Below are 55,198 nucleotides of genomic sequence, written 5' to 3'. Positions count from 1 at the left end.
CATGGTTGAACGGGTTGGTGCCGGCTGAGCGGCGGGCTGCGCCGTACCGCCACGACCCGCTCCCGGTTCGTCGGCGGCTGCGGGCGCGTGGGGGCAAGGGGGCATGGGCCGTACCGGCCCAGTGGGGGTCAGTGCGGGCGTCGGGGTGTGCCTGTTAGGCGGGCGAGGGCTTCTGTTTCTCGGGGTGGGGGGCCGGTTAGGTCGCCGAGGCGCCAGGACGGGACCCAGGGGACGTGGTAGACGTCGATCACCGACTCGATGGCCTTGACGTAGGGGGTCAGCTGGCGGGGGAGGCGGCCGGGGGCGTCCGCGACCAGGACTACGGCGTCCAGGTCCAGCCCCGCTGGTGCCTCGCCGCGGCGGAAGACCTCCAGGGCCCGGGAGACCGCGGCCAGGCCGGCCGCGTGGGTGCGGGCGACCAGGAGGATCGAGGGCGGGTCCCCCGGGCCCGGCCAGTCGCGGCCGCAGTCCTGGCCGCCGTAGACCGAGGCGAGGGTGGTGACGCCGGTGCCGCCGTGGGTGGCCACCCAGGAGAAGCGGCGGGGGGCGGCGGCGGGGGTGGTCGTGGGGATGGCAGTGGGGATACTGGAGGGGTGCTCGGGGGCTTGGGGACCGGGGTCCACCGGTAGTGGTACCGGTCCTCGGAGCCAGATCTCCGGGCCCTGCCGTCCACCTGTCTGCATGACCGAGCTCCTCCCTCGTGGCTCTTCCGGTCCTCTCGGAACTCCTGGGACGAGGCTGTGACGTCGCGGTGACCTGGGAACCGGGAGGGAGCGGAGAGACTCAACAGTACGCGTAGGAACGGATCTTGACGCTGGGGAGTGGTTGCGCCGACTCCCCGACGCATGCGAGTGAGGGAACCGATGACTCGACTCAGCCGCGAGAAGAAGCGGGAACAGAAGCGAGCCGCACGCTCGGCACCCGCGGCGTCACCTTTCGAGGTACGCGTACCTGTGGACGGTCCCGGCGCCGGCGGTGCGTCGATCGGCGGAGTGCCGGTCGCGGTCGCCGCGGGCGAAGAGGTCCAGCAGGCGGTTCTGAGTCACCTCCATCGCATTGCCAATGCCACGGGACACTCGGTCCACGCCACCATCCACGACGACCGGATCGGGTACGTCGTTCCGCTTCAGATCGATCCGGACGGGTCCAGCCACTTCTCGGCGGAGCCCTGGGCGATGGTCGGTGTGGGTGTCAGTACGGGTGCGGGTGGGGTTCCGCCTGTGCCCGCGCTGCCGCCTGCCGTGTCTGCGGACGTCGTGGAGCCGGAATCCGTGGGGGGACCTGAGGATCTGTCTCGGGCGTCGAGTGGTGACCCGGTGACTCATCGGTTGCGGGCCGTCGTGGATTCGGGGGCTGACGGGGGTGTGGTTCCGACCTTTCCGTTGCGGGCGGTGCCCGAGTCGGTGGGGGAGTCGGCGCCCACCTTTCCGTTGCACGCCGTGCCGGAGTCGGCGGAGGGGGGTGCGTCGCTGGGGGCGGTGCAGGCGCCCACCGGGGCGTTCGGACCGCCGCCGGTGATGGACGCGGCGCCGGTTGCCGATGCGCCGTCGTTCACGGACGTATCGGATGCGGCGTACGAACCCGACCCGGCGTACGGGGCCGCCCCCGCGCCCGTTCCGCAGGCCCCCCGGCCCGCGCCCATCCCCGACCTCGTTCTCACCGCCCCGGAACCCGACCCCAAGCCGACGCCCGCCCGTGGGTTCGATGCCGTGGCCGAGGCCGTGCTGGGGGACGAACCGGTGACCACCGACGGAGCCGGGACCGCGTTTCTCATCGAGCCGATGGTGCGGATCAACGACGCCGTCAAGGCGGGGCGGATCGAGGAGGCCGCAGGGCTGGCCGAACGGACCGTCGCGGACGCTGCGAGCGGTCTCGGACCCGAACACCCCGAAGTCCTACGGCTGCGCGAACTCGCCGCCTACATCGCCTACTTGGCCGGTGACCCGCTCCGCTCCTTCCATCTCTCCCTCGACCTCGCCCACATCCGCCACCGCGCCCACGACGCGGAGGCCGCCTACGGCAACATCCAGAGCGCGGCCACCGCCTGGCGTGCCGTGCGCGACCCGGAGCAGGGGCTCGCCCTCGGCCGCGACCTCATCGACCTGTGGACCGAACTCACCGCCGAGGACGGGCCCGCCGTGGACGACATAGAGGAACTGGAATCCGCTCGCGCCCGCATGGGCCGCCTCACGGAGCGCGCTCGCAAGGCTGCTGAATGAGCCCTGTCCCTTAGGCCACGCAGAACTCATTGCCCTCGGGGTCCGTCATCACGACCCATGAGCCGGCCGGTTCCGTCACCCTGCGCAGGACGCTTGCGCCCAGCGTCGTCAGGCGTTCCACCTCGGCCTCGCGGTGGTCCGGACCCGGGTGCAGGTCGAGGTGGAGGCGGTTCTTGGCGGTCTTCGGCTCCGGGACCCGCTGGAAGAGCAGACGGCGGCCCAGGCCCGTGCCGCGGTCCTTGTCGTAGGGGTCGTCGGGGTGCCGTACGGCCATCAGGTCGCGGAAGGCCGGGCGGCCGTGGAAGTCGACGGTCGCCGCCGCGGGCAACGCGCCCATTTCCAGCAGCTGTTGGACGAGCGCGCTGTTGTCCTCGGCCTCGTAGTGAAGCGCGGCCGCCCAGAAGTCCGCCTGCGCGTGGGGGTCGGCCGCGTCGATGACGAGCTTCCAGTGGAGGGGGGTGGGGGGTGCGGAGGGTGCGGGGGCGGGTGTCTGTGTCATGGGCTTCACTCTGGCATCGGTGCCGTGGGCCTGCTGGGCTACTACGCCTCTACCGTGTCCGCCGGGTTCGCCGTGTCCAGCGGGTTCGTGCCGGGAGCCGTGGGCTTGTCCCGCCGTATCGCCGCCGCTTTCGCCCTGCCCTTCCTCGCCGTGCGCCACGCGTCCGTCGTCAGGAGGATGAGGGCCAGCCATACGAGTGCGAAGCCCGCCCAGCGTGCCGGGGGCATCGACTCGTGGAAGTACAGGATGCCCAGGAGGAATTGGAAGACCGGGGCCAGGTACTGGAGCAGGCCCAGGGTCGACAGGGGGACCCGGATCGCGGCCGCGCCGAAGCAGACGAGGGGGAGGGCGGTGACGATGCCCGTGGAGGCCAGGAGGGTGGCGTGGGCGGGGCCCTCCTGGGTGAAGGTCGCGGTGCCTTGGGAGTTCAGCCAGAGGAGGTAGGCGAGTGCCGGGAGGAACTGGATCGCCGTCTCCGCGGCCAGGGACTCGATGCCGCCCAGGTTGACCTTCTTCTTGACCAGGCCGTAGGTCGCGAAGGAGAAGGCGAGGGTGAGGGAGATCCATGGGGGGCGGCCGTAGCCGACCGTCAGGACGATCACGGCGGCCAGGCCTACGGCTACCGCGGCCCACTGTGCCGGGCGCAGGCGTTCCTTGAGGAGGAGGACGCCCATCGCGATGGTGACCAGGGGGTTGATGAAGTAGCCGAGGGAGGCCTCGACCACGTGGCCGCTGTTCACGGCCCAGATGTAGACGCCCCAGTTGACGGTGATGAAGGCCGCGGCGATCGTCACGAGGGCCAACTTGCGTGGCTGGCGCAGGAGTTCGCCGGCCCAGGCCCAGCGCCGGACCACCAGGAGGGCCACGGCGACGAACGCCAGCGACCACACCATCCGGTGGGCCAGGATCTCGGCGGCGCCCGCGGGCTTCAACAGGGGCCAGAACAACGGGACCAGGCCCCACATGCCGTAGGCCGCGAAGCCGTTCAGCAGTCCTGTGTGGTGCTGGTCGCCCTTCGGCTTACCGCTCACGGGTCCCTCCTTCGCGCACGCCATGCCCGGCCAGCATGAAGGTAGCGCCGAGCGCCCCCGCGTGTCATGCCCGTATCGCTATACGGTCATGACACGCGGGGGCGGAGGATCCCGGGGTGGGGGTCAGCCCTTGAGCGTGAGCGCGATCGTCTCGCTGATCGGGGTGGTCGGGCGGCCCGCCAGGCGGGACAAGTCGCCGCTGGTGACGACCAGTTCGCCCTTCTCGATGGACGCGTCGACGCCGACGAGGATCGCGGCGAACGCCTCGGGCAGGCCGGCGCCGGTGAGGATGCCGGTGAGCGTCTCGGCCGGCACGTTGTTGTAGACGATCTCCTTGCCGGTCTGCCGGCTCAGCTCGGCCGCGTACTCGGCGAAGCTCCACGCCTCGTCGCCGCCCAGTTCGTACGTCTGGTTCTCGTGGCCCTCGCCGGTCAGTACGGTGACGGCGGCGGCGGCGTAGTCGGCGCGGGTCGCGGAGGAGACGCGGCCGTCGCCGGCGGCGGCCACGACGGCGTTGTGCTCCAGGACGGGGGCCAGCTGCTCGGTGTAGTTCTCGTTGTACCAGCCGTTGCGGAGCAGGGTGTACGGCAGGCCGGAGGCCAGGAGCGCCGCCTCGGTGCCGCGGTGGTCGTCGGCCAGGGCGGCGGCGAGGGGGCCGGGGGCGCTGGTGTAGGCGAGGAGTGCGACGCCGGCGGCCTTCGCGGCGTCGATGACGACCTGGTGCTGGCCGACGCGGCCCTTCTCGAACTCGTTGCCGGAGATCAGCAGCACCTTGTCGCCGGCGGCGAAGACGGTGTCGAAGGTCTCGGGGGTGTTGTAGTCCGCGACCACGATCTTCACCCCGCGCTCCGCGAAGTCGGCGGCCTTCTCCGGCGTCCGTACGACAGCGGTGACCTGGTCGGCCGGAACCTTCTCCAGCAACTGCTCCACTACGTGGCGGCCGAGGTGTCCGGTGGCTCCGGTGACGACGATGCTCATGGGTGACAGCTCCTTGTGGGTGTGCGGCGTGGTGCGGTGCGGTGCGTTGCACTAACCCTAGGGGAGGCGCTAACTCGTGGAAAGTACCCACTTTGAAGTAAGGTACTGGCATGGCAGTTAGTGCAGAGGTGTCCGGTGGTCGTGACGTGCGGGAGGCGATGTGTCCTCACCGCCTGGTCCTGGAACACGTCACGTCCCGCTGGGGTGTCCTGGTCCTCATCGAGCTCATCGACCGTCCCTATCGCTTCAGTGAACTGCGGCGGGCGGTCGGGCAGGTGCGGCAGGTGAGCGAGAAGATGCTGGCGCAGACCCTGCAGACGTTGGAGCGGGACGGGCTGGTGCATCGCGATGCCAAGCCGGTGATTCCGCCGCGGGTGGATTACTCCCTGACCGACCTGGGGCGCGAGGCGGCGGTGCAGGTGAAGGGGCTGGCTCAGTGGACCCAGGATCGGTTGGGGGAGGTGCTGGAGGCGCGGGAGGTGTACGACGCGGCGAAGGGTCGGGACTGAGGGGCGCCGACGCCTGCGGTGAAGGAGTGCGGTGGGCGCTCGCCGGGCACACACATGTCAGGGCGTCGGTTGACATGAGCGGCACGTCCATCCATGCGCCCCCTCTCCGCCTCTCACGCCGCCTTGAACCGCCCGGCATGCTGGGGTGGGGCGCTGTGCCCAACCGCGCGCCGGTCTCCCGTGCCGCCCACGGGGCCGCAGGCCGACGTTCGGGTGCCTGACTCGGGGGTTCGCATTGGCCACGGAGAATTCGGATGCGCGAAGGAACGATTCAGCTGACGGATCGGGTGCGAGCGGTCTGGAGCAGCTCGCACGCGACCTTCTCCTCCAGGTCGCGTCCCTCACCGAGGAGCTCCGGAAGGCCAACCTGATTCAGCTGCACCGCATCATGGCGGAACAGACGGGCCGTGCCATGACGGACTCCGCGTTGGCGGAGGCGTTGAGCACCCTGCAGGGTCTGTCGGAGGTCAAGCGTCGGCAGGTGCTCTTCGTCAACGCGCAGTACAGCGCCATCGTGCTGAACCATCGCCTGGGTGCCATCGACTGGGACGAACTGATCGGCCACATGCGGGTGTGGTGCATCAACCGGATCTTCCAGGAGTACTGGGAGATGACCGACGAACACCGAAAGAGCCTCCCCCAAGGGTCGTTGGAGGCTCGGGTGGGCAAGGCAGTGGACGCGATCATGGCTGATCTCGCCGACGATCCGGACGAGTGGTGGGTGGTCGGACCGGACGCGGAACCCTCGTGACTTGGGGTAGCTTCTATCGTTTGGGGCTGGGGGGCCCAGAGTTGGGGCCCTGTACGGAAGAGGACGCCTCAGTGCCAAGCAAAGAGTCCCGGTCTGTCCGCATCACTCGCCGTCTCGGCGACTCTCCCCGTCAACGAGGCTCCATGTCGGGCGAAACATGCCCTGACCTGTTCGAACTCAGCGACGGCAACTTCGCGGTGATCGGTACCGACCGTACCGACGAACTCGACGCCCTCCTCCCGGCCGATGCCGCCCGCGCCGACTACGAACGCATCGTGGTGATCACCCGCGACACCCTGCTCCGGGCCAAGCGGGACATCCCCGACGCTTGATCAGCAGCGCCACAGGGAAGGGCCGGGGAGCGTGAACCGCACCCCGGCCCTTCCGCGTGAGCGGGGCCTCAGCCCACGACCGTCCAGGTATCCCCGCCCGCCAACAGCGCGGCCAGGTCTCCCTTCCCGTTCTGCACGATCGCCGTGTCCAGCTGGTCGGACATCTGGGTGTCGTAGACCGGGCGTTCCACCGAGCGCAGCACGCCGATCGGGGTGTGGTGCAGGGTGTCCGGGTCGGCCAGGCGGGAGAGGGCGAAGGCTGTGGTGGGGGAGGGTGCGTGGGCGTCGTGCACCAACACCTGAGCCTCGTTCTCCGGGGTTACGTCGACCACCTTCAGGTCGCCCGTCGTCGCGTCCCGGATCACGCCGCGCGAAGCGTCCGCGCCGAAGCGGATCGGCTGCCCGTGTTCCAGGCGGATCACCGCCTCCTCGGCCTGCTGGCGGTCCTTCAGCGCGTCGAAGGCGCCGTCGTTGAAGATGTTGCAGTTCTGGTAGATCTCGACCAGCGCCGTGCCGGGGTGGGCGGCCGCCTCACGCAGGACTTGGGTGAGGTGTTTGCGGTCCGAGTCGATCGTCCTCGCTACGAAGGAGGCCTCCGCGCCGATCGCCAGCGACACCGGGTTGAAGGGGGCGTCCAGGGAGCCCATCGGGGTCGACTTCGTGATCTTGCCTACCTCGGAGGTCGGCGAGTACTGGCCCTTCGTCAGGCCGTAGATCCGGTTGTTGAAGAGGAGGATCTTGAGGTTGACGTTCCGGCGCAGGGCGTGGATCAGGTGGTTGCCGCCGATGGACAACGCGTCTCCGTCGCCCGTGACCACCCAGACGCTCAGGTCCCGTCGGCTCGCCGCCAGGCCCGTCGCGATCGCCGGCGCGCGGCCGTGGATCGAGTGCATGCCGTACGTGTTCATGTAGTACGGGAAGCGGGAGGAGCAGCCGATGCCGGAGACGAAGACGATGTTCTCCTTGGCGAGGCCCAGTTCCGGCATGAAACCCTGTACCGCCGCGAGGATCGCGTAGTCACCGCAGCCGGGGCACCAGCGCACTTCCTGATCGGACTTGAAGTCCTTCATGGACTGCACTGCCTCGGCCTTGGGGACGAGTGAAAGTGCCTCGATCGTGCCCGTGCCTTCCGTGGACGTCTCAGCCATCGATGGCCTCCTTGAGAGCCGTGGCGAGCTGCTCAGCCTTGAACGGCATGCCGTTCACCTGGTTGTACGAGTGCGCGTCCACCAGGTACTTCGCCCGCACCAGCGTGGCGAGCTGACCGAGGTTCATCTCGGGGATCACCACCCGGTCGTAGCGCTTCAGGACCGCGCCGAGGTTGCGGGGGAAGGGGTTGAGGTGGCGGAGGTGCGCCTGTGCGATCGACTCGCCGGACCCGCGCAGGCGGCGGACCGCCGCGGTGATCGGGCCGAAGGTCGAGCCCCAGCCGAGGACCAGCGTCCGCGCGCCGTGCGGGTCGTCGACCTCCAGATCCGGTACGTCGATGCCGTCGATCTTGGCCTGGCGGGTGCGGACCATGAAGTCGTGGTTGGCGGGGTCGTAGGAGATGTTGCCCGTGCCGTCCTGCTTCTCGATGCCGCCGATGCGGTGTTCCAGGCCGGGGGTGCCGGGGACGGCCCAGGGGCGGGCGAGGGTCTGCGGGTCGCGTTTGTACGGCCAGAAGACCTCGGTGCCGTCGTCCAGGGTGTGGTTCGGGCCCTGTGCGAACTGGACGGTCAGGTCCGGGAGTTCGTCGATGTCGGGGATGCGCCAGGGCTCGGAGCCGTTGGCCAGGTAGCCGTCCGACAGCAGGAACACCGGGGTGCGGTAGGTGAGCGCGATGCGCGCCGCCTCGATCGCCGCGTCGAAGCAGTCGGCCGGGGTGCACGGGGCGACGATCGGGACCGGGGCCTCGCCGTTGCGGCCGAACATCGCCTGGAGCAGGTCGGCTTGTTCCGTCTTGGTGGGGAGGCCGGTGGAGGGGCCGCCTCGCTGGATGTCCAGGACGAGGAGCGGAAGTTCCAGCGACACCGCGAGACCGATCGTCTCGCTCTTCAGTGCCACGCCCGGGCCGCTCGTCGTCGTCACCGCGAGCGAGCCGCCGAAGGCCGCGCCCAGTGCCGCGCCGATGCCCGCGATCTCGTCCTCGGCCTGGAAGGTGCGTACGCCGAAGTTCTTGTGCCGGCTCAGCTCGTGCAGGATGTCCGAGGCCGGGGTGATCGGGTACGAGCCCAGGAAGAGCGGGAGGTCCGCCTGTCGGGACGCGGCGACCAAGCCGTAGGACAGGGCGAGGTTCCCGGAGATGTTGCGGTAGGTGCCGGTCGGGAAGGCGGTGGCGGCCGGCGCGACCTCGTAGGAGACCGCGAAGTCCTCCGTCGTCTCGCCGAAGTTCCAACCCGCCCTGAACGCCGCGATGTTGGCCGCCGCGATCTCGGGTTTCTTCGCGAACTTCGACTTCAGGAACTTCTCGGTGCCCTCGGTCGGCCGGTGGTACATCCACGACAGCAGGCCCAGCGCGAACATGTTCTTGCTGCGCTCGGCCTCCTTGCGGGTCAGGCCGAACTCCTTGAGGGCCTCTACGGTGAGGGTCGTGAGAGGGACGGGGTGGAGGCTGTAGCCGTCCAGGGAACCGTCGTCGAGGGGCGAGGCGGAGTAACCCACCTTCTGCAGCGCCCGTTTGGTGAACTCGTCCGTGTTGACGATGATCTCCGCACCGCGCGGAACGTCACCGATGTTCGCCTTCAGGGCGGCCGGATTCATCGCGACCAGCACGTTGGGCGCGTCGCCCGGGGTCAGGATGTCGTGGTCGGCGAAATGCAGCTGGAACGACGAAACCCCCGGCAGGGTGCCTGCGGGGGCGCGGATTTCGGCCGGGAAGTTCGGCAGTGTGGAGAGGTCGTTCCCGAAGGACGCCGTCTCCGAGGTGAAGCGGTCACCGGTGAGCTGCATACCGTCACCCGAGTCACCGGCGAACCGGATGATCACCCGGTCCAGGCGTTGGACGTCCTTCACCCCCGCCGGTTTGCGTTGTTCCCCTACCAACGTGCTGTCGGCTCCGTCGGCCTGCTCCGCTGGGCTACTGACCTGGCTGGTCACTGAACTGGACCTCCTCTTCGAGGACGCTGTCCGGGCATGGTCGTACCGCCGACCCTCCCAGGATCAACCCTACGTCTGTAAGGGTCGCCTTCCTTCGGCCGTTCGCATGATGGACGCTGTTTTGAGACGGCCCGGCGCCCTGACTTGTCATGATTTCCCGCCCCCCGGCACTTCCCTTGACGACGCTCCCGTGCGGTGTCCGGTTCTCGAACTCCGCTGACAGCGCGCTGACAGTGGACTGACGGCGATGAACAACCGCCGGTCGGCGACCGGACAGCTGACACGGTGTCAGTTTGTCAGGAGTTGAGGTAGGTGAGGACGGCCAGAACACGCCGGTGATCCCCGTCACTCGGCGACAGACCGAGCTTCAGGAAGATATTGCTGACGTGCTTCTCCACCGCGCCGTCGCTCACCACGAGCTGCCTGGCTATCGCGGAGTTCGTCCGTCCTTCGGCCATCAGCCCCAGCACCTCGCGCTCCCGCGGGGTGAGCCGCACGAGGACGTCCTGCTTACGGCTGCGCCCGAGCAGCTGCGCGACCACCTCCGGGTCGAGCGCCGTACCGCCCGAGGCCACGCGCACCACGGCGTCCACGAACTCGCGCACCTCGGCCACGCGGTCCTTCAGCAGATAGCCCACGCCGTGCGTGGAACCGGCCAGCAGTTCGGTGGCGTAGCGCTCCTCCACGTACTGCGACAACACGAGCACGCCGAGACCGGGATGCGCCTTGCGCAGCTCCACGGCGGCCCGCACGCCCTCGTCGGTGTGCGTCGGCGGCATCCGTACGTCGGCCACGACCACATCCGGCAGAGCGCCCTGCTCGGCCAGCTCGGTGATGGTCTTCACCAGCGCGTCCCCGTCGCCCACCCCGGCGACCACGTCGTGCCCGCGGTCCGTCAACAGCCGGGTCAGGCCCTCCCTGAGCAGCACTGAATCCTCGGCGATGACCACCTGCACCCTGTCCTCCACGATGTTCGGCCCCCCATTGCCCGCCCTGCCGGCCCACGTCGACTCGCGTCCGTCCACACGACAGGTCCAGCATTCCAGGGTTCGCGACTTGGCGCGGGCGGGGGGATGGAATCGAGGCTGGGGGTGTGGTGCAGGCTGGGGTCCGATCTAACCACTGTCAGGTGCGGTGAGTGGTTAGATCGGACCCCAGCCTGCGGAAGGTGGTGGGGGTAGTGGGGGTGCGGGGGTTATGGGGTTTTTGAGGGTTTTGGGGGTGGAGGAGTCCGGTCTGTGCGAACTCCGCGCCCGCTCAGCCCCGCCAGGGCAGTTCCGCCGTGATCCGGGTCGGTCCGCCCGCCGGTGAGTCGACCACCAGGATGCCGTCCACCGCGTCGAGCCTCCCGGCAAGACCGGCCAGCCCGGAACCGCCGGAGGCATCCGCTCCGCCGACCCCGTTGTCCACGACCTGCAGCATCAGCCGGTTCTCCACCCGCCACACGTCCACCGCGACCCAGGTCGCCTTCGCGTGCTTGCTGACGTTCTGCAAGAGCTCCGACACGGTGAAGTACGCGATCCCCTCGATGGCGGCGGCCGGCCGGGACGGCAGGTCCACGTCCACCTGCACCGGAACCGTGCAGCGCGAGGCGACGGAGGACAGGGCGGCGTCGAGGCCGCGGTCGGTCAGGACCGCCGGGTGGATGCCGCGCGCCAGATCGCGCAGTTCCTGCAACGCCGTCTTGACCTCGCCGTGCGCCTCGCCCACCATGCGTGCCGCGGCCTCCGGGTCCTCGGTCAGCTTCTCCTTCGCCAGCCCCAGATCCATGGCCAGGGCCACGAGCCGGGCCTGCGCCCCGTCGTGCAGGTCGCGCTCGATCCGTCGTAGATCCGCCGCCGCCGTGTCGACCACGACACCCCGGTCCGACTCCAGCTCCACAACCCGGGTCGCCAGGGTCGAGGGGCCGAGCAGGCCGTGCACCATGACGCGGTCGACCGTCGTCAGGGCCCGCACGATCCACGGGGTGGCCAGGGTGAAGAGGAGTCCGACCAGCGCGGTGACGGTGATCTCGAAGGGGTTGTCCAGGTAGATCTGGTGGTGCCGGTCGCCGTAGAGCTGCAGGCCGCCCTGGCCGCCGTACATCGGGAAGAGCCAGAACCACAGGGGGTACGTCAGGAGGGCCCAGCCGTAGGCCCAGAAGTTGAGGGCGACGACGAAGGAGAAGACCGCCCAGGGGAAGTGCAGCACGGCGTACAGGAGGTGGCGCCAGGACGTGCCGCTCTTGAGGACGGCGCCCATCCAGGCCATCGGGCCGTTCTTCTTCATGCGCAGCGGCTCGGGGTCGGCGACGTCCAGGTCGAGCAGGCGGCGGGCCCGCGCCCGTTCCAGCGCGCCGAAACCGCGGCAGCCGGCCAGGGCGCCCGCCAGGACCGGGACGCCGAGGAACGTGATCAGCAGGCCCGCGCCGAGCGACACCATCGTGACGGCGTAGGTGAAGAGCAGGATGCTGATCGGCAGGCTCAGCAGGACATAGCCGAACTCCCGCCAGCTGCGCGCCTCCAGGGGCGCGCGCAACGCGGTCGGCAGCCGGTGCCGGCGCCGCTCGTCGCGGTCGAACGTCCCGTCCATTCCGTACCCCTGCCTGTACTCCGTGGCCATCGACGTCGTCCCGTTCTACTCGTTTCCGCAGCCGTGCTGTCGTATCTCCAGACTGGTCGAGGGGCGGCGGGGGAGCCATGGAGTCCGTCGGCGTTCCGGGTGGGGGGTTTTCCCTACCCCCGGCGCGGTTCCGGGCGCGTGCGTGGGTGCTATCGGCGGTTGCCCGAGTCGGCGGTGCGTTCGCGCCAGGGCAGTTCCGCCGTGACCGTCGTGGGGCCGCCCGGCGGGGAGTCGAGGACGAAGAGGCCGTCGACCGCGCCGAGGCGTTCGGCGAGGCCGCGCATGCCCGTGCCGCCGTCGAGGTTGGCGCCGCCGCGGCCGTCGTCCCAGACCTGGATGAGGAGCCGGTCGTCCGACCGCCACACGTCGACCGATGCCGTGCGGGCGCCGCTGTGCTTGCTGATGTTCTGGAGCAGCTCGGAGACGGTGAAGTAGGCGATGCCCTCGATGGCGGCCGCCGGGCGGGCGCCGAGGTCGGCCGTCACCTTCACCGGAACCGTGCAGCGCGTGGCGACGGAGGAGAGGGCGGCGTCGAGGCCGCGGTCGGTCAGGACCGCCGGGTGGATGCCGCGCGCCAGATCCCTCAACTCCTGGAGCGCCAGCTTCACTTCACCGTGCGCCTCGTCGACCATCGCGGCGACGTGCTCGTCGGCCTGGCCTTCCAGCAGCTTCTCCTTGGCCAGGCCGAGCCCCATCGCCAGGTTGACCAGCCGGGCCTGCGCCCCGTCGTGCAGGTCGCGTTCGATCCGCCGTAGATCCGCCGCCGCCGTGTCGACCACGACGCCGCGGTCGGATTCGAGTTCGGCGATACGGCGTTCCAGCTCGTCGGAGGGGGAGAGGAGGCCGCGCACCATCGTGCGGTCCGCGTTCGTCAGCCCGCGTGCGATGTACGGCAGCACCGGCCACAGCACGAACAGCGAGGTCAGCGTGATGGTGAAGGTGATGATGCCCCAGGGCAGACGCATCCCGTCGTACAGCACCGTCCGCCAGCCGACCGGGTCCTTGAGCGCCATCCACACGCGTTGCAGCAGCCCGCCGCCCTTGCGCAACGGCAACGGGCTCGGTTCCTCGATCCGCACCCCGAGCAGCCGCCGGGCCCGGCCCCGTTCGAACTTCCCGATCAGCCGCGCGCCCAGCAACCCCAGCGCGAGCAGCGGGAATCCGACCACCGTGACGGTCAGTCCGGCGCTGACGAACAGCATCGTCACGACGTAGACGAAGCCGAACACCGACATCGGCAGGTTCGTCAGGAGATGCGCGATCTCCTTCCAGGTCTGTCTGTCGTAGGCGAAGCGGGGCGGCGGCAACGGCTCGTCGAGCTCGCCGCCGGGTGCCGCCGGGTCGGCGTAGGGGATGCGTACGGTCATATGGGCCAGGGTGCCGCGCGGCGCGCTCCGGCGCCATGAGGTTCGCCGCCCGGGTCTGCTGGGGGAAACCCCACCATGGCAATTCCGGGGGAGATCAGGGGGACGATCAGGGGGACGATCAGGGGGAGCTCGGGTCGAGCGCAGGGGGAAGTCAGGGGGAAGTCAGGGGGAGCTCAAGGCGTGACGGGCTGCTTACCGTGCCTTTAACAGGGCCTAGACTCCCGTGCGTACGGATCGTCGAACACAGCGGTCACATGCGTCACCGGGGTAGCGCGGGCATCAGGTGGGAGGAGGGGTCGGACGTGCGGGAGATGGTGCAGGAGGCCTTGCCGGCGGCTGTGCGGGAGTCCTTGCCGGGATCCATGTCAGCGACCTTGCGGGAATCCGTGCCGGGGACTGTGTCGTCGGCCGTGCGGGAGCCGACTGTGGTCGTCGTCGCGGCGGACTACTTCCGGTCCTACTCCGTCGTGGGACTGCTCGCCGTCGTCGGCGTGCTCTTCGTCGCCGTGGCCTTCGGCGCGGGCCGCCTGCTGCGCCCGGTCGTCCCCACCCCCGAGAAACTCCTCACCTACGAGTGCGGTGTCGACCCCGTCGGCGAGGGCTGGGCCCACACCCAAGTCCGGTACTACGTCTACGCGTTCCTGTACGTCATCTTCGCCGTCGACTCGATCTTCCTCTTCCCCTGGGCGACGGTGTTCGCCGCGCCCGGCTACGGCGCGACCACCCTCGTCGAGATGTTCATCTTCCTCGGCTTCCTGACCGTGGGCCTGCTGTACGCATACAAGAAGGGCGTCCTGGCATGGACGTGACCCCCGAGCCCGTGATGTTGCCGGAACCGAAACGGCTGGGCGCCCTCGCCCGTCTCGCCCCCGAACCGATGAAGGTGGTCCTCAACTGGGGCCGCCGCTATTCCCTCTGGGTCTTCAATTTCGGCCTCGCCTGCTGCGCCATCGAGTTCATCGCCGCGTCCATGGCCCGCCACGACTTCATCCGCCTCGGCGTGATCCCCTTCGCACCGGGCCCGCGCCAGGCCGACCTGATGGTCGTCTCCGGCACGGTCACGGACAAAATGGCCCCCGCCGTGAAACGCCTCTACGAGCAGATGCCCGAGCCCAAATACGTCATCTCCTTCGGCGCGTGCAGCAACTGCGGCGGCCCGTACTGGGACTCCTACTCGGTGACGAAGGGCGTCGACCAGATCATCCCGGTCGACGTCTACGTCCCCGGCTGCCCGCCCCGCCCCGAGGCCCTCCTCCAGGGCATCCTCAAACTCCAGGAGAAGATCGCCCGGGAGTCGCTTGGGGAGCGGTACGGGGTGGATGGGGGGCGGGCTTCTACGGCTGCGCTGCAGAGTGGGTTGGTGGCTGCGCCTGCGTCTGCGTCGGGGGCGGTGGCTGGTGGGGCTGGTGAGCAGGGCGCGGGGTCGGCGGGTGCGGGCTCGGGTTCGTCTTCCGGCCCTGACTCCGGTTCCGGTTCCAACTCCGGCTCGGGGGACGCCCGATGACCGCCGTCGGTTGGCTGCCCGCTCCGGTAGAGGAACTGTTCGGTACGGAGGCCACGGCCGAGGAGTCCTACGACCTCCTCACGGTCGACGTCCCCACCACCACCTGGCTCGCCGCCCTGCGCACCGCCCGCGACGACCTGGGCTGCACCTACTTCGACTGGCTGAGCGCGGTCGACGAACCAGGCACCGGCTTCCACGTCTCGGCCCACGTCGTGGCCCTGTCACCGGTACGCCGTCTCCTCGTCCGTACGACAGTTCCGCACGAGACGCCGGTACTGCCCACCGCCGTGGACGTCTACGCGGGCGCCGCCTGGCACGAACGCGAGACCCACGAGATGTTCGGCGTCGACTTCGAGGGCCACCCGGCACTGGACCACCTCCTCCTCCCGGAAACCTTCGAGGGCCACCCCCTCCGCAAGGACTTCGTCCTCGCAGCCCGGGTGGCCAAGGCCTGGCCCGGCGCGAAGGAACCGGGCGAGTCCGACCACGGCGCCCCCAAACGCCGCCAGATGCTCCCGCCGGGCGTCCCCGACCCGAACGAATGGGGCCCCTTGAAGGGCCAGCTCCCTGCGGCTCCGGCTCGGTCGGCACGGGGGGCGGGGCGGGCTGCGGGGGAGCGTCCGGTGCGTGGGGCGACGGGGGAGCGTCCGGTGCGTGGGGCTGCGGGTGAGCGTCCGGTACGGGCGGGGGGTGAGCGTCCTGCACGTGGGGTGGGCGAGTCTCCGGCCGGTTCGGCGGGTGCGTCTCCGGCGCGTGTAGCGGGGGACGGTCCGGTGCGTGGGGCGGGTGAGTCTTCGGCACGTGTGGCGGGGGACAGCCCGGTGCGTGGGGTGGGTGATCGCCCTGTGCGGCGGGCGCGTTCGGCTTCCGAGGGGTCGGTGAGTCAGGGGACACCGACTGGGGGTGCGGCTGGGGGTGCGGCGCCTTCGGGTGAGGGCGCGAGGCCCCCTCGCCGGTCGCGCAGCGCGAGCGACGGCTCGGCATCGCAACAGGCGCCGGCGGTGGAACCGGCATCGGCGCCGGCACCTGCGCCGGATCCGTCACACGGACCGGCGTCATCGCCCGAGGGCAGCACCGCCCAGCCCTCCACCGCTCCCCGCGCCACGGACGCCCCGTGGCACAACGCCCGCCCAGCGTTCGAGCAGCCTGAGGCCGAAGCCGAAGCTGAGTCCGAGCCCGAGGCCAAGGCCAAGCCGGAATCCGAAGCAACTGCTCCCGATCCGGACGCGGTTGAACGGCCCGATTCACCCCCGACCCCCGACACCCCCACAGGAGGCCCGCAGTGAACGACGCGCTCGACGTCGCCCTGCGACTCCTGATCGTCTTCGTCGTCTTCCTCACCTTCCCCCTGATCGTCGGCCAGACCGAGCACAAGGTCATGGCTCACATGCAGGGCCGCCTCGGCCCCATGTACGCCGGCGGCTTCCACGGCTGGGCCCAACTCGTCGCGGACGGCGTGAAGTTCGCCCAGAAGGAAGACATCGTCCCGGCGGGCGCGGACCGCCGTGTCTTCCAACTCGCCCCCGCCGTAGCCCTCCTCCCGTACCTGCTCGTCCTTCTCGCCATCCCCATCGGCCCGAGCGAGGGCGCCGTCGGCCAACTCCTGGACGCGGGTATCTTCTTCGTCCTCGCGGTGATGGGCGTGAGCGTCCTCGGCTCCCTCATGGCCGGCTGGGCCTCCGCCAACAAGTTCTCCCTCCTCGGTGGCCTCCGCACCGCCGCACAGCTCCTCGCCTACGAACTCCCCATGCTGCTCACCGCCGCCTCCGTTGCGATGGCAGCCGGCACGGTCTCCCTCCCCGGCATCCTCGACGCCTTCCACTGGTGGTGGCTGCCCTGGCAGATCGTCGGTGCGATCGTCTTCTTCGTGGCGGGCCTGGCCGAACTCCAGCGCCCTCCCTTCGACATGCCCGTCGCCGACTCCGAGATCATCTTCGGCGCCTACACGGAGTACACCGGTCTCCGCTTCGCCCTCTTCCTCCTCGCCGAGTACGCCGGAATCGTCGTCCTGTGCGGCTTGACCACCGTCCTCTTCCTGGGCGGCTGGCACGGTCCGTGGGGCGCGGACGGTCTCGGCTGGGTGTGGACCCTGCTGAAGACCGCGCTCCTCGCCTTCGTCGTCATCTGGCTCCGCGTCACCTATCCCCGCCTGCGCGAGGACCAGCTCCAGAAGCTCTCCTGGACTCTCCTCGTCCCCCTCTCCCTCGCTCAGATCGCCCTCACCGGCATCGTGAAGGTGGTGTTCCTCTGATGGCCCCGTTCCCCGGCTCCGGCCTGGCCAAGGGCCTGGCCGTCACCCTCCGCACGATGACGAAGAAGACCGTCACCGAGCAGTACCCGGACACCCAGCCCGACCTCCCGCCCCGCACGCGCGGAGTCATCGGCCTGTTCGAGGAGAACTGCACGGTCTGCATGCTCTGCGCCCGTGAGTGCCCCGACTGGTGCATCTACATCGATTCCCACAAGGAGACGGTCCCGGCGGCGGCCCCGGGCGGCCGCGAGCGCAGCCGCAACGTCCTCGACCGCTTCGCCATCGACTTCTCCCTGTGCATGTACTGCGGTATCTGCATCGAGGTCTGTCCTTTCGACGCGCTGTTCTGGTCCCCGGAGTTCGAGTACGCCGAGACCGACATCCACGAACTCACCCACGAACGCGACAAACTCCGCGAGTGGATGTGGACGGTCCCGGCCCCACCGGCCCTCGACCCCGGCGCGGAGGAGCCCAAGGAAATCGCCGCCGCCCACAAGACCGCCGAGAAGCTGGCCGCGACCCAGGCTGCGGAAGCCGCACAGCCTGGGGGAGCAGCACAGTCCGCGGATGCCGCGGATGCCGCGGATGCCACGGAGGCCACGCAGACCGTGGAATCCGCAGCGACCGTGAGGGCCATGCCGGCCGCAGAGCCCACGGGGACCGCGCAGCCCGGGTCCGCGGAGGTCGCCGAGGGCGCGCAACCCAAGCCCGCACAGGCCCCGCAGGCTGCGGGCCCCGCCGAGGCCCCGTCCGTCGCCGAGGCTCCCGGGACCGCCCAGCCTCAGCCCCGGCCCGCCGAGGTCCCGCAGCCCCAGCCCGCCGAGGTCACAGAGACTGCCGAGACCAAGCCCGCCGAGGCCCCGCAGCCCCAGTCCGCCGAGGCCACAGAGACCGCCGAGACCAACCCCGCACAAGCCACCGAAGCCGCGAAGGCCGAGCCGGCAGAAGCCACCGAAGCAGCCAAGGCCGTCAAGCCTGCCAAGGCCGAGCCGCCAGAAGCCCCCGAAGCCGCGCCGACCAACCCCTCCGAGGCCCCGCCGACCACCCCCTCCGACCCCACCGAACCACCGGAGGGACAGTCGTGACCCTCGCCGAAACCGTCGCCGTGACCGCCACGGCACCCCTCGCCGCCCCCCACACCCACGGCTTCCTCTCCCCGACCGGCGTCGAGATCGCGTTCCTCCTCGTCGGCCTGGTCACCTTCGGCGCCGCCCTCGTCACCGTCACCACCAAGCAGCTGGTGCACGCCGCCCTGTGGCTCGTGGTGACCCTCGGGGGTCTCGCCGTCGAATACCTCCTCCTCACCGCCGAGTTCATCGCCTGGGTGCAGGTCCTCATCTATGTCGGTTCCGTCGTCGTCCTCCTTCTCTTCGGTCTGATGCTCACCAAGGCCCCCATCGGCCGCTCCCAGGACGCCGACTCCGGCAACCGCCTGCCCGCCCTCGCCGTGGCCGTCGCCGCCGCGGCGGCCCTGGTCTGGGTCGTCGTCGACGCCTTCCGTGCGACTTGGATGGACCTGGACGGTCCGGCCGCCGGCTCGACCGCGGTGACCGGCGCGAGCCTGTTCCAGAACTGGGTCCTCCCCTTTGAGGCCCTCTCCGTCCTCCTCCTCGCGGCCCTGGTCGGCGCGATCGTCCTGTCCCGCAAGACGAAGTCGGAGCTGAGCTCTCCCCCTGTGAACTCCCGGACCGCGACCGGTAGTTCCCCATCCGTCCCGGATTCCCGCAATCACACGTTCGGGCGAAATAGCCGTTCTCAAGGCAACGATCCGACCGAGCGGAACGCCCCGGCCGAGCGGAGCGAATCCGCCCAACGGAACGAACCCACCGAACGGAACAACCCCACCGAGCAGAAGGGAGCCCGCTGATGCACCTCGTCTATCCCGCCGTGCTCGCCGCCCTCCTCTTCTGCACCGGCATCTACGGCGTCCTCGCCCGCCGCAACGCGATCCTCGTCCTGATGTCGGTCGAGCTGATGCTCAACGCCGTCAACCTGAACCTCGTCGCCTTCGACGTCTGGCTCAGCAGGACCGCCGAGGAGAAGCTGCACTCCGGCCAGGCGCTGACCCTGTTCACCATCGCCATCGCCGCCGCGGAGATCGGCATCGGCCTGGCGATCGTCCTCGCGGTCTACCGGGGCCGCGGCACCTCGGACATCGACAAGCTCCGCGACACGGCCGAGGGCCACGAGACGGACGGCTCCGACGGCGACGGCCCCGACAGCAACGCCGCTCACAGCGACGGCACAGAGCCCCCCGCGGCCAAGAAGGCTGAGGCCACCGCGTGACCACGACCACCCTCGCCGTCCTCGTCCCCCTCCTCCCGTTCCTCGGCGCCGCGGCCGGCCTGCTCCTGGGCCGCACCGCCCCCGGCTTCGTCCGCCCGCTCGCCGTCCTGCCGTCGCTCGCCGCACTCGCGCTGGCCGCGATCGTCGCCGTACGCCAGGGCGGCCACGCGGCCATCGACTCCGCCACCGAACTCACGCCCACCGGCTCGGTCCCGATCGAACTCGCCCTGCACATCGACGGCTTCGCCGCCCTCGTCGCCGTCCTGGTCGCCTTCGTCGCGACCTGTGTGCAGATCTACTCGACGGGCTACCTGCGCGACGACCCGCGCTACCCCTCGTACGCCGCCCTCGTCTCCCTCTTCACCTCCGCGATGCTCCTCGTCGTCTACTCCGGCGACCTGATCGTGCTGCTGGTCGGCTGGGAGGTCATGGGCATCTGCTCCTACTTCCTCGTCGGCCACTACTGGGAGACCCCGGAGGCCCGCGCCGCCTCCATCAAGGCCTTCCTCGTCACCAAACTCGGTGATGTCCCCTTCCTGATCGGCCTGTTCGCGCTCGCGACCGACGCCGGGTCCTTCCGCATCACCAAGGTCCTGAGCACCGTCGCGAACGGCGACCTGCACCACCCGACGCTGATCGCCCTGCTGCTCCTGGCCGGTGTGGCGGGCAAGTCGGCGCAGTTCCCGCTGCACACCTGGCTCCCCGACGCGATGGCCGGCCCCACCCCCGTCTCCGCGCTGATCCACGCCGCGACGATGGTCGCCGCCGGTGTCTACTTCGTCGCCCGTCTTCTCCCGGTCTTCGAGTCGTCCTCGGCCGCGATGGTCGTCCTCGCCGTCATGGCCGCCGTGACCATGGCCGGCTCGGGTCTCGCCGCGCTCGCCCAGGACGACATCAAGCGAGTCCTCGCCTACTCGACGATCGGCCAGCTCGGCTACATGACCGGCGCCCTGGCCGTCGGCGACCGCGGTGCCGCCGTCTTCCACCTCCTGTCCCACGGCGCCTTCAAGGCGCTGCTCTTCCTCGCGGCCGGTGTCGTCATCCACGCCTCCGGCACCAACTCACTCGCCGCCATGTCCCGCATGGGCAACCTGCGCGCCCGCGTCCCCGACGCCTTCTGGACGATGACCGTGGCTCTCCTCGCGCTCGCCGCGATCCCGCCCTTCAGCGGCTTCTTCTCCAAGGAGTCCGTCCTCGGCGCCGCCGAACACGCGGCCACCGGAGACACCGCGCACATCCCCGGCGCCGCGGGCTGGATCGTCCTCGTCGCCGGCCTGCTCGCCGCCCTCCTCACCGCTGCGTACGCGACGCGCCTGTGGTTGCTCGCCTTCCACGGACGGGGAGTTGAGGCCCCCGACCACGGCAGGCAGCCGGTCACGATGAACGCCGTGCTCTGGGTGCTCGCCGTCCCGTCCCTCGCCCTCGGCGGACTCGCCTACCGCGTGCTCCCCGACTGGTTCGACGGCCGCGACCTCACCCCGACGCTCACCACCTCGGTGCTCGGCACGGGCGTAGCCCTTGTCGGCGGCATCGTCACCTACGGCGCCTGGCGCCACACCACCGCGCTCGCGGCCCGCGCACCGCTGGGCGCCGTCGCGGCCCACCCGGAGGGCGACGCCGGACTCGTCGAGGCCGAGGCCATCGCGAGCCACAAACCCGCCTACGGAGACGTCGCCTCGGCACCCGACCCGGCGGACCCGGGCCGCCTGCTACTCGGCCCGCTGCACCGCCACGCGGCCACCGGCTTCCACCTGGACGCCGTCTACGGGGCGCTGTTCGTCCGCCCGGTGCTGGCCGCTGCGAGCCTCGTCCGGTTCCTCGACCGCGAGGTCGTCGACACCTACGTACGCGGCGCGGGCACCCTGTCCCGCCTCCTCGGAGCCGCCGTACGGCGCGCCCAGACCGGCAATATGCAGACCTATGTGAGCGCGCTGCTCGCCGGCACCGTCGTCCTGACGGTCGCCGTCCTCCTCGTCGCCACGGGAGCGTGAGCAGGCGTGATCGATATCAACGAGTCCGTGATGCAGGTCCTTCTGGCGTTCATCGTCGTCGGCCCGCTCCTCGGCGCCGTCACCGCCCTGCTGCCCGCCCCGCCCGGGCTGAAGGGGAAGTCGCCCGAACAGGCCGTCCTACGGCACGGCGTCACCGTGACCGGCGTGATCCTCATCGCCGCGATCGTCCTCGCGCTCGGCTTCGACCACGACCACCCCTCGAAGATGCAGGCCACGACCGACATCAGCTGGATCCCCGCACTCGACGTGCGCATCCACCTCGGCATCGACGGCATCTCCCTCCCCCTCCTGGTCCTGACCGCGCTGCTGACCTTCCTCTGCGCGCTCTACTCCTACTTCAAGCAGCAACATCAGCGGCTGGCGCCGCGGGCTGCGGGCCCGTCCCCGAAGGCGTTCGTCGCCCTGATCCTCGTCCTGGAGTCCGGCACCCTCGCCACCTTCGCCGTCCTCGACCTGATCCTCTTCTTCCTCGCCTTCGAGACCGTCCTGATCCCGATGTACTTCCTCATCGCCCGCTGGGGCGGTGCCCAACGGACCCAGGCCGCCTGGAAGTTCATCCTCTTCACGCTGCTGGGCTCCGTCGTCATGCTGCTCGGCCTGCTCCTGATCGGAATCAAGGCGGGCACATTCGACATGGTGGCACTCGCCACTGACAACGGCCGCTCGCTGACCACATCCGTGCAGGTCATCGCCGTTCTGGCGATCGGGATCGGGCTCGCGGTCAAGACCCCGATGTGGCCCCTGCACAGCTGGCTGCCCGACGCCCACACCGCCGCCCCGACCGTCGGCTCGGTCCTGCTCGCCGGCGTGCTGCTCAAGATGGGCACGTACGGGTTCGTCCGCATCCTGCTGCCGATCGCGCCGGACGGCATGCACACCTTCGCGCCGTACCTCGCCGCCTTCGCCGTCGTCGGGATCATCTACGGCTCCCTGGCCTGCCTCGCCCTCGCCAGACAGGGCGCGAAGGGCGACCTCAAGCGCCTCATCGCGTACTCCTCCGTCGGCCACATGGGCTTCGTCCTGCTCGGCATCTCGACGATGACCCCGACCGGCGTGAACGGCGCGCTGTTCGCCAACATCGCCCACGGCCTCATCACCGGCCTGCTCTTCTTCCTCGTCGGCGCCCTCAAGGACCGCACGGGCACGACCGACCTGGACACCCTGGCCGAGGAGACCGGCGCGGCCCTCTACGGCAAGGCCCCGCGCCTCGGTGGCCTGCTCGCCTTCGCCGCCGTCGCCTCGCTCGGACTGCCCGGACTCGCCGGATTCTGGGGCGAGATGCTCGCGCTGTTCGGCGCGTTCAAGCCCGCCGCTGACCTCAGCCGCCCTGCGTTCCTCACCTTCATGGCGATCGCGGCCTTCGGCACCCTGCTGACCGCCGCGTACATGCTCGCCGTGGTCCGCCGCGTCTGCATGGGCGCCGTCGCGCAGGAAGCGCCGAAGCTCGCCGACGTCCAGACGTACGAGTTCGCCGCGTGGACCCCGCTCGTCGCCCTCACCGTCGCCGCCGGCCTGTGGCCGAAGGCACTCCTCGGCCTGACCGACCCGGCCGTGCAGCAGCTCCTCGCAGGAGGCACCCGATGAGCGCCCTGGCCCAGCCTCTCGCGGAGTCGATGGTCCAGTCCGTCGACTGGCTCGCCATCGCACCGCCCACCATCACGGCGGTCGTCGGCCTGGTGGTCCTCGTCGCCGACCTGTTCCTCCAGGAGGCCCGAAAAGCCCTCCTCGGCTGGGTGTCGGTCGCGGGCCTGGCAGCCTCCGCGCTCATGCTGCTGCCCCTCCTGGACGGCGACCGCGCCACCTTCTGCCTCACCGGCGACGCGACCGCCTGCAGCTATACGGCGGACCGCTTCACCCTGGTCCTCCAGTTCCTGGTTCTCGGCGGCGCCCTCGTCGCGGCCCTCCTGTCGATCACCACCCTGAAGGACGCCGACAAGGGACTCCCCGAAGGGGAGTACTGGTTCCTGCTCCTGTCCTCCGCCGCGGGCGCCGCCCTCCTGCCCGCCTCCCGCGACCTCGCGACCCTGATCGTCGCCCTGGAGGTCGCCTCCCTGCCCGCCTTCGCCCTCGTCGGCATCCGGCACGGCGACAAGAAGTCCGCCGAAGCGGCCCTGAAGTTCTTTCTGTCCTCGGTCACCGCGACCGCGGTCAGCCTCATGGGCGTCAGCTTCGTGTACGCCACCACGGGCACCCTGTACCTCACCCGGATCGCCGACCGCATCCAGCACGTCGACGGCCAGTTCCACACCCTGGCCCAGACCGGCGTCGCCCTCACCCTCGTCGGCTTCGCCTTCAAGACGGCCGCCGTCCCCTTCCACTTCTGGGTGCCCGACACCTACGTAGGAGCGCCTCTCCCGATCGCCGCCTACTTGTCGGTCGTCGGCAAGGCGGTCGGCTTCTCCGGCCTGATCCTCGTCACCGTCGTCGCCTTCCCGTCGTACGCCGACGTGTGGGGCCCGGCACTCGCCGCCCTGGCTGCCCTCACCATGACGGTCGGCAACCTGGGCGCCCTGCGCCAACAGACCACGCGCGCGTACAGCGCGGTACGACTGCTCGCCTGGTCCTCCGTAGGACAGGCCGGCTACCTCCTCGTACCGATCGCCGCCGCCGCGTACTCCGAGGACGCCCAGAAGTCGATCGGCTCCACCGTCGCCTACGCCCTCATGTACGCGGCCGTGAACCTCGGCGCCTTCGCGGTGGCCGCACTGGTGGGCCGTAGCAGAGCTCTCAACCGGATCAGTGACTACCGCGGCCTGTACGCGTCGAACCCGCTCGCGGCGCTGCTCCTGGCCTTCTTCCTGCTGTGTCTCGCCGGACTGCCGCCGGGCGTCATCGGGCTCTTCGCCAAGGTGACCGTGTTCTCGGCGGCCGTCGACGCGGGACTGGGCTGGCTCGCGGTCGTCATGGCCGTCAACGTGGTGATCGGGCTCTTCTACTACCTCCAGTGGACGGCCCTGCTGTTCCGCGCCCCCGACGGCGAGCACGCCAAGCACCGCGTTCCCGCGCCCCTCACCGCCGCGCTCGCCCTCACCGGCGCCCTCGGGATCGCCCTCTCCGGAGCACCCCAACTGGTCCTGCGCTTCGCCGACACCGGACTCTTCTGAGCCACCGGCACCTACCACCTGAGCCACCGGCACATACCAGCGTCCTCACCCGGACGGCCCACGCCCGGCGCCGCACGCACAAGGGAACTAGTGGCCCTCGCCTGGCGTTGACCAGTGCGGAAGGGTCCACTGGACGTGCACCACGAGACCAGTGGCATCAGAGATCAGCAAGCAAAGGGTTCCCCTGCTGCACGATTTGGAGGGCGTACCGTGCACCGCCGGCACAACGGGCTCAGGACCGCAGTTCTCCTCGGGGGACTGTCCGCACTCATCATCGTCATCGGCAGCTTCTTCGGCCGCACGGGCCTCGTCGTAGCGGTCGTGATCGCGCTGGGCACGAACGCGTACGCGTACTGGAACAGCGACAAACTGGCGCTACGCGCGATGCGCGCCCGCCCGGTGAGCGAGTTCGAGGCCCCGGCCCTGTACCGGATGGTCCGCGACCTCTCCACCCAGGCCCGCCAGCCGATGCCGCGCCTGTACATCTCGCCCACGGAGGCCCCCAACGCCTTCGCGACGGGCCGCAACCCGCGCAACGCCGCCGTGTGCTGCACAGAGGGCATCCTGCGCATCCTGGACGAGCGCGAGCTGCGCGGAGTCATCGGGCACGAGCTGAGCCACGTCTACAACAGAGACATCCTGATCTCGTCGGTCGCTGGCGCCCTCGCCTCGGTGATCATGTTCCTCGTCAACTTCGCCTGGCTGATCCCGATCGGCCGCTCGAACGACGACGACGGCCCCGGCATCCTGGGCATGCTGATGATCATGATCCTGGGTCCCCTCGCGGCCAGTCTCATCCAACTGGCCATCAGCCGCTCCAGGGAGTACGAGGCCGATGCCTCGGGCGCCCAACTCACCGGAGACCCCCTCGCCCTCGCGAGCGCGCTGCGCAAGCTCGACGCCGGCACCAAGCAGCTTCCGCTGCCCCCGGAGCCGCGCATCGAGACCGCGAGCCACATGATGATCGCGAACCCCTTCCGTCCGGGCCAGGGACTCTCCAAGATGTTCTCGACGCACCCGCCGATGGCGGAGCGGATCGCCCGGCTCGAAAAGATGGCAGGTCGCCCTCAGTGAAAACCATCCTGAACGTCATTTGGCTCGTCCTGAGCGGCTTCTGGCTGTTCCTCGGGTACCTGCTCGCCGGCGCGCTGCTGTGCATCACGATCATCGGTATCCCGTTCGGCATCGCCGCCTTCCGTATCGGCGTCTACGCCCTGTGGCCCTTCGGGTACACGACGGTCGAGCGCCGGGACGCGGGCGCCCCCTCCTGCGTCGGCAACGTCCTGTGGCTGATCCTCGCGGGCTGGTGGCTGGCCCTCGCGCACATCGTCACCGGCATCGCCATGTGCATCACGATCATCGGTATCCCGTTCGGCATCGCCAACTTCAAGCTGATCCCGGTCTCGCTGTTCCCCCTGGGCCGCGAAATCGTGCCCACGGACCAGCCGTTCGCCACCCGCTGACGGCGGGCAGCGGTGGGGGCGCCGAAGTACGTCCTGCTGTCGTACGACGAAGGGTCCGAGTCCACCGGCCAGCACGGCTACGAGGAGACCTGGGCCCTGTGCGAGGACGCCGCCGACCTCTTCGCTGACCCGCCCCCTCCCGCGCGCGGGACGTACGAACTCCTCGGCTGCGCACCCGAGGGCGAACTCCGAACAGCCCTCGCACGCGCGCGTGCCGACGGTTCGGCGCCGCTCGGCCTGCTCACCCTGGAGACCCTCGACAAGACCGGCAGGGGAGAGGGCGAGTGGTGGCTGGAGGACGTGCGCGTCGTAGGCGACCGCCCGTGCGCGCGTGACCTGTCGTTGAGGGACATCACCGTCGAGGGCAGCCAGTCCGACGACAACCCCTACGACTATCCGGAGTGCCCGCCGCTGTCCCCGGGCTACCGAATACGAGGCGCGGACGGCGAACGATGGGGCAGCTGCCGGGACTTGGCCCATGTCCAGGAGGACCGGCCCGAACAACTGGAGCCTCCCCTGCGCCTGTTGGGCTGCTCCCCGCGCGGTGCGCTGCGGGCGGCGCTGGACGGCGGGGAAGAGGACCTCGGTCATACCAAGGTGGTGCGCGTCGACTCGTCAGGCCGGCCCGTGCAGGCCGCAGCCGAGGGCGAGTTACGGGCCTGGATCCCGTCCGCGCGCGGCCCGGGCCTCGTCGACCTCATCCTCGACCCCTGGTCGGAACGGCCACCGCTCGCGGCCCGGGAGGTGTGGGACCTGTGGGACGAGGGCCGCCCCTCCGAGCCGAACCGCTGGGCAGGTTGCGCCCCCGAAGCCCGCCGGTTCTGGCTCGACACGGCCCTGGCGAACCACACCCATGACACCCCGGACCGCCCGCCGGGCACCACTTACCACCTCGACGGCAGACACATCACCGACCCGCCCGGCTTCTTCTGCGCGCTGGGCGAGGCGGTGAACGGCCCCGCCGGATACTTCGGTTGGGGCCTGGACGCCCTGAACGACTGCCTTCGCGGCCGCTGGGGAGCAGTCCCGCCCTTCACCCTCGTCTGGCACGACGCCGCCGTAGCCCGCGCCTGCCTCGGCGTCACTCCGCACACCGGCCAACGCCCGCCGACGTTCGAGGAGTTGCTGGCTTTCCTCACCGAACGGCACGTCGAGGTCAGGCTGGCCTGATGGCACTTCACCGCACTACGCCCGCCGACTCTCGCCCCACGACCAGCAGGTTTTCCACAACCGCCGGGTTGTCCACAGGTCGGCCCGATTGTCAGTGGCGCGCGGCACCATGAAGCCATGACCGAGAACGAGCAGCAACTGCTGACCCGGGTGGCCGCCGAGGCCCACAACACCCGCCCGTCGGGCTGGACTTCACTCCCCGCCCCCGTGGACGAGGCCACGGTGACCCGCGCCGAGGCCGCCCTGGGCTTCCGCCTGCCCCCGCTGCTCGCCGCGCTCTACTCACGCATAGGAGACGGCGGATTCGGCCCGGAGTACGGCCTGTTGCCCCTCCTCGACAACCCGCCCACCGGCGAGCCCGCCGCCGTCACGCAGTACCTCGCCAACCGCGCGAGCGGACACAAGGACCCCGACTGGCCCTGGCCCGAGGGCGTCCTGCCGATATCCCACTGGGGCTGCGCGATGTACGCGTGCGTGGACTGCCGATCCCCACAGGCCACGGTTCTCCTCTACGAGCCGAACGCCGACGAGGCCGACCACGCGTGGTACGTCGACGCACCCGGCCTCGCCGACTGGCTGAGCGCCTGGCTCGACGGCACGGGCTGGTACGAGGACTACGAAGGCGCCCCCGAACCGACCCCGTGGACCGACTTCCGCATACGCACGACAGCACAGGTTTCCTGAGCGGTCGCCGCAGGCCACGGATGCCTGCAACCACCACACGCATCCGTGACGTCCTGTTCATCGACACGGCGGAACATTCAGCGACAGGCCGTGGCAAGGACCCACGAACACAGCCTGTCCGGGCGGAATTCACAGCTCCGGATCAGTGCAAGCACAGCGCGAAAGGGCAGGTTCACGGCATGGGCATCATCAGCTGGATCATCCTGGGACTGTTGGCCGGAGCCATCGCCAAATTCCTGCTGCCGGGCCGCGACCCGGGCGGCTTCATCGGCACGACCATCATCGGCATCGCCGGCGCGTTCATCGGCGGCTGGATCTCGGCCCGTTGGCTGGACCACCCGGTCGCCAAGAACTTCTACGACGGCGCCACCTGGGCCTCGGCGATAGGCGGCGCACTCGTCCTCCTGATCGTCTACCGCGTCCTGTTCGGCAACTCGCGCAACTAGGGGCTGTACGGCGGCTCCGCCGCAGGCGCGGGTGTCGGCCCGCACATCTGCGGCGTCGCAGTCGCTCACCGGTGCCGGTCGGCAACAGCCGCCACCGTCCTGCGACTTGACCGGCCGGACCGGCCCCAGCGCCCCCCCCCCGTACCGCAGCCGGCAGGCGAGAAGGGTGGGCACCGACGGGTGCCCACCCTTCCTCGTATCCCTGTACCTGCGCGGCGGCGCAGGAGGCGTGGTTCTACCGGTAGTTCACGAACTGCAGCGCGAAGTCGAAGTCCTTGCCCTTGAGCAGGGCCTGCACGGCCTGGAGGTCGTCGCGGCTCTTCGAGCTGACCCGGAGTTCGTCGCCCTGCACCTGGGCCTTCACGCCCTTGGGGCCCTCGTCGCGAATGATCTTCGCCACCTTCTTCGCGTTGTCCTGGGAGATGCCCTCCTCGATCGACGCGAAGATCTTGTACTCCTTGCCGGAGAGCTGCGGCTCGCCGGCGTCCAGCGCCTTCAGCGAGATGCCGCGCTTGATCAGCTTGGACTGGAAGACGTCGAGGATCGCCTTGACCCGCTCCTCGGAGTTCGCCTCCATGAGGATCTTCTCGGCGGACCATGCGATCGACGCACCCACGCCCTTGAAGTCGTAGCGCTGCGAGATCTCCTTGGCGGCCTGGTTGAGGGCGTTGTCGACCTCCTGCCGCTCGACCTTCGAGACGATGTCGAAACTGGAGTCGGCCATGTCCTGTGGCTCCTTGTATCAGGGTGCGTATCGATGCGTGTCACTGCGTATCGGCGTGCGTCGGGGCAGCCGCCGAGCCCGGCGTAGGCCCCGGGCCGCATCCGCATAAGCCTAGCCACCCCCTCCCCTCCGAGCGCCGGTCAATCGGGTGGCGAAGCACCCCTGGGCATCGGGTATCGTTTACGTCGTTGCCACGGAGCACCGCCGAAAAGCGGTTCGAGGGGCAGCATCCCCGGCGGTGTGCCCGAGTGGCCAAAGGGAGCAGACTGTAAATCTGCCGGCTTAGCCTACCCAGGTTCGAACCCTGGCGCCGCCACATGATCGAAGGGTCTGTGATCAGCAGCAATGCTGATCACAGACCCTTTCGTCGTTCCTGGAGCGTTCTCCGCGGCATCCCCTTGCTCCGCCGCCAGTCTTGACGTGCCCGTGCCACAGCCCTACTGTCGCGACACCGCGTTCATGTTGAAACACAAAGTTCATCCATGTGAACACCATGGGCGTGCGCCAACCGAGTCCACAGAGCAGACAGGAAGGCACCCCCCATGCGCATGCGTACGCTGCTCACCTCCCTGGCCACCGTCGTCGCCGTCACCGGCGGCCTCGCCCTCACGGCCCCCGCCGCGTCGGGCAGTACCGCCGTCGGCAACACCCCCCGCGCCGTCGCCGCACCCCTGGCGGACCCGACCGTCGCGCCCGGCGGGAACTTCGACCTGGGGGTGTGGCAGCTCCAGGAGCCGATCGGTTCCCCCGGCTCGCCCACGACGATCTCGTCGTCGCGGCTCCAGGGGGCCAACGGCTTCCAGGACTCGTACTTCTACACGGACACCCGCGACGGCGCGATGACCTTCTGGGCGCCGGAGAAGGGCGTCACCACCCCCAACTCGAACTACGCCCGTTCCGAACTGCGGGAGATGAACCGCAGCGGCAGCGCCGCCGACTGGTCGCTCAGCGGCACCCACACGATGAAGGCGACGCTGCGGGTCGTCTCCGTCACGTCGAACGTCTGCGTCGGCCAGATCCACCTCGGCACCGGCGGCACGTCCACCAAGCCGCTGCTGGAGCTGTACTACCGCTCCAGCGGCGACATCGTCCTCGGCACCGAGAACTCGCCCTCCGGCGGCCAGACCCTGCACACCGTGGGCAACGTGGCGGTCGGCAAGACGTGGAGCTACACGATCGGCGTCTCGGGCGGGAACACCATCAACCTGACGGTCAACGGGAGCACCACGCACTACGCCATCCCGTCGTCCTTCAACGCGTACAAGCAGTACTTCAAGGCCGGTTCGTACAACCAGTCGTCCTCCGACAGCACCACCAAGGGCGCCCGCGTCGCCTTCTACGGCCTCACCGTCGCCCACAGCTGAACGAGCCCGCGCGAGCCTCGACGGCCGACCCGGCCTGCGGCGGGGCAGACTGATCCCATGTCGTCACGCCGCAGAAGCTGCCCCGAGTGCCGTCGTGAAATCGCCGTCGTGGCCGGCCGGTTCGCGCGGCACGACCCGCCCGGCGCACGGGAGACCGGCGACCTCGTGTCCTGCCCCGGGTCCCGCCGCCAGGCGGAACTCGGGGCGGCCCAGCCCGCGTTGGACGGGTATGTGGTCCCGGAGTTCCCCGGCCAGATGCCGCTCTTCTAGCCGGCGGCGAATCCGCAGGGGCACCGCCCGGCGGCGAACCTCGTGAGGCACCACCCGTCAGGGAACCCCGGTTCCTGAGGCCTCAGTTACCCGCCACCGACTTCACCGCCACCGACACCGGCGCGGACCCACTGATCAGCTCCAGCGTCAGCCCGGCCGTCGCCGGCGTCTCCACCAACTCCGCGAGTACGGCGGCCACATCGTCCCGAGGGATCGACCCGAGCCCGGTGTGGGCCTCCAGCCGGACCAGCCCGGTGCCGGCGCTGTTCGTGAGCGAACCGGGCCGCAGGATCGTCCAGTCCAGGGCGTCGAGGCCGCGCACATACGCGTCGGCCGCGCCCTTGGCCCGCAGATACACGTCGAAGACGCCGTCCCCGGAGTGCGTCGGATCCGCGCCCATCGAGGACACGACGACATGACGTCGTACGCCCGCCAGGACCGCCGCGTCGGCGAACAGCACCGCCGAACCCCGGTCCACCGTGTCCTTGCGGTCCGTGCCGCTGCCCGGGCCCGCGCCCGCCGCGAAGACCGCCGCGTCCGCGCCCCGCAGCTGCGCCGCTACCTCCTCGACCGAGGCCGACTCCAGGTCGAGCACGAGCGGTTCGGCGCCGGCCGCCCGTAGATCGTCGCTCTGTCCTGCGTTGCGGATGATGCCCGCGACTTCGTCACCGCGCGCGGCGAGCAGGCGCTCCAGCCGCAGCGCGATCTGACCATGACCTCCAGCGATGACAATGCGCATGCCTTCGACCGTACGCCCGGACGGCCGCACGCGCCGCATGACTTCAGCCGCGTCCCAGCGGCGCACACCCGCGACGGACGCGCCGGGCGCGCGGACCCGAGCCGTAGCGCCTCAGGCGTACGCCCCGGCGCAACGAAAGTCGCTCACGACAACTCGCCCCGTCCCTGCCGGGGCAGCCCCAACTCCGAGCCCGCCGCCGTGTTGCAGTACTCCCGCACCGCGCTCGTCCGTGCCACCACGCGCCCCCGGTGCACCACGATCCGGCTGTACGCCAGCGACAGCGCCCCCGCGAGCCGGTCGCCGCGCACCGCGAGCAGTTCGGCCGGAAATCCCGCCTCGACGCGGACTTCGGCCAGGCTGAGCGCCGAGCGCGCCGACGAACTCACCGTGTCGTAGGCGTCCTCGGGCCGCATCCCGTGCCGCGAGGCCAGTAGGTAGGCGGCCTCCAACGGGTCTCCGCGGCCCACCGGGTTGGACACGTCACGCAGGGCGCCGCTCCCCGCCGCGACGTGGACACCGGCCGCGCGCAGCAGTCGTACGGGAGCCGTGCCCCGGCGGTCGACGCCGCCGCATCCGCCCTGCGGCAGGCACACCACGGTGACGCCGGCGGCGGCCAGTTGGTCCGCGATCCGGGTGACCGTGTCCGCCGGCAACCGCCCCAGGCCGCCGCACGGGCCGAGCGTCACCCCGGGGCGCATCCCGCCCGCGACCGCCGCCAACCGGGCCAGCCGGGTCGGGTCGGCCGCGTCCGTGTGCAGGTCGACCGGGCAGCCGTGCTCGGACGCGACCTCCAGGACCGCCTCCACATACCCCGTCGGATCGGGGTCCAAATCTGGACAACCGCCCACTACGGAGGCACCCATTTTCAATGCGTCCCGCAGCATCGCGAGCCCGTCCGCCCCCGCCACCCCGGTCAACAGCCGGGGCATCGCCACCGCCGTCAGCTCCGCCAGCCCCCGCAACGCCCGCCGCGCCTGCAGCACGGCGGCCAGGGCGCCCAGCCCCTGAACGTCCCCCACGCGCACGTGTGCCCGCTGCGCCGTCGCCCCGTGGCCGAGTTGCAGCAGCGCGGCCTCGGTCGCGCGCCGCTGGACGTCCTCGGGGTCGTAGGAGACCGGTCCGCCGTTCTCGGCCGACAAGGCGGTGTCACTGTGCGTGTGCGGCTCCGCCGGGGCCGGGAGGAGGAGATAGCCGCTGAGGTCCACGCGCGCGCCGCACGCGCGCGTGGCGTCCGTCGCCAGGCTGCCGGCCGTGCCGACCGCCTCGATGCGCCCGCCGCCCAGCCGTACGTCCACGGTCCGGCCGTCGGTCAGCCGGGCCCCGCACAGCAGGAGCGCGGCCGGGTCGGCCGGTCCCGACGAGCCTGAGGATCCCGACGGGCCGGACGACGAGTGGGACGGCTGGGGCTGACTGTCGGGCATCGCGCTCCAGGGGCTCAGGGCTTCGCGGGCTCGGGGCTTCGGGGCTCAGGACTGGGGACTGCGCAAAGGGGCGCAAGGTCACGCAGAGTGAGTCGAGCCTAGGGCGGTGATCCGCTCACGGCCGGGAGGAACGCAATAGTCGTACCGGTGTGGTCCCCCATACGAGAGGGGCCCCCGAGGCCTCTGGGAGGGCCGTGGAAGCGGCTGGAGCGGGGCCGCGAAACGGATTTGGGCGAACGGTCGCCGAGCGTGTAATGTCTTCATCGCTCGCCCCAATAGCTCAGTCGGTAGAGCGTCTCCATGGTAAGGAGAAGGTCTACGGTTCGATTCCGTATTGGGGCTCTGGTGTGAAAGGTTCCCGTCGCAAGATGGGAACTGATCGCATCACAGCGGTGTAGCTCAGTCGGTAGAGCAAGCGGCTCATAATCGCTGTGTCACCGGTTCAAGTCCGGTCACCGCTACTGACAGTAGCCGATTGCGGGGTCGGTCCTTCGATCGGCTACTCTGTTATGCGTTCATAGTCCCATCCGTTCGTCAAGGAGCACTCCTGTGGCTGCCACCGACGTCCGCCCGAAGATCACGCTGGCCTGCGTGGAGTGCAAGGAGCGGAACTACATCACCAAGAAGAACCGGCGTAACAACCCGGACCGACTGGAGATGAAGAAGCACTGCCCGCGTTGCAATGCGCACACCGCGCACCGCGAAACGCGATAAGAAACAGGCTCGTACACGAGGCCGTCCCCGAAGTCTGGGGGCGGCCTCGCGTCGTTCCCCACACAGCAGCACGAACATCAACAGCGGCAGGAACAGCAGGAGGTACCGGGCCATGGCGCTCGACCAGTCCTTCGTGGGGCGGACCTACCCGCCCACCGACCCGTACGAGGTGGGCCGGGAGAAGATCCGCGAGTTCGCGGAGGCGGTGGGCGACGCCAATCCGGCGTACACGGACCCGGAGGCCGCCAAGGCGCTCGGTCACTCCGATGTGATCGCCCCGCCGACCTTTGTCTTCTCCATCACGTTCAAGGCCGCCGGACAGGTCGTCCAGGACCCGCAGCTCGGCCTCGACTACAGCCGCGTCGTACACGGCGACCAGAAGTTCGTCTACGTCCGCCCCGTGCGCGCCGGCGACCGGCTCAAGGTCACCTCCACGATCGAGGCGATCAAGTCGATGGCGGGCAACGACATCCTGGACATCCGCGGCGAGGTCCACGACGAGGCGGGCGAGCACGTCGTGACCGCCTGGACCAAGCTCGTGGCCCGCGCGGCGGAGGAGAGCTGACATGACGGCGAAGATCGCGTACGACGACATCGAGGTCGGCACCGAACTGCCGGCCCAGGCCTTTCCCGTGACCCGCGCCGCCCTCGTCCAGTACGCGGGTGCCTCCGGGGACTTCAACCCGATCCACTGGAACGAGAAGTTCGCCAAGGAGGTCGGGCTCCCCGACGTCATCGCGCACGGCATGTTCACCATGGCCGAGGCGATCCGCGTGGTCACCGACTGGACCGGCGACCCGGGCGCGGTCGTCGAGTACGGCGTCCGCTTCACCAAGCCCGTCGTCGTCCCGAACGACGACCAGGGCGCGACCGTCGAGGTCAGCGCCAAGGTCGCCGCCAAGCTCGACGACAACACGGTCCGCGTGGACCTCGTGGCGATGAGCGCCGGCCAGAAGGTGCTCGGGATGTCACGGGCGGTCGTACGACTGGCCTGATCGGTCGGGGGTATCGGCCGCGGTGGGTTGAGGTAAGGGGCGTCGGTCGTGGCGGCGCCCCTTACTCGCGAGCCAGGAGCCCGATTTCTTCGACCCACACGGGGAACGGCATCTCGTCCGGCTGGGGCGTGTCCGCGGCGCGGAAGGCCTCGACGATGGGCGCGAGGTCGTACGTCGGCCGGTAGGCACCGCCGAACGGCAGCTCCGTCGTCGGCAGCGCGGCCGTGGAGCACCGGAGTGCGCCCGCTTGGGCGTCGTGCCAGACGGAGAACGTCACGGCTCCCGGGAACCCCGGCTCGCGGACCCGGCAGCGGAGTGCTTCGGCCGTGCGCTCGAAGGCGGTCACCACGGCGGCGACGGGGAGGGGCGGCCCGTCGGCGGGCTCCGGGCCCAGCCCCCAGGTGTTGGTGTCCACCTCCTCGGTCCGGTCGGCCGGGTTCAGGGTCAGCGGTTCGTCGGCCAGTTCCGCGATCCAGGTCAGCAGCACGGGAGCAGTATCCCGGCCGCCGTCCCGGACCGTCGCCGGGTCCGCCAAGTCCTCCGAACCCCACCCCTTGACGTAGTTAGTGATTGAGTACTAACTTTCTCGTATGGTCAGGATGAGCGCAGAAGAGAGGCGCGAGAGCGTCATCCGCGCGGCGATCGCCGAGTTCGCGCAGCGGGGGTACTACGGCACCTCCACCGAGGCGATCGCCAAGCGGGTCGGGGTTTCGCAGCCGTATCTCTTCCGGCTCTTCCCGGGGAAGAAGGCGATCTTCGCGGCGGCCTCGCTCAGGTGTGTCGAGGACGTGTGCCGGGTCATGGAGGAGTCGTCCAAGGGGCTGGAGGGCGAAGAGGCCCTGCACTCCATGGCGAACGGTTACGTGCGGCTCATCACGGAGCACCCCGAGAAGCTCCAGATGCAGATGCAGACGTACATCACGGTGGCCGCCGCCGAGGCGGAGGGTGACCACGAGTTCGGCGAGGTCGTGCGGAAGGGCTGGATGAAGCTCTGGGACACCGTGCATCTGCCCCTGGGGGCGGATGTGGACCAGACCACGACCTTCCTGGCGTACGGAATGCTGATCAACACCCTTGCGGCCATGGGTTTTCCGCCGGAGCACCGGGTCTGGGAGGGGTTGTACCCGGAGGCCCGTGTCACCGGTCGGCTGGAGAAGTCGTAGCGGCGGGCAAGAGGCGGATTCTGCGCCTCTTCATGACCGCAAAAGTTAGTCATCAATAACTAATCATCGGTATCAATCGCCCTTTGGGGGAGCGATGTCAGAGCAGCAGTCACCTCGTCGCGGGGGAGCCGTCTGGGCCCTCGTCATCACCAGCGTCGCCGGATTCATGGCGGCCCTCGACAACCTCGTCGTCACCACCGCCCTGCCCTCCATCCGCAAGGACCTCGGGGGCGCGCTGGACGACCTGGAATGGACCGTGAGCGCCTACACGCTCACCTTCGCGGTCCTGCTGATGTTCGGCGCCGCGCTGGGCGACCGGTTCGGGCGTCGGCGGCTCTTCCTCGTCGGCATCTCCGTCTTCACCGTCGCCTCCGCCGCCGCGGCCATGGCACCCGGCATCGACTCCCTGATCGCCGCCCGCGCGGTCCAGGGTGTCGGCGCGGCGATCATGATGCCGCTGACCCTGACCCTGCTGACCGCCGCGGTCCCCGTGGCCAAGCGCGGGATGGCGTTCGGCATCTGGGGCGCCGTCAACGGACTCGCCGTCGCCTCCGGGCCCCTCATCGGCGGCAGCCTCACCGAACACATCTCCTGGCACTGGATCTTCTGGCTGAACGTTCCGTTGGGCCTCGCCCTCCTCCCGCTCGCCCGCCTCCGCCTCGCCGAGTCGCACGGCTCCGGCGCCCCGCTCGACGTCCCCGGCACCCTGCTCGCCAGCGGCGGCCTCTTCGGCATCGTCTACGGCCTGGTCCGCGGCCCCGCCGACGGCTGGACCAGCCCGTTCGTCCTGACCGGTCTGTTCGCCGGCGCGGCCCTGCTCACCGGGTTCGTGCTCTACAGCACCCGCGCCAAGAACCCCATGCTCCCGATGCGCCTGTTCCGCTCCCGCGCCTTCGCCGGCATCAACGCCGCGAGCCTGCTGATGTTCCTCGGGATGTTCGGTTCGATCTTCCTGCTCAGCCAGTACATGCAGGGCGTCCTCGGCTACTCGCCCACCGAGGCGGGCCTGCGGATGCTCCCCTGGACCGGTATGCCGATGCTCGTCGCGCCCATCGCCGGCATCCTGTCCGACCGCATCGGCGGCCGCCCGGTCGTCGCCGCCGGCCTCTTCCTCCAGGCCCTCGGCCTCGGCTGGATGTCCGTCGTGGCCACCGCCCACGCCTCCTACGCCGCCCAGCTGCCCGCCCTGATGATCAGCGGCGTCGGCATGGCCCTGTACTTCGCCCCGGCCGCCAACCTGGTCATGTCCAGCGTCCGCCCGCAGGAACAGGGCATCGCCTCCGGTGCCAACAACGCCCTGCGCGAGGTCGGCGGCGCACTCGGCATCGCGATCATGTCGTCGATCTTCGCCGCCCAGGGCAGCTACGCCTCCGGTCAGTCCTTCGTGGACGGACTGCGGCCCGCCCTGGTCACGGGCGCGGCGGTGGTGGCCCTCGCCGGAGTCGCCGCCCTGGCGATACCGACCAGGCGCCACACCGCACGGCTGACGGCGATCGCGTCCGACGCCGACTCCGCGCCCACCGGTTCGGCCGCGGCCCTGGAGACCGCCGCCCACTGAGCCCGACAACCGGCACGCGCGCGTACGGCCCCGTCCTCACCGGCGGGGCCGTACGCGCGCGTGCCGGTCGGCGTACGGCGGCCCGGGGACGCGTCACGGCCAGGTGTGCCCGCGGCGCCCGGCGCTGTCAGTGCCGTCTCGTAGGCTTGGGCGCGTGCTGGAACTTCACGATGCTCCCCTCGCCCCGCTGACCACCTTCCGGCTGGGTGGACCCGCGGCCCGGCTCGTCACCGCGACCACCGACGCCGAGGTGATCGACGCCGTGCGCGCGGCCGACGACTCCGGGACACCGCTGCTGGTCATCGGCGGCGGGTCGAACCTGGTCATCGGCGACAAGGGCTTCGAGGGCACCGCCCTGCGCATCGCCACCCGGGGCTTCGAACTCGACGGCACACGGCTGGAGTTGGCGGCCGGCGAGGTGTGGACCGACGCCGTCGCCCGCACCGTGGAGGCCGGGCTCGCCGGGGTCGAGTGCCTCGCCGGGATCCCCGGATCGGCCGGCGCGACCCCGATCCAGAACGTGGGGGCGTACGGCCAGGAGGTCTCCGCCACCATCACCGAGGTCACCGCGTACGACCGCCGGGCCCGCGAGACGGTCACCCTCACGAACGAGGAGTGCGCCTTCTCGTACCGGCACAGCCGCTTCAAGGCCGACCCCGAGCGTTATGTCGTGCTGCGCGTCCGCTTCGAGCTGGAGGACGCCGAGGGGCTGTCGGCGCCGGTCAAATACGCCGAGACCGCCCGTGTCCTCGGCGTCGAGCCCGGCGCGCGCGTGCCGCTCGCGCAGGCCCGCGAGACCGTCCTCGCGCTGCGCGCCGGCAAGGGCATGGTCCTGGACCCCGAGGACCACGACACCTGGTCGGCCGGTTCCTTCTTCACCAACCCGATCCTCACCGACGAGCAGTTCACCGCGTTCCACGCGCGCGTGAAGGAGCGTCTCGGGGAGAGCGCGGAGCCGCCCGCGTACCCGGCGGGGGAGGGCCACACCAAGACCTCCGCCGCCTGGCTGATCGACAAGGCGGGCTTCACCAAGGGGTACGGCAGCGGACCCGCCCGCATCTCCACCAAGCACACCCTCGCCCTCACCAACCGCGGCGAGGCGACCACCGAGGACCTGCTCGCCCTCGCGCGCGAGGTCGTCGCCGGTGTGCACGGCACGTTCGGGATCACGCTCGTCAATGAACCGGTGACGGTCGGCGTCAGCCTCTGACACGGCTCTCCGGAGAGCCTCAACAGACCCTCTCCGGAGGGCTTCAATAAGCCACCCCCACCCCCTGCTTCACCGTCCGCGGATCGTCGGCCATCGTCAGCATCGCGTGCGCGACATCCGCCCGGCCGATGAACCGGCCCTTGTCCGGGAAGCCGTCCACCACCGTGCGGTACCTGCCGGTCACCGGCTTGTTCTGCAGGCGGGGCGGGCGGACGCTCGTCCAGTCGGTGGCACTGGCGGCCAGGGCCGCCTCCATCTCCCGTAGATCGTCGTACACGTCCTTCAGGAGCGCCGAGATCAGCCCGCGCACGGTGCGGTCCAGGAGGCCCGCGCCCTCCGGGTCCGGGCCGATCGGGCCGGCGCTCACCACCAGTACCCGGCGCACCCCCTCCGCCTCCATGGCCGCCAGGACCGCCCGTGTGAGCCGGGTCGCGATCCCCGCGTCCTTGCGGCTGCGCGCGCCGAGCCCGGACAGGACCGCGTCCCGGCCCGCGACCGCCGGGCGTACCGCCTCCGGGTCGGTGAGATCCGCGCGGACCACGTCGAGGCCCGCGCCCCGCACGGTCAGCCGCGCCGGGTCCCGTACGACCGCCGTGACCTCGTGGCCCGAGGCCAGCGCCTGGCGGACGATCTCCTGGCCGATGCCTCCGGTGGCACCGAAAACGGTGAGTTTCATGGCGCACTCCTGCCCCTGAACGAGGTGGGTGAGTATTTACTCACCCCTGTCTCCCTCTAGAGTGGGTAAGTACTCACTCACCCGTCAAGCCCGAACGGACCGCACATGGAATCCTTGGGCCCCATGCAGCAGAAACCGGCCGCCGAGCCCGCCGCGCAGAAACCCGCCCGGGTCCGCATCCTCGACGCCGCCCACGCGTTGATGCTCACCGTCGGCCTGGCCAAGGCGACCACCAAGGAGATCGCGAAAGCCGCGGGCTGCTCCGAAGCCGCGCTCTACAAGTACTTCGCCAGCAAGGAGGAGCTGTTCATCAGCGTCCTCACGGAACGGCTGCCCCGGCTGACCCCCCTGCTGCGCAGCCTCGCCGCCGAACCCGGCCGGCACTCCCTGGCGGACAACCTCACCGAGATCGCCCGCCAGGCGGCCCTCTTCTACGAACAGAGCTTCCCGATCGCGGCCTCCCTGTACGCCGAGACCCAGCTCAAGCGCCGCCACGACGAGGCGCTGCGCCGGCTCGGCTCCGGCCCCCACAAGCCGATCGAGGCCCTGGACGCCTATCTGCGCGCCGAACAGACCGTCGGCCGCGTCCGCCCCGACGCGGACACCTTCGCGGCCGCGTCCCTCCTCCTGGGCGCCTGCGCCCAGCGCGCGTTCGCCTACGAGGCCGCGGGCACCGGCGCCCGCCCGCCCGTGGACGAGTTCGCGCCCCGCCTGGCCCGGACGCTGCTGGGCGGAATCTCCGTTGCCGAGACCCCCTCCTGACCGGGACCCTTGCCCCATGAGGCACCCCGAATGGAGCTGAGACTCCGCCAGTTCAGGCCCCGGACCGGCCCGCACGAACACCGGGTCGTCCAGCCCGGGCAGCCCCTGCGCCACACCTCACTGCGCGACCCGGCGCCGTTCGGGATGCTCCTGGGGGACCACGACGGGCTGAACCGGCTGGCCGGGCTGTTCTCGTTCGCCGCGCACTCCCGGCACACGATCGTGCACATCCCGCTGCGGGACGGCGTGCCGCCCGACGAGGGGTGCGGGGAGCTGGTCGATCTGGTGGTGGCCCACCAGGAGGCGGGGCTACGGCCCTCCAAGTGGCCCGAACTGCGGCGCTCGCTGGGGCGCGGGACCCCGCTCACCGTGCGCACGGACGAGGCCCGTACCGAGCGCCACGCGCGCGCGTGGGAGGAGCGGCCGTACGCCCGTGGGCAGTTGCGGCACACCACGCACGCGCGTACGTACTTCCTCATCGGCGACCGTGACGTCCTCGCCACCGCCGCCGGACACTTCGCCTACGCGGCCGGCTGGGGGCCGCGGGAGAAGCGGGTCGTCAAAGGGCACTCGGCCTATGTGACCTCCTTGAGCAGCGAACTGCTTCCCTACCCGCACGGCTCGCGCTGCCCCGAGGTCGCGATCTGTTTCAAGCCGTATCCGCCCTACGCCCACTTCAAGCGACCGGGGCACTGAGCCAGTCGTCGATGCCCGACAGGAGCTTGGTCTTCATGTCCTCCGGGGCGGCCGATCCGCGGACCGACTGCCGGGCCAGTTCGGCCAGTTCGCGGTCCGAGAAGGCGTGGTAGCGGCGGGCGATCTCGTACTGGGCGGCCAGTCGGGAGCCGAAGAGGAGCGGGTCGTCGGCGCCGAGCGCGAGGGGGACGCCGGCCTCGAAGAGGGTCCGTAGGGGCACGTCCTCGGGCTTCTCGTAGACGCCCAGGGCCACGTTCGAGGCCGGGCAGACCTCGCAGGTGATGCCCCGGTCGGCGAGGCGCTTGAGCAGACGCGGGTCCTCCGCCGCGCGCACGCCGTGGCCGATACGGGTCGCATGCAGGTCGTCCAGGCAGTCCCGCACCGAGGCCGGGCCCGCCAGCTCGCCGCCGTGCGGCGCGGACAGCAGGCCACCCTCCTGGGCGATCGCGAAGGCCCGGTCGAAGTCCCGTGCCATACCCCGGCGTTCGTCGTTCGAGAGGCCGAAACCGACCACTCCGTGGTCCGCGTACCGCACCGCCAGCCGAGCCAGCGTGCGCGCGTCCAGGGGGTGCTTCATCCGGTTCGCGGCCACCAGCACCCGCATCCCGAGCCCGGTCTCACGGGAGGTCGTCTCCACCGCGTCCAGGATGACCTCAAGCGCCGGGATCAGCCCGCCGAGGCGCGGTGCGTACGACGTCGGGTCCACCTGGATCTCCAGCCAGCCCGAGCCGTCCCTGACGTCCTCCTCGGCGGCCTCGCGGACCAGTCGCTGGATGTCCTCGGGCTCCCGCAGACACGACCGCGCCGCGTCGTACAGCCGCTGGAAACGGAACCAGCCCCGCTCGTCCGTGGCCCGCAGCTTCGGCGGCTCCCCGCTGGTCAGCGCCTCGGTCAGGGCGTCGGGCAGGCGTACGCCGTACTTGTCGGCGAGCTCCAGCACGGTGGTCGGCCGCATCGACCCGGTGAAGTGCAGGTGCAGATGGGCTTTCGGCAGTTCAGAGACATCACGTACACGCTCCATCCGGGAATCCTGCCGTACGTTCCTGTCCTCCCGGTACCGCTTTCCCCGATCGTGGTCTTGCTCGCACACAGCAGCGGGCCGCCTCCCCGGAGGGAAACGGCCCGCACACGCGCGTGGAGCACGAAAAACGTCAGTCCTTGGCCTCCGCCAGCAGCTTCTGGATCCGGCTGACACCCTCGACGAGGTCCTCGTCACCCAGGGCGTACGACAGCCGCAGGTAACCGGGGGTCCCGAAGGCCTCGCCCGGGACGACCGCGACCTCCGCCTCCTCCAGGATCAGCGCGGCCAGCTCGACCGAGTCCTGCGGGCGCTTGCCGCGGATCTCCTTGCCGAGCAGCGCCTTGACCGTCGGGTAGACGTAGAACGCGCCCTCGGGCTCCGGGCAGAGCACGCCGTCGATCTCGTTGAGCATCCGCACGATGGTCTTGCGGCGGCGGTCGAAGGCCTCGCCCATCTTCGCCACGGCGTCCAGGTTGCCGGAGACGGCGGCCAGCGCGGCGACCTGGGCCACGTTCGAGACGTTCGAGGTGGCGTGCGACTGGAGGTTGGTCGCGGCCTTGACGACGTCCTTCGGGCCGATGATCCAGCCCACCCGCCAGCCGGTCATGGCATACGTCTTGGCGACGCCGTTGACCACGATGCACTTGTCGCGCAGCTCCGGGAGGATCGCGGGCAGCGAGGTGAACTTGGCGTCGCCGTAGACGAGGTGCTCGTAGATCTCGTCCGTCATGACCCACAGGCCGTGCTCGACGGCCCAGCGGCCGATCGCCTCGGCCTCGGCCTCGCTGTAGACGGCGCCGGTCGGGTTGGACGGGGAGACGAAGAGGACGACCTTGGTGTTCTCGGTGCGGGCCGCCTCCAGCTGCTCGACGGTGACGCGGTAGCCGGTCGTCTCGTCGGCGACGACGTCCACGGGGACACCGCCCGCGAGGCGGATCGACTCCGGGTACGTCGTCCAGTACGGCGCGGGGACGATGACCTCGTCGCCCGGGTCGAGGATCGCGGCGAAGGCCTCGTAGATCGCCTGCTTGCCGCCGTTGGTGACCAGGATCTGCGAGGCGTCCACCTCGTAGCCCGAGTCGCGCAGCGTCTTCGCGGCGATCGCGGCCTTCAGCTCCGGCAGACCGCCGGCCGGGGTGTAGCGGTGGTACTTGGGGTTCGAGCAGGCCTCGATGGCGGCCTGGACGACGTAGTCCGGGGTCGGGAAGTCCGGTTCACCCGCGCCGAAGCCGATCACCGGACGTCCGGCGGCCTTGAGGGCCTTTGCCTTGGCGTCCACGGCGAGGGTGGCGGACTCGGAGATCGCGCCGACTCGGGCGGAGACCCGGCGCTCGGTGGGAGGGGTTGAGGCGCTCATGGGGCCCATCGTTTCAGACCGGAAACCCGCCCGGCACACCGGTTTCACAGACTGAACAGGATGGGGAAGGCACTGAACAACCGTCCGGATTCCCGCCCCGGCCTGGGCGATCTTCCTCCGGCGATCCCCGTACAGGCACTTTCTGTTCGACGACCGGCCCCGGAGCACGTACACTCCTAGCTCGTTGGCCTTCAACAGCCGCGCCCTACCAGGTGCACACCGAGCACCCGGGCGGATGCGGTACGTTGGGGACGTCACAAAGGGTCGTAGCTCAATTGGTAGAGCACCGGTCTCCAAAACCGGCGGTTGGGGGTTCAAGTCCCTCCGGCCCTGCTACACACACCTTCACCAGGATGTGTGCGCAGCGCATGTACGTACAGCAATGCACCGCCGTGCGGCTCAGACCGGGCGCGGCACGGCCACGACCCGGGAACAGGTGAGGATGAATGGCGGACGCCGTGGGCTCCATCGACATGCCTGATGCCCAGGACGAGGTGTCGGAGTCCAAGAAGAAGGCCCGCAAGGGCGGCAAGCGCGCCAAGAAGGGCCCGCTGAAGCGCCTCGGTATCTTCTACCGCCAGATCATCGCGGAACTCCGCAAGGTCGTCTGGCCGACGCGCAACCAGCTGACGACGTACACGACGGTTGTCATCGTCTTCGTCGTCATCATGATCGGTCTGGTGACCGTGATTGACTATGGACTCAATCACGCCGCGAAGTACGTCTTCGGCTGAGGCCGGAAGCGAAGGGCGCCCTGACCGGCGCCCCTTTCGCGTGTTCCACCCCCATGTATCCAGGAAGAAGCAGCCACGTGTCTGACCCGAACCTGAACGAGGCCGTCGAGCCGGACGAGTCCGTGGAAGACGAACTCGACATCGTCGAGGGCGCGGACGAGGAGCTGGACGAGGTCGAGGCTGCGGACGCCGACGCGGGCGAGCCGGCCGAGGAAGCCGCCGTTCACGTCGAGGACGAGGACGCGGAAGCGACCGAGGACCTCGACGACGAGGCCACGGCCGAGGACGACGAGGAAGAGGCCGAGCCGGCCGAGCCCGTCGACCCCGTGGTCGCCCTGCGCGAGGAACTGCGGCTCCTGCCCGGCGAGTGGTACGTCATCCACACGTACGCCGGTTACGAGAACCGCGTGAAGACCAACCTGGAGCAGCGCGCCGTCTCGCTGAACGTCGAGGACTACATCTTCGCGGCCGAGGTGCCGCAGGAAGAGGTCGTCCAGATCAAGAACGGCGACCGCAAGACCATCAAGCAGAACAAGCTCCCGGGCTACGTCCTGGTCCGCATGGACCTGACGAACGAGTCCTGGGGTGTCGTCCGCAACACCCCCGGCGTCACCGGCTTCGTGGGCAACGCCTACGACCCGTACCCGCTGACCCTGGACGAGATCGTCAAGATGCTCGCCCCGGAGGCCGAGGAGAAGGCCGCGCGTGAGGCCGCCGAGGCCGAGGGCAAGCCGGTTCCGCAGCGCAAGGTCGAGGTCCAGGTGCTGGACTTCGAGGTCGGCGACTCGGTCACCGTCACCGACGGCCCGTTCGCGACGCTCCAGGCGACCATCAACGAGATCAACGCCGACTCGAAGAAGGTCAAGGGTCTCGTCGAGATCTTCGGTCGCGAGACGCCGGTGGAGCTCTCCTTCGACCAGATCCAGAAGAACTAGTTCTTCCTGGACATACGTCTTCCGAGCAGGTCAGACGGGCTGTCAAAAGCCTCTCTGACCTGCTCGGTTTTTGGCCGTGCACAGATACCCGTTATCGTTGTGCGGTATGCCTCCATCCGGATTAACCGGACGGAAGCTGAACACTCTCACTAGGACCCGGAGAGAGCACATGCCTCCCAAGAAGAAGAAGGTCACGGGGCTCATCAAGCTCCAGATCCAGGCCGGCGCGGCCAACCCGGCTCCGCCGGTCGGCCCCGCGCTGGGTCAGCACGGCGTCAACATCATGGAGTTCTGCAAGGCCTACAACGCGGCGACCGAGTCGCAGCGTGGCTGGGTGATCCCGGTGGAGATCACGGTCTACGAAGACCGCTCCTTCACCTTCATCACCAAGACTCCGCCGGCCGCGAAGATGATCCTCAAGGCCGCGGGTGTCGAGAAGGGCTCCGGCGAGCCGCACAAGACCAAGGTCGCCAAGATCACCCAGGCGCAGGTCCGCGAGATCGCCACGACCAAGATGCCCGACCTCAACGCCAACGACCTGGACGCCGCGTCGAAGATCATCGCCGGCACCGCCCGTTCCATGGGCATCACGGTCGAGGGCTGACACCCACCTCGTAGGAAACCCCGTGGCAGGGCCTGCTCGGCCCACACCACGACTCCTCAGAACACACAGGAGCAGTAGTGAGCAAGCGCAGCAAGTCTCTCCGCGCTGCGGACGCCAAGATCGACCGGGAGAAGCTCTACGCCCCGCTCGAGGCCGTGCGTCTCGCCAAGGAGACCTCCACCTCCAAGTTCGACGGCACCGTCGAGGTCGCCTTCCGTCTGGGTGTCGACCCGCGCAAGGCCGACCAGATGGTCCGTGGCACCGTGAACCTCCCGCACGGCACCGGTAAGACCGCCCGGGTCCTGGTCTTCGCGACCGGTGACCGTGCCGAGGCCGCGACCGCCGCTGGCGCCGACATCGTCGGTTCCGACGAACTCATCGACGAGGTGGCGAAGGGTCGGCTGGACTTCGACGCCGTTGTCGCCACCCCGGACCTCATGGGCAAGGTCGGCCGCCTCGGCCGCGTGCTCGGTCCCCGTGGTCTCATGCCGAACCCCAAGACCGGCACCGTGACGCCGGACGTGGCCAAGGCCGTCAACGAGATCAAGGGCGGAAAGATCGAGTTCCGCGTCGACAAGCACTCGAACCTGCACTTCATCATCGGCAAGTCGTCCTTCGACGACACCCAGCTGGTGGAGAACTACGGCGCGGCCCTGGACGAGATCCTCCGTCTGAAGCCGTCCGCCGCCAAGGGTCGTTACATCAAGAAGGCCGCGATCAGCACCACGATCGGCCCCGGCATTCCGCTCGACCCGAACCGCACCCGCAACCTCCTCGTCGAGGAGGACCCGGCCGCCGTCTGAGCCTCCCGCTCACCTCGGTAGCCGCGTCGGGTACGCGTCAGAACCGGGACGAGCCCCGCAACCTTCGGGTTGCGGGGCTCGTCCTCTTTTCGTACGGGGTGTCAGTGCCCTGCGCTAGCGTTCTTGGCAGGCACAGCAATCGCATAGGGGTGGGGACGAATGAAGAGCACGACCGTGCGCCGGGTGGGCCTCTCGATCGCGGTGGCGACCGCGCTGGCCTCGGTGGCCGCCTGTGGTTCCTCGGGGTCCTCCGGGAGCTCCGGCAAGGACGACAAGGCCCTCGGCAAGGGCGCGACCCGGGTGAGCCCCATAGCGGCCCTGCGCAGCGCCGAGCAGTCCACCGACAAGGCGGACTCCGCGAAGGTCGAGTCCTCCACGGTCATGGGCTCCCTGATGTCCATGAACGCCAAGGGCAACCTCGGCTGGGGCGACGGCCTCACCGGCACCCTCACGATGACGTACACCGGCGGCACGCTGGCCGACACGATGCGCGCGGCCGGCAGCACGTCGATGGAGGCCCGCTATCTGCCGGATGCCTACTACGCGAAGATGGGCGAGAAGTTCGCCGCGCAGGCGGGTGGCAAGCACTGGCTGAAGTACGCGTACGACGACCTGGCCAAGCTCGGCGGCAGCTCCGGCGCGTACCTCAAGGACCAGATGCAGAACTCCACGCCGAACCAGTCGGTGAAGCTCCTGCTCGCCTCCGGGGACGTGAAGAAGGTCGGTACGGAGTCGGTGCGCGGCCGGCAGGCCACCCACTACTCGGGCACGGTGAACGTCGCGGACCTCGCCGCCAAGAACTCCAACCTCACCGCGAGCCAGCTCGCCGGCCTGAAGAAGCAGCTCACCGCGGCCGGCGTCACCACGGAGCAGGTCGACATCTGGGTCGACGCCCAGGACCTGCTGGTCAAGAAGGTCGAGAAGGGCCAGATGTCCTCGGGGCAGTACACCCAGACCGCCTACTACAGCGACTACGGCGTGAAGGTCGACGCGACCGTGCCCCCGGCGAGCGACACCGAGGACTTCACGGCGCTGCTGAAGAAGCAGGGCCTGACCCCGGGCAGCGCGGACACGGCGACGGGGTCCGGCACGAGCTCCTGAGCTCCTGAGACGCACGCAGCCTCGGCCGGGCTCGGTTCCGGCCGGGTCCAACTCCGCCGGGCTCAACTCCGGCCGGGCCCAAGGGACTTCACCGGGGCCCGCGGGAATCGAGGGGCGCCCGGGGCTGGGCCGTACGGGCGGATTTGCTTCAGTCCGTGACGCTCGCGTACGCTGGTCCAGAAGCCAAAGACCGCTGGTCGTTGCCGTGCCTGTCACAGGGTGTGGTGACCGAAGGATCCGCTGAACAGTGGACGACCCGCGCAGGTGAACTGGATGTGCTCCCGGGATGTTGTTTCCGGTCGAGCTACGCCCCGTGCGCCTGCGCCGGGGCGTTTTCTCTGTCCCAGCCCCTTCTGAGCGGTCCTCATCACCCGGAAGGAGGCCGACGCTCTATGGCAAGGCCCGACAAGGCTGCCGCGGTAGCCGAGCTCGCGGGACAGTTCCGCGACTCGAACGCCGCCGTGCTGACCGAGTACCGGGGTCTCACCGTGGCGCAGCTCAAGACGCTGCGTCGTTCGCTCGGTGAGAACGCCCAGTACGCCGTGGTGAAGAACACGCTGACCAAGATTGCGGCCAACGAGGCCGGGATCTCTACGCTCGACGACCTGTTCAACGGTCCGACGGCGGTCGCCTTCATCACCGGTGACCCGGTGGAGTCGGCGAAGGGTCTTCGTGACTTCGCCAAGGACAACCCGAACCTCGTCATCAAGGGCGGTGTCCTTGACGGCAAGGCGCTGTCCGCCGACGAGATCAAGAAGCTCGCGGACCTCGAGTCCCGCGAGGTTCTGCTCTCCAAGCTGGCGGGTGCCTTCAAGGGCAAGCAGACTCAGGCTGCGCAGCTCTTCCAGGCGCTCCCGTCGAAGCTCGTCCGCACGGTGGACGCCCTTCGCGCCAAGCAAGAAGAGCAGGGCGGTGCCGAGTAATTCGGCTCGCAGCATGACCGCCGCCTGAGGCTCCGCGCCCCACGGCAACGGTCGTAGCGGGCCGAACGTACGCCCGCCAGACATGTACACCCCGGCACCAGCCGAAAATTAGTGGAAGGAAGCCATCGTGGCTCTCACCCAGGACGAACTGCTCGCCGAGTTCGAGACGATGACCCTCATCCAGCTTTCCGAGTTCGTGAAGGCGTTCGAGGAGAAGTTCGACGTCACCGCCGCCGCCGCGGTCGCCGTTGCCGGCCCCGCCGCCCCGGGCGCCCCGGCCGAGGCCGAGGCCGAGCAGGACGAGTTCGACGTCATCCTCACCGGCGCCGGCGAGAAGAAGATCCAGGTCATCAAGGTCGTGCGTGAGCTGACCTCGCTGGGTCTCAAGGAGGCCAAGGACCTCGTGGACGGCGCCCCGAAGCCCGTCGTCGAGAAGGTCGCCAAGGACGTCGCCGAGAAGGCCGCCGAGTCCCTCAAGGCCGCCGGCGCCTCCGTCGAGGTCAAGTAACACCGTTGAGGCCGTGAACGAGGTCTCAGGACCTTGTAACGCCTAAGCACCGAAGAGCGATCATCCATCTGGGTGGTCGCTCTTCGGCGTTCCTGGGTCGGGTGAGCGGCAGCCTTGCGATCAGGGGTTCGCGGAGTATGGTGATCTTCTTCGTGCCTCCGAGCATCCCTGGTGGCATGTGGTGTGGGCCATGGAGGCCTTGACGAACCGCACGCAGCGCGCAATTCTCAGGACGCGTCGTCACAACGATCCGAATCCGAGGCATGGATCGGCGGCGAAGAGGGCAGTATCAACGCGTTGAGGACGTGAGCTTGCCGAGGGTGTTGAGCACGACGAGGGTCTCAAAAAAGCGGGGCTGGACATCAGTGCGCCAAGTGGCTACACTGACCCTTTGCGCTGCCTGTTAGCTGCTCCCTGCCCGTCACCAGGGGCATGCCCTCACTTGAGCATCGATGACCGGACCAACTCTGACCTGGCCTTTCCGGGCCGTCTCAGGAAGTCCATGTCTCTTTGCCCCTGAGAGGGGCCGGTACGCGCGTAGTGAGTCCGAGCCCTCGGAAGGACCCCCTCTTGGCCGCCTCGCGCACTGCCTCGACCGCGAATATGAACAACGGCGCCAGCACCGCCCCGCTGCGCATCTCCTTTGCAAAGATCAAGGAGCCCCTCGAGGTTCCCAACCTGCTCGCGTTGCAGACCGAGAGCTTCGACTGGCTGCTCGGCAACACCGCCTGGCAGAGTCGGGTCGAGGCGGCTCTGGAGTCGGGTCAGGACGTCCCCACCAAGTCCGGTCTGGAGGAGATCTTCGAGGAGATCTCTCCGATCGAGGACTTCTCCGGGTCGATGTCGCTGACCTTCCGCGACCACCGTTTCGAACCTCCGAAGAACAGCATCGACGAGTGCAAGGAGCGCGACTTCACGTACGCCGCCCCGCTCTTCGTAACCGCTGAGTTCACCAACAACGAGACCGGCGAGATCAAGTCCCAGACGGTCTTCATGGGCGACTTCCCGCTCATGACCAACAAGGGCACCTTCGTCATCAACGGCACCGAGCGTGTCGTCGTGTCGCAGCTGGTCCGCTCGCCGGGCGTCTACTTCGACTCCTCGATCGACAAGACGTCCGACAAGGACATCTTCTCCGCCAAGGTGATCCCGTCCCGGGGTGCCTGGCTGGAGATGGAGATCGACAAGCGCGACATGGTCGGTGTCCGCATCGACCGCAAGCGCAAGCAGTCCGTCACCGTCCTGCTCAAGGCTCTCGGTTGGACGACCGAGCAGATCCTGGAGGAGTTCGGCGAGTACGAGTCCATGCGCGCCACCCTGGAGAAGGACCACACCCAGGGCCAGGACGACGCGCTCCTCGACATCTACCGCAAGCTGCGTCCGGGCGAGCCCCCGACCCGCGAGGCCGCGCAGACGCTTCTTGAGAACCTCTACTTCAACCCGAAGCGCTACGACCTCGCCAAGGTCGGCCGCTACAAGGTCAACAAGAAGCTGGGCGGCGAAGCCCCGCTGGACGCCGGCGTCCTGACCGTCGAGGACATCATCTCGTCGATCAAGTACCTGGTGAAGCTGCACGCCGGCGAGACCGAGACCGTTGGCGACAACGGCACGACGATCGTCGTCGAGACCGACGACATCGACCACTTCGGCAACCGTCGTCTGCGCAACGTCGGCGAGCTCATCCAGAACCAGGTCCGTACGGGCCTGGCGCGTATGGAGCGCGTCGTCCGCGAGCGGATGACCACCCAGGACGTCGAGGCGATCACGCCGCAGACCCTGATCAACATCCGGCCGGTCGTCGCCTCCATCAAGGAGTTCTTCGGCACCAGCCAGCTGTCGCAGTTCATGGACCAGAACAACCCGCTGTCGGGTCTCACCCACAAGCGCCGTCTGTCGGCTCTTGGCCCGGGTGGTCTCTCCCGTGAGCGGGCCGGCTTCGAGGTCCGTGACGTGCACCCCTCGCACTACGGCCGCATGTGCCCGATCGAGACCCCTGAAGGCCCGAACATCGGCCTGATCGGCTCGCTCGCCTCCTACGGCCGGGTCAACGCGTTCGGCTTCGTCGAGACGCCGTACCGCCGGGTCACCGACGGTGTCGTCACCGACGAGGTCGACTACCTGACGGCCGACGAAGAGGACCGATTCGTCATCGCGCAGGCCAACGCGCCGCTCGGGGACGACTTCCGGTTCGAGGAGACCCGCGTCCTGGTCCGCCGTCGTGGCGGAGAGGTCGACTACGTCCCCGGTGACGACGTCGACTACATGGATGTCTCCCCGCGCCAGATGGTGTCCGTCGCGACCGCGATGATCCCCTTCCTGGAGCACGACGACGCCAACCGTGCCCTCATGGGCGCGAACATGATGCGTCAGGCCGTGCCCCTGATTAAGTCCGAGGCGCCGCTGGTCGGCACCGGCATGGAGTACCGCTGTGCGGTCGACGCCGGTGACGTCCTGAAGTCGGAGAAGGACGGTGTGGTCCAGGAGGTCTCCGCGGACTACATCACCACCGCCAACGACGACGGCACGTACACCACGTACCGCCTCGCGAAGTTCTCCCGCTCCAACCAGGGCACCTCCGTCAACCAGAAGGTTGTCGTGGACGAGGGCGCCCGGGTCATCGCCGGCCAGGTGCTGGCCGACGGTCCGGCGACCGAGTTCGGCGAGATGGCGCTCGGCAAGAACCTGCTCGTGGCGTTCATGCCCTGGGAGGGTCACAACTACGAGGACGCGATCATCCTGTCGCAGCGCCTCGTGCAGGACGACGTCCTCTCCTCGATCCACATCGAGGAGCACGAGGTCGACGCCCGTGACACCAAGCTGGGCCCCGAGGAGATCACCCGGGACATCCCGAACGTCTCCGAGGAGGTCCTCGCCGACCTCGACGAGCGCGGCATCATCCGTATCGGTGCCGAGGTCGTCGCCGGTGACATCCTCGTCGGCAAGGTCACGCCCAAGGGTGAGACCGAGCTGACCCCCGAGGAGCGCCTGCTCCGCGCGATCTTCGGCGAGAAGGCGCGCGAAGTGCGCGACACCTCGCTGAAGGTGCCGCACGGCGAGATCGGCAAGGTCATCGGCGTCCGCGTCTTCGACCGCGAGGAGGGCGACGAACTGCCGCCCGGCGTCAACCAGTTGGTCCGGGTGTATGTTGCGCAGAAGCGCAAGATCACCGACGGCGACAAGCTGGCCGGCCGTCACGGCAACAAGGGTGTTATTTCGAAGATCCTGCCCATCGAGGACATGCCGTTCCTCGAGGACGGAACTCCGGTCGACATCATCCTGAACCCGCTGGGTGTCCCGTCCCGAATGAACCCGGGACAGGTCCTGGAGATCCACCTCGGCTGGCTCGCCAGTCGCGGCTGGGACGTCTCCGGTCTCAGCGAGGACTGGGCCCGCCGGCTCCAGGTCATCGGCGCCGACCAGGTCGCGCCGGGTACCAACGTCGCGACCCCGGTCTTCGACGGTGCCCGCGAGGACGAGATCTCCGGTCTCTTCGAGGCCACGATCCCGAACCGCGACGGCGACCGCCTGGTCCAGGCCTCCGGAAAGGCCAACCTGTTCGACGGCCGCTCCGGCGAGCCGTTCCCGGAGCCGATCTCGATCGGCTACATGTACATCCTGAAGCTGCACCACCTGGTCGACGACAAGCTGCACGCCCGTTCGACCGGTCCGTACTCGATGATCACCCAGCAGCCGCTCGGTGGTAAGGCGCAGTTCGGTGGTCAGCGCTTCGGCGAGATGGAGGTGTGGGCGCTTGAGGCTTATGGCGCCGCGTACGCCCTCCAGGAGCTGCTGACGATCAAGTCCGACGACGTCACCGGCCGCGTGAAGGTCTACGAGGCCATCGTCAAGGGCGAGAACATCCCCGAGCCCGGCATCCCCGAGTCCTTCAAGGTGCTCATCAAGGAGATGCAGTCCCTGTGCCTCAACGTGGAGGTGCTGTCCTCGGACGGCATGTCCATCGAGATGCGCGACACCGACGAGGACGTCTTCCGCGCGGCGGAAGAGCTCGGCATCGACCTGTCCCGGCGCGAGCCGAGCAGCGTCGAAGAGGTCTGACGGGAGTCCGGAGACCTGCGCCAAGCAGGTCTCCGGCCCCAGGACCCCCGTATCAGACCCCAAGACTTACAACCCTGAGAGGGATTGACGCATAGTGCTCGACGTCAACTTCTTCGATGAGCTCCGGATCGGTCTGGCCACCGCTGACGACATCCGTCAGTGGAGCCACGGCGAGGTCAAGAAGCCCGAGACCATCAACTACCGCACGCTCAAGCCCGAAAAGGACGGACTCTTCTGCGAGAAGATCTTCGGTCCGACCCGGGACTGGGAGTGCTACTGCGGCAAGTACAAGCGCGTTCGCTTCAAGGGCATCATCTGTGAGCGCTGCGGCGTCGAGGTGACCCGCGCCAAGGTGCGCCGTGAGCGGATGGGCCACATTGAGCTGGCCGCTCCCGTCACGCACATCTGGTACTTCAAGGGTGTCCCGTCGCGTCTGGGATACCTGCTCGACCTCGCCCCGAAGGACCTTGAGAAGGTCATCTACTTCGCGGCGTACATGATCACGTTCGTCGACGAAGAGCGCCGCACGCGTGACCTGCCCTCGCTCGAGGCGCACGTCTCCGTGGAGCGTCAGCAGGTCGAGAACCGGCGTGACTCCGACCTCGAAGCCCGCGCCAAGAAGCTCGAGACCGACCTGGCCGAGCTGGAGGCCGAGGGCGCCAAGGCCGACGTGCGCCGCAAGGTGCGCGAAGGTGCCGAGCGGGAGATGAAGCAGCTGCGTGACCGTGCGCAGCGCGAGATCGACCGCCTGGACGAGGTGTGGACCCGGTTCAAGAACCTCAAGGTCCAGGACCTGGAGGGCGACGAGCTCCTCTACCGCGAGCTGCGTGACCGCTTCGGCACGTACTTCGACGGTTCGATGGGTGCCGCGGCGCTGCAGAAGCGCCTGGAGTCCTTCGACCTGGACGAGGAGGCCGAGCGCCTCCGCGAGATCATCCGCACCGGCAAGGGCCAGAAGAAGACCCGTGCGCTGAAGCGGCTGAAGGTCGTGTCTGCCTTCCTGCAGACCTCCAACAGCCCCAAGGGCATGGTCCTCGACTGCGTCCCGGTCATCCCGCCGGACCTCCGCCCGATGGTGCAGCTGGACGGTGGCCGCTTCGCGACCTCCGACCTGAACGACCTGTACCGCCGTGTGATCAACCGCAACAACCGCCTGAAGCGGCTTCTCGACCTCGGTGCCCCCGAGATCATTGTGAACAACGAGAAGCGCATGCTCCAGGAGGCCGTCGACGCGCTCTTCGACAACGGCCGTCGTGGCCGCCCGGTGACGGGCCCCGGCAACCGTCCGCTGAAGTCGCTGTCCGACATGCTCAAGGGCAAGCAGGGTCGCTTCCGTCAGAACCTGCTCGGCAAGCGTGTGGACTACTCCGCGCGTTCCGTGATCGTCGTCGGCCCGCAGCTGAAGCTGCACCAGTGCGGTCTGCCGAAGGCCATGGCGCTGGAGCTCTTCAAGCCGTTCGTGATGAAGCGCCTGGTCGACCTGAACCACGCGCAGAACATCAAGTCGGCGAAGCGCATGGTCGAGCGCGGCCGCACGGTGGTCTACGACGTCCTCGAAGAGGTCATCGCCGAGCACCCGGTCCTGCTGAACCGTGCGCCCACGCTGCACCGCCTCGGCATCCAGGCCTTCGAGCCGCAGCTGGTCGAGGGCAAGGCCATCCAGATCCACCCGCTCGTCTGCACCGCGTTCAACGCGGACTTCGACGGTGACCAGATGGCCGTCCACCTGCCGCTCTCCGCGGAGGCGCAGGCCGAGGCCCGCATCCTGATGCTGTCCTCGAACAACATCCTGAAGCCGGCCGACGGTCGTCCCGTCACCATGCCGACCCAGGACATGGTGCTGGGTCTGTTCTTCCTCACCACCGACGGCGAGCTCCGCGACGTCAAGGGCGAGGGCCGCGCGTTCGGCTCCACGGCCGAGGCGACGATGGCGTTCGACGGCGGCGAGCTGGCGCTCCAGTCGGCCGTGGACATCCGCTTCCCGGTGGGCACCATCCCGCCGCGTGGCTGGGTGCCGCCAGTCCGCGAGGAGGGCGAGCCCGAGTGGCAGCAGGGTGACACCTTCCGCCTGAAGACGACCCTGGGCCGCGCGCTCTTCAACGAGCTGCTGCCCGAGGACTACCCGTTCGTCGACTACTCGGTGGGCAAGAAGCAGCTCTCCGAGATCGTCAACGACCTGGCCGAGCGCTACCCCAAGGTCATCGTGGCGGCGACGCTCGACAACCTGAAGGCGGCCGGCTTCTTCTGGGCGACCCGTTCCGGTGTCACCGTGGCCATCTCCGACGTCGTCGTTCCCGAGGCGAAGAAGGAGATCGTCAAGGGTTACGAGGCGCAGGACGAGAAGGTCCAGAAGCAGTACGAGCGCGGTCTGATCACCAAGGAAGAGCGCACGCAGGAGCTCATCGCGATCTGGACCAAGGCGACCAACGAGGTCGCCGAGGCGATGAACGCGAACTTCCCGAAGACCAACCCCATCTTCATGATGGTCGACTCGGGTGCCCGAGGAAACATGATGCAGATGCGTCAGATCGCGGGTATGCGTGGTCTGGTGTCGAACGCCAAGAACGAGACGATCCCGC

Annotated in this window: 53 protein-coding genes, 4 tRNA genes and 1 pseudogene (1 of these 58 running past the window's edge); 42 read left to right on the top strand and 16 right to left on the bottom strand. The window is 69.3% G+C overall.

Annotated features, from left to right (window positions below):
• Positions 1-128: 128 nt before the first annotated feature.
• The gene (locus ACIBK4_RS07305; protein ID WP_398992878.1) at positions 129-683 is read right to left on the bottom strand and encodes a DUF6668 family protein; all 555 of its coding nucleotides are present in this window, start codon (positions 681-683) and stop codon (positions 129-131) included.
• A 180-nt stretch (positions 684-863) separates the two neighbouring features.
• On the opposite strand from ACIBK4_RS07305, the gene ACIBK4_RS07300 reads away from it, so the two are divergent.
• Positions 864-2,219 carry a tetratricopeptide repeat protein gene (locus ACIBK4_RS07300; RefSeq protein ID WP_398992876.1) on the top strand — a complete coding sequence of 452 codons (1,356 nt, stop codon included), beginning with the start codon at positions 864-866 and terminating at the stop codon, positions 2,217-2,219.
• 10 nt (positions 2,220-2,229) lie between these two features.
• On the opposite strand, the gene ACIBK4_RS07295 is transcribed toward ACIBK4_RS07300, so the two are convergent.
• The 3 genes from ACIBK4_RS07295 to ACIBK4_RS07285 form a co-directional block, all read right to left on the bottom strand.
• On the bottom strand, positions 2,230-2,718 hold the full coding sequence (locus tag ACIBK4_RS07295; protein ID WP_398992874.1) for a VOC family protein: 489 nt from the start codon (positions 2,716-2,718) through the stop codon (positions 2,230-2,232).
• A 41-nt stretch (positions 2,719-2,759) separates the two neighbouring features.
• A complete protein-coding gene (rarD, locus tag ACIBK4_RS07290) occupies positions 2,760-3,773 on the bottom strand; it encodes an EamA family transporter RarD (RefSeq protein ID WP_398992872.1) in 1,014 nt (337 codons plus the stop codon).
• 99 nt (positions 3,774-3,872) lie between these two features.
• On the bottom strand, positions 3,873-4,727 hold the full coding sequence (locus ACIBK4_RS07285; RefSeq protein ID WP_398992870.1) for an SDR family oxidoreductase: 855 nt from the start codon (positions 4,725-4,727) through the stop codon (positions 3,873-3,875).
• Between the two features lie 110 nt (positions 4,728-4,837).
• On the opposite strand from ACIBK4_RS07285, the gene ACIBK4_RS07280 reads away from it, so the two are divergent.
• The 3 genes from ACIBK4_RS07280 (at position 4,838) to ACIBK4_RS07270 (ending at position 6,319) form a co-directional block, all read left to right on the top strand.
• On the top strand, positions 4,838-5,236 hold the full coding sequence (locus ACIBK4_RS07280; RefSeq protein WP_398992868.1) for a winged helix-turn-helix transcriptional regulator: 399 nt from the start codon (positions 4,838-4,840) through the stop codon (positions 5,234-5,236).
• Positions 5,237-5,381: 145 nt separating this feature from the next.
• Positions 5,382-5,987, top strand: a complete 606-nt coding sequence (locus ACIBK4_RS07275) for a DUF6082 family protein (protein WP_398992866.1) — start codon at positions 5,382-5,384, stop codon at positions 5,985-5,987.
• 143 nt (positions 5,988-6,130) lie between these two features.
• Positions 6,131-6,319 (top strand): hypothetical protein, encoded by a 189-nt coding sequence (locus ACIBK4_RS07270; protein WP_398992864.1) that lies wholly within the window; start codon positions 6,131-6,133, stop codon positions 6,317-6,319.
• 68 nt (positions 6,320-6,387) lie between these two features.
• Here ACIBK4_RS07270 and ACIBK4_RS07265 read toward each other — a convergent pair whose 3' ends face one another.
• The 5 genes from ACIBK4_RS07265 to ACIBK4_RS07245 all read right to left on the bottom strand — a co-directional run bounded on the left by ACIBK4_RS07265 (position 6,388) and on the right by ACIBK4_RS07245 (position 13,365).
• Positions 6,388-7,467 carry a 2-oxoacid:ferredoxin oxidoreductase subunit beta gene (locus tag ACIBK4_RS07265; protein ID WP_398992862.1) on the bottom strand — a complete coding sequence of 360 codons (1,080 nt, stop codon included), beginning with the start codon at positions 7,465-7,467 and terminating at the stop codon, positions 6,388-6,390.
• Positions 7,460-9,397, bottom strand: a complete 1,938-nt coding sequence (locus ACIBK4_RS07260) for a 2-oxoacid:acceptor oxidoreductase subunit alpha (protein ID WP_398992859.1) — start codon at positions 9,395-9,397, stop codon at positions 7,460-7,462. Before ACIBK4_RS07260 ends, ACIBK4_RS07265 begins: the two co-directional genes overlap by 8 nt.
• Before the next feature lie 296 nt (positions 9,398-9,693).
• Positions 9,694-10,353 (bottom strand): LuxR C-terminal-related transcriptional regulator, encoded by a 660-nt coding sequence (locus ACIBK4_RS07255; protein ID WP_398992996.1) that lies wholly within the window; start codon positions 10,351-10,353, stop codon positions 9,694-9,696.
• A 301-nt stretch (positions 10,354-10,654) separates the two neighbouring features.
• Positions 10,655-11,998 (bottom strand): sensor histidine kinase, encoded by a 1,344-nt coding sequence (locus ACIBK4_RS07250; RefSeq protein ID WP_398992857.1) that lies wholly within the window; start codon positions 11,996-11,998, stop codon positions 10,655-10,657.
• Positions 11,999-12,147: 149 nt separating this feature from the next.
• Complete coding sequence (locus ACIBK4_RS07245) at positions 12,148-13,365, bottom strand: sensor histidine kinase (protein ID WP_398992855.1); 1,218 nt, start codon at positions 13,363-13,365, stop codon at positions 12,148-12,150.
• Between the two features lie 362 nt (positions 13,366-13,727).
• Between ACIBK4_RS07245 and ACIBK4_RS07240 the strand changes: the two genes are divergently transcribed.
• From ACIBK4_RS07240 to ACIBK4_RS07170, 15 genes and pseudogenes are all read left to right on the top strand, one after another.
• Complete coding sequence (locus tag ACIBK4_RS07240) at positions 13,728-14,174, top strand: NADH-quinone oxidoreductase subunit A (RefSeq protein WP_398992853.1); 447 nt, start codon at positions 13,728-13,730, stop codon at positions 14,172-14,174.
• Positions 14,165-14,869: an NADH-quinone oxidoreductase subunit B gene (locus ACIBK4_RS07235; protein ID WP_398992851.1), complete on the top strand. Its 705-nt coding sequence runs from the start codon at positions 14,165-14,167 to the stop codon at positions 14,867-14,869. Before ACIBK4_RS07240 ends, ACIBK4_RS07235 begins: the two co-directional genes overlap by 10 nt.
• Positions 14,866-16,155 carry an NADH-quinone oxidoreductase subunit C gene (locus tag ACIBK4_RS07230; RefSeq protein ID WP_398992849.1) on the top strand — a complete coding sequence of 430 codons (1,290 nt, stop codon included), beginning with the start codon at positions 14,866-14,868 and terminating at the stop codon, positions 16,153-16,155. The genes ACIBK4_RS07235 and ACIBK4_RS07230 overlap by 4 nt, the downstream gene beginning before the upstream one ends.
• Positions 16,152-17,120, top strand: coding sequence for an NADH-quinone oxidoreductase subunit H (locus tag ACIBK4_RS07225; protein ID WP_398992847.1), 969 nt, complete (start codon positions 16,152-16,154; stop codon positions 17,118-17,120). The genes ACIBK4_RS07230 and ACIBK4_RS07225 overlap by 4 nt, the downstream gene beginning before the upstream one ends.
• A pseudogene (locus ACIBK4_RS07220) lies at positions 17,120-17,675 on the top strand (NuoI/complex I 23 kDa subunit family protein); the annotation flags it as partial. The gene ACIBK4_RS07225 and the pseudogene ACIBK4_RS07220, both read left to right, overlap by 1 nt.
• 526 nt (positions 17,676-18,201) lie before the next feature.
• On the top strand, positions 18,202-18,987 hold the full coding sequence (locus tag ACIBK4_RS07215) for an NADH-quinone oxidoreductase subunit J (protein ID WP_398992845.1): 786 nt from the start codon (positions 18,202-18,204) through the stop codon (positions 18,985-18,987).
• Entirely contained in the window at positions 18,987-19,406 is a 420-nt protein-coding gene (gene nuoK, locus ACIBK4_RS07210; RefSeq protein ID WP_398992843.1) for an NADH-quinone oxidoreductase subunit NuoK, read from the top strand. The genes ACIBK4_RS07215 and nuoK overlap by 1 nt, the downstream gene beginning before the upstream one ends.
• On the top strand, positions 19,403-21,397 hold the full coding sequence (locus ACIBK4_RS07205) for an NADH-quinone oxidoreductase subunit L (RefSeq protein WP_398992841.1): 1,995 nt from the start codon (positions 19,403-19,405) through the stop codon (positions 21,395-21,397). The genes nuoK and ACIBK4_RS07205 overlap by 4 nt, the downstream gene beginning before the upstream one ends.
• A 6-nt stretch (positions 21,398-21,403) precedes the next feature.
• Positions 21,404-23,002, top strand: coding sequence for a NuoM family protein (locus ACIBK4_RS07200; RefSeq protein ID WP_398992839.1), 1,599 nt, complete (start codon positions 21,404-21,406; stop codon positions 23,000-23,002).
• Positions 22,999-24,522 carry an NADH-quinone oxidoreductase subunit N gene (locus tag ACIBK4_RS07195; protein ID WP_398992837.1) on the top strand — a complete coding sequence of 508 codons (1,524 nt, stop codon included), beginning with the start codon at positions 22,999-23,001 and terminating at the stop codon, positions 24,520-24,522. The genes ACIBK4_RS07200 and ACIBK4_RS07195 overlap by 4 nt, the downstream gene beginning before the upstream one ends.
• 210 nt (positions 24,523-24,732) lie before the next feature.
• Positions 24,733-25,596 carry a zinc metalloprotease HtpX gene (htpX, locus tag ACIBK4_RS07190; RefSeq protein ID WP_043682714.1) on the top strand — a complete coding sequence of 288 codons (864 nt, stop codon included), beginning with the start codon at positions 24,733-24,735 and terminating at the stop codon, positions 25,594-25,596.
• Complete coding sequence (locus ACIBK4_RS07185) at positions 25,593-25,985, top strand: YccF domain-containing protein (protein ID WP_266860840.1); 393 nt, start codon at positions 25,593-25,595, stop codon at positions 25,983-25,985. The genes htpX and ACIBK4_RS07185 overlap by 4 nt, the downstream gene beginning before the upstream one ends.
• A gap of 12 nt (positions 25,986-25,997) precedes the next feature.
• Positions 25,998-27,155: a barstar family protein gene (locus ACIBK4_RS07180; protein WP_398992834.1), complete on the top strand. Its 1,158-nt coding sequence runs from the start codon at positions 25,998-26,000 to the stop codon at positions 27,153-27,155.
• A gap of 117 nt (positions 27,156-27,272) precedes the next feature.
• Positions 27,273-27,839, top strand: a complete 567-nt coding sequence (locus ACIBK4_RS07175; RefSeq protein WP_398992832.1) for an SMI1/KNR4 family protein — start codon at positions 27,273-27,275, stop codon at positions 27,837-27,839.
• A gap of 179 nt (positions 27,840-28,018) precedes the next feature.
• On the top strand, positions 28,019-28,285 hold the full coding sequence (locus tag ACIBK4_RS07170; protein WP_398992830.1) for a GlsB/YeaQ/YmgE family stress response membrane protein: 267 nt from the start codon (positions 28,019-28,021) through the stop codon (positions 28,283-28,285).
• A 235-nt stretch (positions 28,286-28,520) separates the two neighbouring features.
• Here ACIBK4_RS07170 and ACIBK4_RS07165 read toward each other — a convergent pair whose 3' ends face one another.
• Entirely contained in the window at positions 28,521-29,009 is a 489-nt protein-coding gene (locus tag ACIBK4_RS07165; RefSeq protein ID WP_033282561.1) for a YajQ family cyclic di-GMP-binding protein, read from the bottom strand.
• Between the two features lie 234 nt (positions 29,010-29,243).
• Here ACIBK4_RS07165 and ACIBK4_RS07160 point away from each other — a divergent pair.
• The 3 genes from ACIBK4_RS07160 (at position 29,244) to ACIBK4_RS07150 (ending at position 30,643) form a co-directional block, all read left to right on the top strand.
• A tRNA-Tyr gene (locus ACIBK4_RS07160) sits at positions 29,244-29,325 on the top strand.
• 226 nt (positions 29,326-29,551) lie between these two features.
• Positions 29,552-30,373, top strand: coding sequence for a polysaccharide lyase family 7 protein (locus ACIBK4_RS07155; protein WP_398992827.1), 822 nt, complete (start codon positions 29,552-29,554; stop codon positions 30,371-30,373).
• Positions 30,374-30,430: 57 nt separating this feature from the next.
• Positions 30,431-30,643, top strand: coding sequence for a hypothetical protein (locus ACIBK4_RS07150; RefSeq protein WP_033282563.1), 213 nt, complete (start codon positions 30,431-30,433; stop codon positions 30,641-30,643).
• A gap of 82 nt (positions 30,644-30,725) precedes the next feature.
• Here the strand turns inward: ACIBK4_RS07150 and ACIBK4_RS07145 are convergent, their stop codons facing one another.
• Both ACIBK4_RS07145 and ACIBK4_RS07140 read right to left on the bottom strand, forming a co-directional pair.
• A complete protein-coding gene (locus tag ACIBK4_RS07145; RefSeq protein WP_398992825.1) occupies positions 30,726-31,382 on the bottom strand; it encodes an NAD(P)H-binding protein in 657 nt (218 codons plus the stop codon).
• A gap of 143 nt (positions 31,383-31,525) precedes the next feature.
• Complete coding sequence (locus tag ACIBK4_RS07140) at positions 31,526-32,803, bottom strand: amidohydrolase family protein (RefSeq protein ID WP_398992823.1); 1,278 nt, start codon at positions 32,801-32,803, stop codon at positions 31,526-31,528.
• Positions 32,804-33,072: 269 nt separating this feature from the next.
• Between ACIBK4_RS07140 and ACIBK4_RS07135 the strand changes: the two genes are divergently transcribed.
• From ACIBK4_RS07135 to ACIBK4_RS07115, 5 genes are all read left to right on the top strand, one after another.
• Positions 33,073-33,145: transfer RNA gene (locus ACIBK4_RS07135), tRNA-Thr, on the top strand.
• A 46-nt stretch (positions 33,146-33,191) separates the two neighbouring features.
• A tRNA-Met gene (locus ACIBK4_RS07130) sits at positions 33,192-33,264 on the top strand.
• Positions 33,265-33,352: 88 nt separating this feature from the next.
• Positions 33,353-33,517, top strand: a complete 165-nt coding sequence (rpmG, locus tag ACIBK4_RS07125; protein WP_003948671.1) for a 50S ribosomal protein L33 — start codon at positions 33,353-33,355, stop codon at positions 33,515-33,517.
• A gap of 112 nt (positions 33,518-33,629) precedes the next feature.
• Complete coding sequence (locus tag ACIBK4_RS07120) at positions 33,630-34,082, top strand: MaoC family dehydratase N-terminal domain-containing protein (protein ID WP_398992821.1); 453 nt, start codon at positions 33,630-33,632, stop codon at positions 34,080-34,082.
• 1 nt (position 34,083) lies between these two features.
• On the top strand, positions 34,084-34,512 hold the full coding sequence (locus ACIBK4_RS07115) for a MaoC family dehydratase (RefSeq protein ID WP_398992819.1): 429 nt from the start codon (positions 34,084-34,086) through the stop codon (positions 34,510-34,512).
• A 61-nt stretch (positions 34,513-34,573) separates the two neighbouring features.
• Here ACIBK4_RS07115 and ACIBK4_RS07110 read toward each other — a convergent pair whose 3' ends face one another.
• Complete coding sequence (locus ACIBK4_RS07110) at positions 34,574-34,999, bottom strand: hypothetical protein (RefSeq protein ID WP_398992817.1); 426 nt, start codon at positions 34,997-34,999, stop codon at positions 34,574-34,576.
• Between the two features lie 103 nt (positions 35,000-35,102).
• Between ACIBK4_RS07110 and ACIBK4_RS07105 the strand changes: the two genes are divergently transcribed.
• From ACIBK4_RS07105 to ACIBK4_RS07095, 3 genes are all read left to right on the top strand, one after another.
• Positions 35,103-35,675 carry a TetR/AcrR family transcriptional regulator gene (locus tag ACIBK4_RS07105; RefSeq protein ID WP_398992815.1) on the top strand — a complete coding sequence of 191 codons (573 nt, stop codon included), beginning with the start codon at positions 35,103-35,105 and terminating at the stop codon, positions 35,673-35,675.
• Positions 35,676-35,769: 94 nt separating this feature from the next.
• Positions 35,770-37,233, top strand: a complete 1,464-nt coding sequence (locus ACIBK4_RS07100; RefSeq protein ID WP_398992813.1) for a DHA2 family efflux MFS transporter permease subunit — start codon at positions 35,770-35,772, stop codon at positions 37,231-37,233.
• 154 nt (positions 37,234-37,387) lie between these two features.
• Positions 37,388-38,443 carry a UDP-N-acetylmuramate dehydrogenase gene (locus tag ACIBK4_RS07095; protein WP_398992811.1) on the top strand — a complete coding sequence of 352 codons (1,056 nt, stop codon included), beginning with the start codon at positions 37,388-37,390 and terminating at the stop codon, positions 38,441-38,443.
• Positions 38,444-38,486: 43 nt separating this feature from the next.
• On the opposite strand, the gene ACIBK4_RS07090 is transcribed toward ACIBK4_RS07095, so the two are convergent.
• A complete protein-coding gene (locus ACIBK4_RS07090) occupies positions 38,487-39,119 on the bottom strand; it encodes an NAD(P)-dependent oxidoreductase (RefSeq protein ID WP_398992809.1) in 633 nt (210 codons plus the stop codon).
• A 123-nt stretch (positions 39,120-39,242) separates the two neighbouring features.
• Here ACIBK4_RS07090 and ACIBK4_RS07085 point away from each other — a divergent pair, with 123 nt between their 5' ends.
• Both ACIBK4_RS07085 and ACIBK4_RS07080 read left to right on the top strand, forming a co-directional pair.
• The gene (locus tag ACIBK4_RS07085; RefSeq protein WP_398992807.1) at positions 39,243-39,881 is read left to right on the top strand and encodes a TetR/AcrR family transcriptional regulator; all 639 of its coding nucleotides are present in this window, start codon (positions 39,243-39,245) and stop codon (positions 39,879-39,881) included.
• A 30-nt stretch (positions 39,882-39,911) separates the two neighbouring features.
• On the top strand, positions 39,912-40,577 hold the full coding sequence (locus ACIBK4_RS07080; RefSeq protein ID WP_398992805.1) for a hypothetical protein: 666 nt from the start codon (positions 39,912-39,914) through the stop codon (positions 40,575-40,577).
• Here the strand turns inward: ACIBK4_RS07080 and ACIBK4_RS07075 are convergent.
• Together ACIBK4_RS07075 and ACIBK4_RS07070 are read right to left on the bottom strand one after the other, a co-directional pair.
• Positions 40,558-41,598, bottom strand: coding sequence for an adenosine deaminase (locus ACIBK4_RS07075; protein WP_398992803.1), 1,041 nt, complete (start codon positions 41,596-41,598; stop codon positions 40,558-40,560). The two genes, ACIBK4_RS07080 and ACIBK4_RS07075, sit on opposite strands and share 20 nt — an antisense overlap.
• Positions 41,599-41,728: 130 nt before the next feature.
• Positions 41,729-42,955, bottom strand: coding sequence for a pyridoxal phosphate-dependent aminotransferase (locus ACIBK4_RS07070; protein ID WP_033279974.1), 1,227 nt, complete (start codon positions 42,953-42,955; stop codon positions 41,729-41,731).
• Between the two features lie 260 nt (positions 42,956-43,215).
• Here ACIBK4_RS07070 and ACIBK4_RS07065 point away from each other — a divergent pair.
• The 10 genes from ACIBK4_RS07065 to ACIBK4_RS07020 all read left to right on the top strand — a co-directional run.
• Positions 43,216-43,288, top strand: a tRNA-Trp gene (locus tag ACIBK4_RS07065).
• Positions 43,289-43,401: 113 nt separating this feature from the next.
• Positions 43,402-43,689 (top strand): preprotein translocase subunit SecE, encoded by a 288-nt coding sequence (gene secE, locus ACIBK4_RS07060; protein WP_200679112.1) that lies wholly within the window; start codon positions 43,402-43,404, stop codon positions 43,687-43,689.
• 77 nt (positions 43,690-43,766) lie between these two features.
• Positions 43,767-44,624, top strand: a complete 858-nt coding sequence (nusG, locus tag ACIBK4_RS07055; RefSeq protein ID WP_033279975.1) for a transcription termination/antitermination protein NusG — start codon at positions 43,767-43,769, stop codon at positions 44,622-44,624.
• Positions 44,625-44,793: 169 nt separating this feature from the next.
• Complete coding sequence (rplK, locus tag ACIBK4_RS07050) at positions 44,794-45,228, top strand: 50S ribosomal protein L11 (RefSeq protein ID WP_030359033.1); 435 nt, start codon at positions 44,794-44,796, stop codon at positions 45,226-45,228.
• A 77-nt stretch (positions 45,229-45,305) separates the two neighbouring features.
• The gene (rplA, locus tag ACIBK4_RS07045) at positions 45,306-46,031 is read left to right on the top strand and encodes a 50S ribosomal protein L1 (RefSeq protein ID WP_366431021.1); all 726 of its coding nucleotides are present in this window, start codon (positions 45,306-45,308) and stop codon (positions 46,029-46,031) included.
• A 159-nt stretch (positions 46,032-46,190) separates the two neighbouring features.
• On the top strand, positions 46,191-47,132 hold the full coding sequence (locus ACIBK4_RS07040; protein WP_398992799.1) for a hypothetical protein: 942 nt from the start codon (positions 46,191-46,193) through the stop codon (positions 47,130-47,132).
• Between the two features lie 392 nt (positions 47,133-47,524).
• The gene (gene rplJ / locus ACIBK4_RS07035; RefSeq protein WP_033279978.1) at positions 47,525-48,055 is read left to right on the top strand and encodes a 50S ribosomal protein L10; all 531 of its coding nucleotides are present in this window, start codon (positions 47,525-47,527) and stop codon (positions 48,053-48,055) included.
• 124 nt (positions 48,056-48,179) lie between these two features.
• Positions 48,180-48,563 (top strand): 50S ribosomal protein L7/L12, encoded by a 384-nt coding sequence (gene rplL, locus ACIBK4_RS07030; RefSeq protein ID WP_106970986.1) that lies wholly within the window; start codon positions 48,180-48,182, stop codon positions 48,561-48,563.
• 570 nt (positions 48,564-49,133) lie between these two features.
• Positions 49,134-52,619 carry a DNA-directed RNA polymerase subunit beta gene (gene rpoB / locus ACIBK4_RS07025; RefSeq protein WP_366431022.1) on the top strand — a complete coding sequence of 1,162 codons (3,486 nt, stop codon included), beginning with the start codon at positions 49,134-49,136 and terminating at the stop codon, positions 52,617-52,619.
• Positions 52,620-52,713: 94 nt separating this feature from the next.
• Positions 52,714-55,198, top strand: partial view of a DNA-directed RNA polymerase subunit beta' gene (locus ACIBK4_RS07020; protein ID WP_328680157.1) — the 5' portion only. 1,415 nt of this gene lie beyond the right edge of the window; the window shows 2,485 of its 3,900 coding nt (coding positions 1-2,485); the start codon lies at positions 52,714-52,716; its stop codon lies beyond the right edge, outside the window.

The organism is Streptomyces sp. NPDC050528 (assembly GCF_044457795.1).
In the GTDB taxonomy this organism is placed as follows: domain Bacteria; phylum Actinomycetota; class Actinomycetes; order Streptomycetales; family Streptomycetaceae; genus Streptomyces.
Note: the sequence above shows the minus strand (reverse complement) of the source record. Positions and strands in the feature narration are given on the sequence as shown.

What these genes read in the sequence shown, in the direction of transcription:
- ACIBK4_RS07295 (WP_398992874.1), bottom strand. Translation starts at nt 2,718, where the DNA reads ATGACACAGACACCCGCCCCCGCACCCTCCGCACCCCCCACCCCCCTC.
- ACIBK4_RS07040 (WP_398992799.1), top strand. Translation starts at nt 46,191, where the DNA reads ATGAAGAGCACGACCGTGCGCCGGGTGGGCCTCTCGATCGCGGTGGCG.
- ACIBK4_RS07230 (WP_398992849.1), top strand. Translation starts at nt 14,866, where the DNA reads ATGACCGCCGTCGGTTGGCTGCCCGCTCCGGTAGAGGAACTGTTCGGT.
- ACIBK4_RS07085 (WP_398992807.1), top strand. Translation starts at nt 39,243, where the DNA reads ATGCAGCAGAAACCGGCCGCCGAGCCCGCCGCGCAGAAACCCGCCCGG.
- rarD (WP_398992872.1), bottom strand. Translation starts at nt 3,773, where the DNA reads ATGGCGTGCGCGAAGGAGGGACCCGTGAGCGGTAAGCCGAAGGGCGAC.
- ACIBK4_RS07285 (WP_398992870.1), bottom strand. Translation starts at nt 4,727, where the DNA reads ATGAGCATCGTCGTCACCGGAGCCACCGGACACCTCGGCCGCCACGTA.
- ACIBK4_RS07165 (WP_033282561.1), bottom strand. Translation starts at nt 29,009, where the DNA reads ATGGCCGACTCCAGTTTCGACATCGTCTCGAAGGTCGAGCGGCAGGAG.
- ACIBK4_RS07100 (WP_398992813.1), top strand. Translation starts at nt 35,770, where the DNA reads ATGTCAGAGCAGCAGTCACCTCGTCGCGGGGGAGCCGTCTGGGCCCTC.
- ACIBK4_RS07170 (WP_398992830.1), top strand. Translation starts at nt 28,019, where the DNA reads ATGGGCATCATCAGCTGGATCATCCTGGGACTGTTGGCCGGAGCCATC.
- ACIBK4_RS07240 (WP_398992853.1), top strand. Translation starts at nt 13,728, where the DNA reads ATGTCAGCGACCTTGCGGGAATCCGTGCCGGGGACTGTGTCGTCGGCC.
- rplK (WP_030359033.1), top strand. Translation starts at nt 44,794, where the DNA reads ATGCCTCCCAAGAAGAAGAAGGTCACGGGGCTCATCAAGCTCCAGATC.
- ACIBK4_RS07270 (WP_398992864.1), top strand. Translation starts at nt 6,131, where the DNA reads ATGTCGGGCGAAACATGCCCTGACCTGTTCGAACTCAGCGACGGCAAC.
- ACIBK4_RS07120 (WP_398992821.1), top strand. Translation starts at nt 33,630, where the DNA reads ATGGCGCTCGACCAGTCCTTCGTGGGGCGGACCTACCCGCCCACCGAC.
- rplJ (WP_033279978.1), top strand. Translation starts at nt 47,525, where the DNA reads ATGGCAAGGCCCGACAAGGCTGCCGCGGTAGCCGAGCTCGCGGGACAG.
- ACIBK4_RS07265 (WP_398992862.1), bottom strand. Translation starts at nt 7,467, where the DNA reads ATGGCTGAGACGTCCACGGAAGGCACGGGCACGATCGAGGCACTTTCA.
- ACIBK4_RS07075 (WP_398992803.1), bottom strand. Translation starts at nt 41,598, where the DNA reads ATGGAGCGTGTACGTGATGTCTCTGAACTGCCGAAAGCCCATCTGCAC.
- ACIBK4_RS07250 (WP_398992857.1), bottom strand. Translation starts at nt 11,998, where the DNA reads ATGGCCACGGAGTACAGGCAGGGGTACGGAATGGACGGGACGTTCGAC.
- ACIBK4_RS07245 (WP_398992855.1), bottom strand. Translation starts at nt 13,365, where the DNA reads ATGACCGTACGCATCCCCTACGCCGACCCGGCGGCACCCGGCGGCGAG.
- ACIBK4_RS07105 (WP_398992815.1), top strand. Translation starts at nt 35,103, where the DNA reads ATGGTCAGGATGAGCGCAGAAGAGAGGCGCGAGAGCGTCATCCGCGCG.
- ACIBK4_RS07195 (WP_398992837.1), top strand. Translation starts at nt 22,999, where the DNA reads ATGAGCGCCCTGGCCCAGCCTCTCGCGGAGTCGATGGTCCAGTCCGTC.
- ACIBK4_RS07080 (WP_398992805.1), top strand. Translation starts at nt 39,912, where the DNA reads ATGGAGCTGAGACTCCGCCAGTTCAGGCCCCGGACCGGCCCGCACGAA.
- ACIBK4_RS07175 (WP_398992832.1), top strand. Translation starts at nt 27,273, where the DNA reads ATGACCGAGAACGAGCAGCAACTGCTGACCCGGGTGGCCGCCGAGGCC.
- nuoK (WP_398992843.1), top strand. Translation starts at nt 18,987, where the DNA reads ATGCACCTCGTCTATCCCGCCGTGCTCGCCGCCCTCCTCTTCTGCACC.
- ACIBK4_RS07090 (WP_398992809.1), bottom strand. Translation starts at nt 39,119, where the DNA reads ATGAAACTCACCGTTTTCGGTGCCACCGGAGGCATCGGCCAGGAGATC.
- ACIBK4_RS07070 (WP_033279974.1), bottom strand. Translation starts at nt 42,955, where the DNA reads ATGAGCGCCTCAACCCCTCCCACCGAGCGCCGGGTCTCCGCCCGAGTC.
- ACIBK4_RS07115 (WP_398992819.1), top strand. Translation starts at nt 34,084, where the DNA reads ATGACGGCGAAGATCGCGTACGACGACATCGAGGTCGGCACCGAACTG.
- ACIBK4_RS07280 (WP_398992868.1), top strand. Translation starts at nt 4,838, where the DNA reads ATGGCAGTTAGTGCAGAGGTGTCCGGTGGTCGTGACGTGCGGGAGGCG.
- ACIBK4_RS07140 (WP_398992823.1), bottom strand. Translation starts at nt 32,803, where the DNA reads ATGCCCGACAGTCAGCCCCAGCCGTCCCACTCGTCGTCCGGCCCGTCG.
- secE (WP_200679112.1), top strand. Translation starts at nt 43,402, where the DNA reads ATGGCGGACGCCGTGGGCTCCATCGACATGCCTGATGCCCAGGACGAG.
- ACIBK4_RS07305 (WP_398992878.1), bottom strand. Translation starts at nt 683, where the DNA reads ATGCAGACAGGTGGACGGCAGGGCCCGGAGATCTGGCTCCGAGGACCG.
- ACIBK4_RS07235 (WP_398992851.1), top strand. Translation starts at nt 14,165, where the DNA reads ATGGACGTGACCCCCGAGCCCGTGATGTTGCCGGAACCGAAACGGCTG.
- ACIBK4_RS07145 (WP_398992825.1), bottom strand. Translation starts at nt 31,382, where the DNA reads ATGCGCATTGTCATCGCTGGAGGTCATGGTCAGATCGCGCTGCGGCTG.
- ACIBK4_RS07300 (WP_398992876.1), top strand. Translation starts at nt 864, where the DNA reads ATGACTCGACTCAGCCGCGAGAAGAAGCGGGAACAGAAGCGAGCCGCA.
- ACIBK4_RS07155 (WP_398992827.1), top strand. Translation starts at nt 29,552, where the DNA reads ATGCGCATGCGTACGCTGCTCACCTCCCTGGCCACCGTCGTCGCCGTC.
- ACIBK4_RS07150 (WP_033282563.1), top strand. Translation starts at nt 30,431, where the DNA reads ATGTCGTCACGCCGCAGAAGCTGCCCCGAGTGCCGTCGTGAAATCGCC.